The organism is Pseudomonas sp. 14A (assembly GCF_018132745.1).
Taxonomy (GTDB): domain Bacteria; phylum Pseudomonadota; class Gammaproteobacteria; order Pseudomonadales; family Pseudomonadaceae; genus Aquipseudomonas; species Aquipseudomonas mercuritolerans.
Genome location: NZ_JAGRQJ010000010.1, coordinates 344,254 through 401,468 on the forward strand (window position 1 = coordinate 344,254; position 57,215 = coordinate 401,468).

At 58.8% G+C, this 57,215-nt stretch carries 52 protein-coding genes and 1 tRNA gene (2 of these 53 only partly in view); 28 read left to right on the forward strand and 25 right to left on the reverse strand.

Translation table 11 applies throughout. The features are described 5' to 3' along the window. The 7 genes from PS14A_RS11650 to rfaH form a co-directional block, all read right to left on the reverse strand. On the reverse strand, nt 1-538 hold the 5' portion of the coding sequence (locus PS14A_RS11650) for a WecB/TagA/CpsF family glycosyltransferase (RefSeq protein WP_137213482.1). The gene continues 170 nt to the left of window position 1, outside the view; 538 of the gene's 708 nt are visible here — the first part of the coding sequence; it begins with the start codon at nt 536-538; the stop codon falls past the left edge of the window. Continuing rightward, a complete protein-coding gene (locus PS14A_RS11655) occupies nt 535-1,893 on the reverse strand; it encodes a UDP-glucose/GDP-mannose dehydrogenase family protein (protein ID WP_212616229.1) in 1,359 nt (452 codons plus the stop codon). Before PS14A_RS11655 ends, PS14A_RS11650 begins: the two co-directional genes overlap by 4 nt. A gap of 46 nt (nt 1,894-1,939) precedes the next feature. Next, nucleotides 1,940-3,331 (reverse strand): undecaprenyl-phosphate glucose phosphotransferase, encoded by a 1,392-nt coding sequence (locus PS14A_RS11660; RefSeq protein WP_212616230.1) that lies wholly within the window; start codon nt 3,329-3,331, stop codon nt 1,940-1,942. Between the two features lie 66 nt (nt 3,332-3,397). Further along, nucleotides 3,398-5,707: a polysaccharide biosynthesis tyrosine autokinase gene (locus PS14A_RS11665; RefSeq protein ID WP_212616231.1), complete on the reverse strand. Its 2,310-nt coding sequence runs from the start codon at nt 5,705-5,707 to the stop codon at nt 3,398-3,400. A gap of 2 nt (nt 5,708-5,709) precedes the next feature. After that, nucleotides 5,710-6,243 (reverse strand): polysaccharide biosynthesis/export family protein, encoded by a 534-nt coding sequence (locus tag PS14A_RS11670; protein WP_130909790.1) that lies wholly within the window; start codon nt 6,241-6,243, stop codon nt 5,710-5,712. Between the two features lie 12 nt (nt 6,244-6,255). Further along, nucleotides 6,256-7,416, reverse strand: coding sequence for an outer membrane beta-barrel protein (locus PS14A_RS11675; protein ID WP_212616232.1), 1,161 nt, complete (start codon nt 7,414-7,416; stop codon nt 6,256-6,258). A gap of 51 nt (nt 7,417-7,467) precedes the next feature. Further along, the gene (gene rfaH / locus PS14A_RS11680) at nt 7,468-7,986 is read right to left on the reverse strand and encodes a transcription/translation regulatory transformer protein RfaH (protein ID WP_212616233.1); all 519 of its coding nucleotides are present in this window, start codon (nt 7,984-7,986) and stop codon (nt 7,468-7,470) included. A gap of 682 nt (nt 7,987-8,668) precedes the next feature. On the opposite strand from rfaH, the gene PS14A_RS11685 reads away from it, so the two are divergent. Beyond that, a complete protein-coding gene (locus PS14A_RS11685; protein WP_212616234.1) occupies nt 8,669-9,643 on the forward strand; it encodes an NAD-dependent epimerase in 975 nt (324 codons plus the stop codon). A 1-nt stretch (nt 9,644) separates the two neighbouring features. On the opposite strand, the gene PS14A_RS11690 is transcribed toward PS14A_RS11685, so the two are convergent. Then, nucleotides 9,645-9,854 carry a hypothetical protein gene (locus PS14A_RS11690; RefSeq protein WP_212616235.1) on the reverse strand — a complete coding sequence of 70 codons (210 nt, stop codon included), beginning with the start codon at nt 9,852-9,854 and terminating at the stop codon, nt 9,645-9,647. A gap of 94 nt (nt 9,855-9,948) precedes the next feature. After that, complete coding sequence (locus PS14A_RS11695) at nt 9,949-10,875, reverse strand: alpha/beta hydrolase (RefSeq protein WP_212616236.1); 927 nt, start codon at nt 10,873-10,875, stop codon at nt 9,949-9,951. 118 nt (nt 10,876-10,993) lie between these two features. Between PS14A_RS11695 and PS14A_RS11700 the strand changes: the two genes are divergently transcribed. After that, nucleotides 10,994-11,899 carry a LysR family transcriptional regulator gene (locus PS14A_RS11700; RefSeq protein WP_130909794.1) on the forward strand — a complete coding sequence of 302 codons (906 nt, stop codon included), beginning with the start codon at nt 10,994-10,996 and terminating at the stop codon, nt 11,897-11,899. A 140-nt stretch (nt 11,900-12,039) separates the two neighbouring features. Here the strand turns inward: PS14A_RS11700 and PS14A_RS11705 are convergent, their stop codons facing one another. From PS14A_RS11705 to PS14A_RS11715, 3 genes are all read right to left on the reverse strand, one after another. After that, entirely contained in the window at nt 12,040-14,499 is a 2,460-nt protein-coding gene (locus PS14A_RS11705) for a fimbria/pilus outer membrane usher protein (protein WP_249121254.1), read from the reverse strand. Between the two features lie 197 nt (nt 14,500-14,696). After that, on the reverse strand, nt 14,697-15,446 hold the full coding sequence (locus PS14A_RS11710; protein ID WP_130909796.1) for a molecular chaperone: 750 nt from the start codon (nt 15,444-15,446) through the stop codon (nt 14,697-14,699). Between the two features lie 68 nt (nt 15,447-15,514). Continuing rightward, nucleotides 15,515-16,117: a fimbrial protein gene (locus PS14A_RS11715; RefSeq protein WP_101159472.1), complete on the reverse strand. Its 603-nt coding sequence runs from the start codon at nt 16,115-16,117 to the stop codon at nt 15,515-15,517. A 320-nt stretch (nt 16,118-16,437) separates the two neighbouring features. On the opposite strand from PS14A_RS11715, the gene PS14A_RS11720 reads away from it, so the two are divergent. The 6 genes from PS14A_RS11720 to PS14A_RS11745 all read left to right on the forward strand — a co-directional run bounded on the left by PS14A_RS11720 (nt 16,438) and on the right by PS14A_RS11745 (nt 25,172). Beyond that, nucleotides 16,438-17,658 (forward strand): EAL domain-containing response regulator, encoded by a 1,221-nt coding sequence (locus PS14A_RS11720; RefSeq protein ID WP_024012832.1) that lies wholly within the window; start codon nt 16,438-16,440, stop codon nt 17,656-17,658. Between the two features lie 173 nt (nt 17,659-17,831). Next, complete coding sequence (locus PS14A_RS11725; RefSeq protein WP_016774579.1) at nt 17,832-18,539, forward strand: response regulator transcription factor; 708 nt, start codon at nt 17,832-17,834, stop codon at nt 18,537-18,539. A 67-nt stretch (nt 18,540-18,606) separates the two neighbouring features. Next, nucleotides 18,607-22,179, forward strand: a complete 3,573-nt coding sequence (locus PS14A_RS11730) for a transporter substrate-binding domain-containing protein (protein ID WP_240996746.1) — start codon at nt 18,607-18,609, stop codon at nt 22,177-22,179. 102 nt (nt 22,180-22,281) lie between these two features. Next, complete coding sequence (locus tag PS14A_RS11735) at nt 22,282-22,659, forward strand: type 1 fimbrial protein (protein WP_016774580.1); 378 nt, start codon at nt 22,282-22,284, stop codon at nt 22,657-22,659. 308 nt (nt 22,660-22,967) lie between these two features. Further along, nucleotides 22,968-23,429: a hypothetical protein gene (locus PS14A_RS11740; protein ID WP_137213489.1), complete on the forward strand. Its 462-nt coding sequence runs from the start codon at nt 22,968-22,970 to the stop codon at nt 23,427-23,429. Between the two features lie 114 nt (nt 23,430-23,543). Next, nucleotides 23,544-25,172, forward strand: coding sequence for a methyl-accepting chemotaxis protein (locus PS14A_RS11745; RefSeq protein ID WP_073474635.1), 1,629 nt, complete (start codon nt 23,544-23,546; stop codon nt 25,170-25,172). Between the two features lie 38 nt (nt 25,173-25,210). Here the strand turns inward: PS14A_RS11745 and PS14A_RS11750 are convergent, their stop codons facing one another. Next, nucleotides 25,211-25,795, reverse strand: a complete 585-nt coding sequence (locus PS14A_RS11750; protein ID WP_056785683.1) for a hypothetical protein — start codon at nt 25,793-25,795, stop codon at nt 25,211-25,213. Between the two features lie 330 nt (nt 25,796-26,125). Here PS14A_RS11750 and PS14A_RS11755 point away from each other — a divergent pair, with 330 nt between their 5' ends. Continuing rightward, nucleotides 26,126-27,082: a fimbrial protein gene (locus PS14A_RS11755; RefSeq protein ID WP_212616238.1), complete on the forward strand. Its 957-nt coding sequence runs from the start codon at nt 26,126-26,128 to the stop codon at nt 27,080-27,082. Here PS14A_RS11755 and PS14A_RS11760 read toward each other — a convergent pair. The 3 genes from PS14A_RS11760 to PS14A_RS11770 form a co-directional block, all read right to left on the reverse strand. Beyond that, nucleotides 27,077-27,436, reverse strand: a complete 360-nt coding sequence (locus tag PS14A_RS11760) for a response regulator (protein WP_016774585.1) — start codon at nt 27,434-27,436, stop codon at nt 27,077-27,079. The two genes, PS14A_RS11755 and PS14A_RS11760, sit on opposite strands and share 6 nt — an antisense overlap. A gap of 23 nt (nt 27,437-27,459) precedes the next feature. After that, nucleotides 27,460-28,899 carry an ATPase domain-containing protein gene (locus tag PS14A_RS11765; protein WP_212616239.1) on the reverse strand — a complete coding sequence of 480 codons (1,440 nt, stop codon included), beginning with the start codon at nt 28,897-28,899 and terminating at the stop codon, nt 27,460-27,462. 230 nt (nt 28,900-29,129) lie between these two features. Next, a tRNA-Ser gene (locus PS14A_RS11770) sits at nt 29,130-29,217 on the reverse strand. Between the two features lie 123 nt (nt 29,218-29,340). Between PS14A_RS11770 and PS14A_RS11775 the strand changes: the two genes are divergently transcribed. Continuing rightward, nucleotides 29,341-30,012 carry a Bax inhibitor-1/YccA family protein gene (locus tag PS14A_RS11775; protein ID WP_008006561.1) on the forward strand — a complete coding sequence of 224 codons (672 nt, stop codon included), beginning with the start codon at nt 29,341-29,343 and terminating at the stop codon, nt 30,010-30,012. A gap of 65 nt (nt 30,013-30,077) precedes the next feature. On the opposite strand, the gene PS14A_RS11780 is transcribed toward PS14A_RS11775, so the two are convergent. Continuing rightward, nucleotides 30,078-30,407: a YceK/YidQ family lipoprotein gene (locus PS14A_RS11780; RefSeq protein ID WP_125916168.1), complete on the reverse strand. Its 330-nt coding sequence runs from the start codon at nt 30,405-30,407 to the stop codon at nt 30,078-30,080. A gap of 58 nt (nt 30,408-30,465) precedes the next feature. Next, a complete protein-coding gene (locus PS14A_RS11785; protein ID WP_016774595.1) occupies nt 30,466-30,903 on the reverse strand; it encodes an Lrp/AsnC family transcriptional regulator in 438 nt (145 codons plus the stop codon). A gap of 147 nt (nt 30,904-31,050) precedes the next feature. On the opposite strand from PS14A_RS11785, the gene PS14A_RS11790 reads away from it, so the two are divergent. Continuing rightward, entirely contained in the window at nt 31,051-31,944 is an 894-nt protein-coding gene (locus tag PS14A_RS11790; protein ID WP_212616240.1) for a DMT family transporter, read from the forward strand. Nucleotides 31,945-31,947: 3 nt separating this feature from the next. Here PS14A_RS11790 and PS14A_RS11795 read toward each other — a convergent pair whose 3' ends face one another. The 4 genes from PS14A_RS11795 to PS14A_RS11810 all read right to left on the reverse strand — a co-directional run bounded on the left by PS14A_RS11795 (nt 31,948) and on the right by PS14A_RS11810 (nt 36,092). Beyond that, entirely contained in the window at nt 31,948-32,988 is a 1,041-nt protein-coding gene (locus PS14A_RS11795; RefSeq protein WP_212616304.1) for an FUSC family protein, read from the reverse strand. 57 nt (nt 32,989-33,045) lie between these two features. Continuing rightward, nucleotides 33,046-34,005: an HlyD family secretion protein gene (locus tag PS14A_RS11800; protein ID WP_016774598.1), complete on the reverse strand. Its 960-nt coding sequence runs from the start codon at nt 34,003-34,005 to the stop codon at nt 33,046-33,048. Between the two features lie 2 nt (nt 34,006-34,007). After that, on the reverse strand, nt 34,008-34,364 hold the full coding sequence (locus PS14A_RS11805; RefSeq protein ID WP_212616241.1) for a DUF3302 domain-containing protein: 357 nt from the start codon (nt 34,362-34,364) through the stop codon (nt 34,008-34,010). 102 nt (nt 34,365-34,466) lie between these two features. After that, nucleotides 34,467-36,092, reverse strand: a complete 1,626-nt coding sequence (locus tag PS14A_RS11810; RefSeq protein WP_016774600.1) for an NADP-dependent glyceraldehyde-3-phosphate dehydrogenase — start codon at nt 36,090-36,092, stop codon at nt 34,467-34,469. Nucleotides 36,093-36,468: 376 nt separating this feature from the next. On the opposite strand from PS14A_RS11810, the gene PS14A_RS11815 reads away from it, so the two are divergent. The 10 genes from PS14A_RS11815 to PS14A_RS11860 all read left to right on the forward strand — a co-directional run bounded on the left by PS14A_RS11815 (nt 36,469) and on the right by PS14A_RS11860 (nt 47,113). After that, on the forward strand, nt 36,469-37,080 hold the full coding sequence (locus tag PS14A_RS11815; protein WP_212616242.1) for a transposase: 612 nt from the start codon (nt 36,469-36,471) through the stop codon (nt 37,078-37,080). Between the two features lie 54 nt (nt 37,081-37,134). Continuing rightward, entirely contained in the window at nt 37,135-38,733 is a 1,599-nt protein-coding gene (locus PS14A_RS11820) for a ShlB/FhaC/HecB family hemolysin secretion/activation protein (protein WP_212616243.1), read from the forward strand. 12 nt (nt 38,734-38,745) lie between these two features. Then, nucleotides 38,746-40,545, forward strand: coding sequence for a MotA/TolQ/ExbB proton channel family protein (locus PS14A_RS11825; RefSeq protein WP_212616244.1), 1,800 nt, complete (start codon nt 38,746-38,748; stop codon nt 40,543-40,545). Between the two features lie 11 nt (nt 40,546-40,556). Next, complete coding sequence (locus tag PS14A_RS11830; protein ID WP_003201710.1) at nt 40,557-40,982, forward strand: biopolymer transporter ExbD; 426 nt, start codon at nt 40,557-40,559, stop codon at nt 40,980-40,982. Between the two features lie 3 nt (nt 40,983-40,985). Continuing rightward, nucleotides 40,986-41,687 carry an energy transducer TonB gene (locus tag PS14A_RS11835; RefSeq protein WP_137213497.1) on the forward strand — a complete coding sequence of 234 codons (702 nt, stop codon included), beginning with the start codon at nt 40,986-40,988 and terminating at the stop codon, nt 41,685-41,687. Between the two features lie 39 nt (nt 41,688-41,726). Continuing rightward, nucleotides 41,727-43,424: a putative porin gene (locus PS14A_RS11840; RefSeq protein WP_024012852.1), complete on the forward strand. Its 1,698-nt coding sequence runs from the start codon at nt 41,727-41,729 to the stop codon at nt 43,422-43,424. A 17-nt stretch (nt 43,425-43,441) separates the two neighbouring features. After that, complete coding sequence (locus PS14A_RS11845; RefSeq protein ID WP_212616245.1) at nt 43,442-44,071, forward strand: DNA repair protein; 630 nt, start codon at nt 43,442-43,444, stop codon at nt 44,069-44,071. A gap of 17 nt (nt 44,072-44,088) precedes the next feature. Beyond that, nucleotides 44,089-44,559, forward strand: a complete 471-nt coding sequence (locus PS14A_RS11850; protein ID WP_212616246.1) for a YbjN domain-containing protein — start codon at nt 44,089-44,091, stop codon at nt 44,557-44,559. Then, on the forward strand, nt 44,556-45,497 hold the full coding sequence (locus PS14A_RS11855) for a peptidylprolyl isomerase (RefSeq protein ID WP_212616247.1): 942 nt from the start codon (nt 44,556-44,558) through the stop codon (nt 45,495-45,497). The genes PS14A_RS11850 and PS14A_RS11855 overlap by 4 nt, the downstream gene beginning before the upstream one ends. Before the next feature lie 635 nt (nt 45,498-46,132). Continuing rightward, nucleotides 46,133-47,113, forward strand: a complete 981-nt coding sequence (locus PS14A_RS11860) for a substrate-binding domain-containing protein (protein ID WP_212616248.1) — start codon at nt 46,133-46,135, stop codon at nt 47,111-47,113. A gap of 284 nt (nt 47,114-47,397) precedes the next feature. On the opposite strand, the gene PS14A_RS11865 is transcribed toward PS14A_RS11860, so the two are convergent. Both PS14A_RS11865 and PS14A_RS11870 read right to left on the reverse strand, forming a co-directional pair. Continuing rightward, entirely contained in the window at nt 47,398-47,757 is a 360-nt protein-coding gene (locus PS14A_RS11865; RefSeq protein ID WP_042607541.1) for a DUF6124 family protein, read from the reverse strand. Nucleotides 47,758-48,415: 658 nt separating this feature from the next. Beyond that, nucleotides 48,416-50,422 (reverse strand): Ig-like domain-containing protein, encoded by a 2,007-nt coding sequence (locus PS14A_RS11870; RefSeq protein ID WP_212616249.1) that lies wholly within the window; start codon nt 50,420-50,422, stop codon nt 48,416-48,418. A gap of 187 nt (nt 50,423-50,609) precedes the next feature. Between PS14A_RS11870 and PS14A_RS11875 the strand changes: the two genes are divergently transcribed. Beyond that, the gene (locus tag PS14A_RS11875; RefSeq protein WP_212616250.1) at nt 50,610-51,128 is read left to right on the forward strand and encodes a GNAT family N-acetyltransferase; all 519 of its coding nucleotides are present in this window, start codon (nt 50,610-50,612) and stop codon (nt 51,126-51,128) included. Between the two features lies 1 nt (nt 51,129). On the opposite strand, the gene PS14A_RS11880 is transcribed toward PS14A_RS11875, so the two are convergent. Then, the gene (locus tag PS14A_RS11880; protein WP_212616251.1) at nt 51,130-51,822 is read right to left on the reverse strand and encodes an aspartate/glutamate racemase family protein; all 693 of its coding nucleotides are present in this window, start codon (nt 51,820-51,822) and stop codon (nt 51,130-51,132) included. 197 nt (nt 51,823-52,019) lie between these two features. Between PS14A_RS11880 and PS14A_RS11885 the strand changes: the two genes are divergently transcribed. From PS14A_RS11885 to PS14A_RS11910, 6 genes are all read left to right on the forward strand, one after another. Next, nucleotides 52,020-52,511 (forward strand): hypothetical protein, encoded by a 492-nt coding sequence (locus PS14A_RS11885; RefSeq protein WP_212616252.1) that lies wholly within the window; start codon nt 52,020-52,022, stop codon nt 52,509-52,511. Nucleotides 52,512-52,940: 429 nt separating this feature from the next. Continuing rightward, nucleotides 52,941-53,915 carry a hypothetical protein gene (locus PS14A_RS11890; protein ID WP_212616253.1) on the forward strand — a complete coding sequence of 325 codons (975 nt, stop codon included), beginning with the start codon at nt 52,941-52,943 and terminating at the stop codon, nt 53,913-53,915. A gap of 129 nt (nt 53,916-54,044) precedes the next feature. Next, the gene (locus PS14A_RS11895) at nt 54,045-54,722 is read left to right on the forward strand and encodes a DUF3313 domain-containing protein (protein ID WP_076563101.1); all 678 of its coding nucleotides are present in this window, start codon (nt 54,045-54,047) and stop codon (nt 54,720-54,722) included. Nucleotides 54,723-55,010: 288 nt separating this feature from the next. Then, entirely contained in the window at nt 55,011-55,511 is a 501-nt protein-coding gene (tpx, locus tag PS14A_RS11900) for a thiol peroxidase (protein ID WP_071172346.1), read from the forward strand. 174 nt (nt 55,512-55,685) lie between these two features. Further along, on the forward strand, nt 55,686-56,990 hold the full coding sequence (locus tag PS14A_RS11905) for an MdtA/MuxA family multidrug efflux RND transporter periplasmic adaptor subunit (RefSeq protein ID WP_133337943.1): 1,305 nt from the start codon (nt 55,686-55,688) through the stop codon (nt 56,988-56,990). Next, on the forward strand, nt 56,987-57,215 hold the start of the coding sequence (locus tag PS14A_RS11910) for an MdtB/MuxB family multidrug efflux RND transporter permease subunit (RefSeq protein WP_041481000.1). The gene runs 2,864 nt beyond the window's last position; the window shows 229 of its 3,093 coding nt (coding positions 1-229); it begins with the start codon at nt 56,987-56,989; its stop codon lies beyond the right edge, outside the window. Before PS14A_RS11905 ends, PS14A_RS11910 begins: the two co-directional genes overlap by 4 nt.

Sequence of the window (57,215 nt, forward strand, 5' to 3'; positions counted from 1 at the left end):
CGCTGGCATTGGCCTCCTGACGAATGAAACCGCCGCAGGTGAACGCCACGCCGCTGAAACCACCGCGCAGTGCTTCGAGGATAAAGCGCTCTTGCAGACCGGCGCCAAGGCCGACCAGTAGCAGATTGGTCCGCTGCCGGCAGATGTCAGCTTGGATTGCCGCACCTTGTTCGGCGTCGAAGTAACCGTTGCGCGCGCCGACCAATTGCAGGCGCGGGTACTGCGTGCCGAGCTTGTCGACGAAACGATCAAGCTCCGCCTGCTGCGCGCCGACCACATACACGCGCTTGCCGCGCTGCTCGGACTCGCGCAGCACCGGGTCGGCAATCGAGGTGAAATCGAAACTGACCCGCTGCACCGCGCGCCCGGTGATGCGCGACATGAAACCGGACATCAGCATGCCGTCGCAGAAATACGCCAGCGACGACGGCGGCTGGCGGATGAAACTGCCGATCGAGGCGAAGTTGAGAAAGGAAAACGCCCGGTTGGATTCCAGCAGGGCCGGCGAATAACGGTCGAGCAGCTCGAGGCGGATCATGATGCAAGATCCTGTGCTTCGGCGGCGCAGGTCGGCCGACCAACGCTGATGTAGGTGAAGCCGCGTGCGCTGAGGCGTTGCGGATCGAACAGATTGCGGCCATCGAAGATCAGCGGATTTTTCAACTGGCGGGCGAGCAGTTCGAAGTCTGGTGCGCGAAACGATTGCCACTCGGTGACGATCACCAGCGCGTCGGCATTTTTCAGCGCCGCCTCTTTGGTCCCCGCCAGCGTGAGGTCATCGCGTGGGCCGTAAAGCTGCTGGGCCTGCTCCATGGCTTTCGGGTCGAATGCCTGCACATTGGCGCCGGCACGCCACAACGCCTCCATCAAGACGCGGCTGGGGGCTTCGCGCATGTCGTCGGTGTTGGGCTTGAAGCTCAGGCCCCACAGCGCGAAGGTTTTGCCTTCCAGCGCGCCGTTGAAGTGCTCGGCGATCTTGTGGAACAGCGTGCTTTTCTGCTCGTTGTTGCGTGATTCCACCGCGCGGAGCAGGCGCGCATCGATGTCGACGCCGTGGGCGGCATGGATCAACGCCCGCACATCCTTGGGAAAACACGAACCGCCGTAACCGATGCCGGGATAAATGAACTGGTAGCCGATGCGCGGATCCGAGCCGATGCCATGGCGAACCATTTCGATGTCGGCGCCAAGCTTTTCGGCGAGCCCGGCCATTTCGTTCATGAAACTGATCTTCGTCGCGAGCATGCAGTTGGCCGCGTACTTGGTCAGCTCCGCGCTGCGCACATCCATGACGATGATTTTTTCGCGGTTGCGATTGAACGGTTCGTACAGCTCGCGCATCAGCGCTTCGGCACGCGGGCTGTCGGTGCCGATGATGATCCGGTCGGGGCGCATGCAGTCGTCGACCGCGCAACCTTCCTTGAGAAATTCCGGGTTGGAAACCACGTCGAAGGTCAGCGCAGCGCGGCCGGTTTCGCCGAGGATGGCGCTGATGCATTCGCGCACCCGGTCCGCAGTGCCCACCGGCACCGTGGATTTGTCGACGATGATCTGCTCGCCGCGCAGGTGCTCGCCGATGGTGCGGGCGACGCTGAGCACATGTTTGAGATCCGCCGAGCCATCCTCGTCCGGCGGCGTGCCGACCGCGATCAGCAACACATCGCCATGCCTTACGGCGGCGGCCAGATCGCTGCCGAATTGCAGGCGGCCGCTGTGATGATTGTCCCGCACCAGGCTTTTCAGCCCGGGTTCGTAGATGGGCAGAGTGCCGTCGTTCAAGGCCTGCACCTTGGCCGCGTCGACATCCACACACAGCACGTTGTGGCCAACCTCGGCCAGCGCGGCGCCCTGGACCAGTCCGACATAACCGATACCGAATACACTCACATTCATGGGAAAACCTCATGCGTGGCGGGGTGGGCCAGAGCGCTGGCCGCTGTCAGTAGATGTTTTTCGAAAACAGGGTGAAGGGCGTCTTCAGCAGGATCTTGATGTCCAGCCACAGCGACCATTGATTGATGTAATTGAGATCTTGAGCGACCCGGCGCTGCATCTTTTCCACGGTCTCGGTTTCGCCGCGATGCCCGGTGATCTGTGCCAGCCCGGTGATGCCAGGCTTGAGCCGATGCCGCGCCATGTAGGCGCGCACCTTGCCGGTGTAATAGATGTTGTGGGTCACCGCGTGGGGGCGCGGGCCGACCAGCGCCATGTGGCCGAACAGCACGTTGAACAGTTGCGGCAGCTCATCGATGGAGCTGCGCCGCAGAAAGCGTCCCAGTGGGGTGACGCGGTCGTCGTCGCGGGTGGCCTGGCGCACTTGCTGATCGTCGTGCACGCGCATCGAGCGAAACTTCCACACGCGGATCACTTCGCCGTCGCAGCCATGGCGGTTCTGCTTGAACAGCACCGGCCCCGGCGACGTCAGCTTGATCGCGATGGCCACGCCGAGCAGCAGCGGGCTGAGCAGAATCAGCGCCACCGCAGCGACGCTGCGTTCGAACAGGTCCTTGCAGAACAGGCTGCCGGGGTGCGAAGTGAGCAGGCTTTCGTTGAGATAGATCGCCGGCATCCGCTCGATCTCGGAGATCGAATGATTGAGCAGGACCATGCTGCCCAGATCCGGAATCCACACCACGTCGACGTTCATGTCGAGGAGGTTGATGTACAGCGCTTCGATGGTCGCTGCCTCGGCCATCGGCAGCACGATGTACACGCGCCGCGCCTGCAAGCGGGTGATGATTTCGCGAATGTCCTCGACCTCGCCGAGCAGCGGCAGGATGCTCGGCGCCGGGCCGCTGTTGGCTTTCGCCGCGACAAAACCGAGCAGCAGCGCACGATCCGGGTCGAGCAGTTTGCGCGCCAGCTCATGGGCAGTCGGGCAGGTGCCGATGATCACCGCTCGACGCTCGTTGCAGATCATCTTGGTATACATGCGCACGAACAGATGCAGCGGCAGAAACGTCGCCGCCTGGGCGAGAAAACCCACCACGGCCCAGACAATCACCACCTGCCGGGAGAACAACGCGCTGGTCTGGGTGACAAAGGCGATGCTCATCAGCAGCCCGAGCAGAATCAGCCAGCCGGCGAGCAAACGTCCGAGCCCGACCAGCAGACCATGGCGCTTGTGGTAGACCTGCACCAGGCCGTAGACCGGCATCGAGCCAAGCACGGTGAGGATGATCAGCAGCCGATATTCACTGGGCAAATCGCCGATGCGCCATTGCACCAGCACAATCAGCAACAGGTTGACCAGGGTCATTGCGCACAGCCAGTGCACCCAGAAGGTGAGGCCGCGACGGTGTGCCATTTGCGCGGAATATTGCGAGGTCATCGGCGCGATCTCCGATTCGTCGAACAGGGAAGGATTTGCTGTTGCCGGGCGGCACGGCCCGAAGGATCAGCGCGGGGCGAAGTCGTAGTCGTAGAAGGAACGGGAATGGCCATGGCCGTACTTGCGCGCCTTGCGCAGATCGACCTGATTGAGCACCACGCCGAACACCGGCGCCTGGCTCTGCTGCAACACGGCAATGCTCTTGCGCACCTGGCCCACCGGCGTGCTCTGCGCCTTGACCACATAGATCACCGCATCGGAATGCTGCGCCAGCAACAGTGCGTCACTGACGATCTCCGCCGGCGGCGAATCGATGATGATGTGCCGGTAGCGCGACTTGAGAATCTGCAACAGCCGGCCGAGGCGCGGTGAGCTGAGTAAATCCTGCGCCGGCGCCACGGCATTGCTCGAACTGCTCGAGGCTTTCAAACGCGGTGCCTCGAACGGATCCAGCGCCGATGGCGTCAGGCAGCCGGCCGGGAGCATGTCGAGATTGCCGACACTGCGAATGCAGTCTTCCAGCCGCGCGGTGCCGGCCATGAGGTTGGCGAGGCCAGGGCTTTCCGGCGGGAAATCGAAGTTCAGCGACAGCGTCGGCTGCCGCATGTCAGCATCGATCAGCAGCACTCGCTCCAGCGGCGCCAACGACGAGGCGAGGTTGTTGGCGATGGTGCTCTTGCCTTCGCCGGACACCGAAGACGTGACCAGCACCACCTGCGCCGGGCGTTCGTTGTTTTGCAGCATCAGCCAGGTGCGCAGGTTGCGGATGGTTTCGCAGAAACGCGGGTGGTCGTTGTCCTCGAACAAACGCGCCAACTGCCGCCGGCTCTTTTTCATCACCAACGGCACGACGCTGAGCAGCGGCACATTGAGCAGGCTCTCGACGGTGTCGTCGGTCTTGAACGTGTTGCTCAACGTATCGAAGAGGAAGGCGAGGGCGACGCCGACCACCGCAGCCACCAGCGCGACGATGGCGAGGATCAGATTCTTGCGCGGTTTGCTCGCTTCCAGCGGCGCGATCGCCGGGTCGACGATGCGCGCCTTGGCCGAGTCCATGTCGGAAGTGGCGGCGGTTTCCTTGAGGCGGGTGACGAAGGTTTCGTACAGCGCCCGGGTGCTGTCGACTTCACGCTGAAATTCGCGCAGCTGGAATTCCTTGCGCGAAATGTCCTGAATCTGCGCCTTGTTGCTGTTGAAGGATTTGCGCAACGCGTCTTCGCTGGCTACTGCCAGTTGATACTGGCGCTCGATACCGGCAACCACTTGCTGCACTTGCAGGCGCAGACTGTTGGCGGCGGTGCGCTGTTCGGAACGGGCGGATATCAGCGCCGGGTGTTTCGGCCCGTAGCGGCCCGACAACTCTTCGACTTTGGCCTGAGCCTTGGCGAGATCAGCCTGGAACTGCTGAATCAGCGGATTGCTCAACACTGCCGGCACGCTGGACAAACGGCTGATGTCGCCGTTGCTCAAGGATTGCGCCTGCCGGAACTGGCTCTCCGCTTCGGCGCGATCGCGGCGCGCATCGATCATGCGGTTGCCGGTCATTTGCAGCTCGTTGGCACTGATGGTGGCGACGCCGTCGACATCGACCAGACCCTGTTCTTCGCGATAGGCCTGCAACTTGTTTTCGGCAACGCGCAGGTTGTCGCGCAACTCGACCAGGCGGGTGTTCATCCAACTGGTGTTGTTTTGCGAGGACTTGAGGCTGGTGTCCTGCTGGCTGTCGATGAAGCCTTGGGCGAGGGCATTGGCCACCGCCGCAGCGAGGGCCGGGTCAGGCAGTTCGACGTCGATTTCCAGCAACTGACTCTTGCCGACAAACTTGACGCTGGTGTGCAGCATCAGGTTTTGCGTGACGTCGTTGAACACCTGTTCTTCGGTCGCTGGCGGTTTGGGCGGCGGCAACAGGTCCAGCCATGGCAGCCACTGGTCACGATTGAGGTCGGCCAGCCATTGGCGCGGAGTGAACCAGCTCTGCGCCTGCTGGCGGGGATCGGTGATCGGATTGGTAGTCAGGCCAAGTTTGCGCACGGCGCGCTCGGCCAGTTCCCGCGATTGCAGCAACGCCTGCTGGGTCTGCAAATAATCAGTGGTGGTGGCGCCGCCGGATTCGGCGGCTTGCTGGAAACTCAACACTGGCGGCGTCTTGTCCTTGATCAGCAGTGTCGCACTGCCAACGTACTGCGGCGTGATGAACGACAGCGCCGCCACGGCCAGCGCGCAACTGAGCAGCACCAGCCAGGCGATGTTCCACTTCGCCGACCAGACCACGCGCCACAGGTGCAGCAGATCAAGGGTGTCCGACTCATCGCCCGCTTGCGTTTGCGAGTGGGCCTGGAGCGGACGTTCGAGGTAGGTGCTTGGGCTGTTGTCCATGATCAGAAAAAGCCTTGTGCAATGGAAATGGTGTCGCCGGGGGCGATGACGGTGGTGCGCGAGATGTTCTCGGTGACCGGCGGGCCACCACTGCCGCGCAGAATCGTCACTCGTTTCATTGAGGCGCGTTCGGTCAGGCCGCCACCCAGGGCGATGGCTTTTTCCAGGGTCAGGCCGGGCTGAAACGGATAACTGCCGGGCTTCTGCACTTCGCCGTTGATGTAGAACGGGCGGTATTCGATCTGACTGAGGCTGACTTTCGGATCGACCAGATAGCCTTGCTTGAGGCCGTCGACGATCTTCTGTTCGACCTGATTGGGCGTCAGGCCCTTGGCGACGATTTCGCCGAGAAACGGGTAGGAGAAGGTGCCGGCGTCGTTGAGGCGAATCTTCTTGAAGCTCAGTTCCGGCTCGCCGAACACGATGATGCGCAAGACATCGCCAGCGGCCAGGCGGTAATTGGTGTCGGTGTCCGCCGCCTCGACTGTGGGCACTGTCCAGAGCAGCAACAACAATAAAATCAGGCGCGTGTGCATGGCCCAACCCTCCTACAGACTGACGTCGAACGTGATCTGGAAAACATTGCGGGTGAAGCTTTCGTTGTCGGCATCGGAGTCGTTATCGCGGTGGCGGTAGGCGACTTCGACGTCCAGCCAGCGGCGCATTTCGTAATTCACGCCGAGTTTGTAATCCTGCAGGTCGTCGCTGCGGTCCTGGCCTTCGTAGGCGTAATGGCCCATGCCGGCTTCGGCGACGGTGGTGATGCGCTCGGTCCAGCCGTGACGCCAACCGATCTGGGTGAAGGTGGCTTTCACCGCGTCGGACCCGTCGTCGCCTTCGGCCATGGCCTGGCGGGCGAGAAAGGTGAAGGTCGAGTAGGTGCGCGGTTTCCACGCCAGATCCACTTGCCAGGTAGGGTTGCTCAGGTCGTCGGAACCGCTCTGGTCGAAATTCTTGCGCTCGTAACCGACGCGCAATTTGCCGGTGGTTTTCGCTGTCATGTCCCACTCGGCCCCAGCCAGCACTGCGTCGGAGCGGCTGCTCCGCGGGCTGTTCGATTGCAGGTAGTCGAAGCGGGTGTGGTCGTATTCGAGCAAGCCACGGGTTTTGCTGCCGAGGCGGTGATACCAGGTGCTGGTCAGGTTGCTGGTGTTGCGCTCCTTGTCATCGTTGATGCCATCGGAGTTGTCGTAGCGCAGCTGTGCGTAGCTGGCGCCGAAGTCGATCTGGTTCAGCGCACTGCGCGCGCCAAAGGTGTAGACGCCGCCGACGCGCTGGCTCTCGATCTTGTCGTTGATGCCGTCGACGGCGGTCGAGGTGGTGCGCTCGTATTTACGCGCCTCGGCTTCCAGTTTCAATCGATGCCGATCGGTGAATTCCATGATGCTGTCGGCGCGCAGCCGCTGGGCGGTGTTCGAAGCGTCCGAGGCGCTGTGATAGATGTAGCGGGTCGGTTCCCAGATCACCCGCGTGGCGCTGTTGCGATCCTCGGCCTTGAGCTCGAAGGCCGGCGCCAAACGGGTGACCATGGTCGATTCGACATCGTGTTCGACTTCGCGAAAGTTGTCGTCGTAGCTTTCTGACAAAGCAAAGGTCGGGGTGAAATCGAAGCCGTAGACATTGATCGCTTGCGGCTCAACGCTCCAGGCAGCTTCGGGGGCACAGCAGGCGACGACTAAAACCAGGGAACAGCGAGGCTTCAGAGCCATGGATCACGCTCCTGATTAAGGGGGTCGGGGTCAGGGCGAAGCAGATCCGGACTATTGTCGCTGGCGTTCGAGGTAACTCAGCGGGACGCTGACGTGCTGTTGGCGGTTGAGGAAATTGAGCAGCATCATCACCCGCTCGTCGCCCTGCATGGACAGGAACACGCCTTCAAGCGGGGACAGTGGGCCCTGGACGATTTGCAGAGGTTCGCCGGGCGTGAGTGTCGGTTCGGCAGGAAAACCGAGCGACTCCTGGCTGCGCTCACGCAATTGCGCGATCACGTCTTCATCGACGCGGGCGGGCACATGGTTGAATTCGACGATGCGGCTGACACCACGGGTCGAGCGAATCGGTGCCCAGTTATCGTCGCGGCTCAGTTGAATGAACACGTAGCCGGGGAACAGCGATTCCAGGGTTCGTTGGCGTTTGCCACGAATACTGCGCTCGCTCATCAGTTGCGGCCGAAAGGTCGAATAGTTCTGTTGCTGCAGATTGAGTTGTGCCCGTTCATCCTGGCGGGGCTTGCACTGCAATAAATACCAGTTAGAACCGTTGCGGCAAACCGTTAGCATGCTGGAGTACTCCATACATAGCGATCGTTTAAGCAGGGCGGCCGATAGCGTGGGACGAGCCGTCATGCTTGCTAGTAGGTAGTAGGCTGATCAAGGCAAAGTGCCGAGCCAGATGCATCAATGTTTATTGGCAGAAGAAGTGTTTCAAAAATGAATCAACTTGGCTGGGTTATTGTTATATCCGTGGCCGTCTTGGCTATAACGAGTCCGCGCTTTTGTTCAAGCAAAGCTACCGCACGGTTCGCAGTTGCGACCTTCAGGATCCAATTGCATAAGTAGCCTGAGAGCAAAAAGTGTGCGTCGGCGCGAGCTCATCGGGCAGTGGTTAGTTATCGGCCAGTCTTTGCAAGCTGTCAATTGCTAACAGTCAAAAACATTACCTTTCATCCGCTGATGATGGCCATGTTTTGTAAGTCATTGGTTTGAAAGGGCGAAAACTCTTCGTCGGATTTTTTAAACTTTTCATAGTTATTGAAGTCGCGGGCGTTAGATGGTGCGAGTGATAGCAAATTAGTTTCAATTTTACATGTTTCGATTCGTAAGAAGTTCGGATTTTAAATGCCTCGCGTCGGATGCTGCTGGCCTGGGCAACTAAGGTCGTCTATGAATAGTTGCCGCTATTCGCAGGTAAATGTTCGGTGCTGCATATCTCTTCAAGTCAAACCATCAAGCCGAGGCGATCATGAGCGTTCTGGTAACGGGTGCCGCAGGTTTTATCGGTTATCACACGGTCATGCGTTTATGCCGCGAGGGTCTTGAGGTTGTGGGTGTCGACAATCTAAACGCTTACTACGATGTCAAACTCAAGCAGGCACGTTTACAAAAACTCGAGACGTTGCCCACTTTCACTTTTCATCGGCTGGATATTGTCGATCAGGCGGCATTGACCGCGCTGTTCCAGCACGGCCACTTCAAACAGGTAGTTCACTTGGCCGCCCAAGCTGGCGTGCGCTACTCGCTGGACAATCCCGATGCGTATGCGCAATCGAACCTGGTCGGGTTTCTCAACGTTCTGCAAGCTTGCCGACGTCATCCGCCGGAGCACTTGATCTACGCGTCGAGCAGCTCGGTCTATGGCGCCAACACCCGGGTGCCGTTTCGCGAAGACGACCAGGTCGACCAACCGGTCTCGCTATATGCCGCCACCAAACGCGCCAACGAATTGCTCGCGCACAGTTACTGCCATCTCTACGGCTTGCAGGCCACCGGCCTGCGTTTTTTTACCGTCTACGGTCCCTGGGGTCGACCGGACATGGCGCTGTTCAAATTCACCGAGGCGATGCTGCAAGGGCGCGCCATCGACCTCTACAACCAAGGCGAAATGGCGCGGGACTTCACCTTTATCGATGACATCGTCGAAGCGATTTTGCGCTTGCTCGACAAACCGCCCGCACTTAGCGCCGGGCGCGGCTCCAACCAGTTATTCAATATCGGACGCGGCAGTCCGGTGGCGCTGATGAGCTTCGTCGAATGTCTGGAGCAGGCACTGGGCATCAAGGCTCAGCGCCGTTATTTGCCGATGCAGGAGGGCGACGTGCTGAAGACCTGGGCCGACGTATCGGCGCTGGCACGCTGCATCGACTTCAGCCCGCAGGTGCCGATCGAGCAGGGCGTGCAAGCGTTCGTGCAGTGGTATCGCGAGTTTTACCAGCTCTGATTCAGTGCAGGGTGACGGCCCTGCGACTTTCCCCGATGCGGATCCGGTCGAGGGCGCGGTTCAACGCATCCAGTGCATCGAGCAGCGCCTTGGCCTCGGCCTCACGCCCGTCGCCCCACAGGCGTTCGGCCATTTTGTTCAAGGCCAGAATGGCGCGTTCGATGTCGGCTGCGCTGGCGGTGTTCTCAGGGGCTGGTGGTTCTTTCGGCATTCACGGTTCCTCGGCGGGCGGCAAACCACCATACCGCCAAGACGCCGAGCTATACAGCCAGAAGTGTCGCCGATCAGCAGCGAATGCTGTCTGATCAGCGATTAGCCTCAATCAATCCCGCCTCGATAAACCGCACCGAACTCTCCAGCGCCTGCTGCCCCTCGGCCAGCATGCCCGCGTAGAAATGCCAGGCGTGAAACATGCCGGGCCACACTTCAAGATTGACCCGGACGCGGTTGTCCGCCAGGTGATTGGCCAGACGCATGGCGTCACTGAGCATCAGTTCGTTTTCGCCGATCTGCACCAGAATCGGTGGCAGTCCGGTGACGTCGGCGAACACCGGCGACGCCAGCGGATGGTTGGCCAAGGTGCCGCCGAGAAAGGCTCGCGCGAGGATGTCCAGCACGGGCTTGGAGTTTAGCGGGTCAAGGCCTTCACGATTGCTCATGGAAGCGCCGGTGTGTTCGAGGTTGGCCCATGGCGAGATGGACGAACCCACTGCGGGCAAGGGCAAGCCTTTGGATTTTGCCGCGACCATCACGCTGACCACCATCGCGCCACCCGCCGACTCGCCTGCGAAGCCAATCTTGCTGGCGGCGATGTTCTGCTCAAGCAACCACTCATAGGCGCGCAAAGTGTCATCGATGGAGGCGGGGAACTGATGCTCGGGTGCGAGGCGGTAATCCGGCATGTACACCCGCGCGCCGAGCATTTTTGCGTAGTTGCCGCCGATGCCGTGGTAGCCGTCAGGTCGACCGACGATGTAGGCACCGCCGTGGATGTACATCAGCACCGCGTCGGTCTTGAGTTCATCCGGAGTCACCAGCGTAGCGGGCACGCCGCCCATGTCGACTGCTTCAAACCTCACGCCAGCCGGTGGTTGATTCTGCCCTAGCATTTTTGCGTAGGCATCGCGGATGTCGCTCATCTTAGTGGTGGTATCGATACCCTTCAGCACGGGCACCAGATCGCTGAGGCTGTTGGCCCAGGTTTGTACAGCTGCTTTTACTTCAATGTTCATATGACCTCGATCAGACGTTAGTGATGGCTTAACTAATCGAAATGGTATGCTCATGATTGGGGAATAGGTTTCCCCATAACCGGTGCCAAGCCGCCTGAATGCCAAACCCGGAGGCCACATGGAACTGCATAACCTGAACGACATCGCCGCCTTCGTCGCCTCGGTGGATACTGGAAGTTTTACGGCGGCGGCCAGGCAACTCGGGCTGACCCGCTCGGCCGTCGGTAAATCGATCGTGCGGCTCGAATCGCGTCTGCAGGTCCGTCTGCTCAACCGCACCACCCGCAGCCTGAGCCTGACCGACGATGGTCGGGTGCTGTATGAGCGATGTGTGGGCATCTTGCAGGATCTGGACGAGGTCGAAGAGGCTTTGGCGTTCCGCCGTTCGACGCCCAGCGGCCGCTTGCGCATGAGCCTGCCGGTAGCACTGGGCCGGCTGCACGTTGTGCAGCACATCGAGCGCTGTCTGAGAGACTGGCCGTCGCTCGCCATCGACGCGACGTTTTCCGATCGGCTGGTCGACCTGATCGACGAGGGTTTCGATCTGGCGATTCGCATCGGTCCGCCCAAGGAAGACTCCGGGCTACTCACGCGCACGGTGGCTTACCAGCAAATGATCACCTGTGCCTCGCCCGATTATCTGAATGAACATCCGGCACCGCAGACACCCGAAGATCTGGCCGGGCATGCGTGCCTGCACTTCGTCAGCGGCGGCCGATTGCTGGCGTGGAATTTTCGCGTCAATGGTCAGCCTGTGCCGGTCATTCATGCCGGACGGCTGCAAATGGACAGCGCCGAAGCCTTGCATCAGGCGACTGCGGCAGGCCTCGGTATCGCGACGTTGCCATCCTATGTGGTCAACGATGACCTGCGCAGTGGCAAGCTTGTGCAGTTGCTCGCAGAGTACGCCGAGGCTGCCGAGCCGATCCGGGTGATTTATCCGAGCAAGCGACACCTGTCGCCGAAGATTCGGCTGTTTATCGACAGGCTGGTGGAAGCGTGGTCACCGGCGCCTTGGGAGTGATTGCCTGGTCATTGCAGCTGTTTTGCAAACTCCGATGTTATTGATGACGGCAATGTCCAAACTGTGCGCATTGAAAAGCCCTGAATCATCAGGGCTGTGTTCTGGCTGAGGGGGCGTAGAGTGACAAACTCGCGGTCGGTCTACTTCGCGCTCGAAGAGCAGGCCAACCGATATTGCTCGTAGTTCAAACCTTCGACCTTTTCCGGCAGCTTGTATGGCACGGGGCAGCTTTTGCCCTGCCACTTGATGGTGATGACACCGTGATCTTTGGTCACCAGCGCCAGGGCCTTGCCCGTCGGATCTGACAATGCCAGTTGTTTGCCGTCGCTATCCAACAGCACCGCGCCGAATGGAATCGGCTGGCCGTTGGCATCGTACAGTTCAAACTGGACGCGTCTGCCTTTGCTGCCTTCGAAGCGTGCAAGAACCACCGAACCTCGTCTTGGCACCAGTTGTTGGGTGGCATTGTCCAGCTCGATCTCACCGCCCAGGTTACGCGTGTCCAGCGTTACCCAGTTCACGCGGTACGGTTGCGCGTTAGGCAGAACCGCATAGCCGTTCAGGCCGGTTTTCACACCCGAATAGCTGCTGACTTCGACGCCCGACATGCCGGGGACTTCCACCAGGCCGAACGTTTCACCGACGGTCTGGCCCATATTGATGCCGCCGGCATGAGCCACGATCGATCCGGCCGCACTCAGGTTCTGCGACTCATAGCCGCTGCCTCGGCTGTAGCCAAAGCCCAGATCGCCCATCGACGTACGGGTACTCAGACTGAGCGAGCCAGAGCGCTCGCCCTGGACGCTGCGCCCGGTCTGCACGGAATAGTAGGTGTCGCTGTCCTCGGTCAGATAACCATTGATCCCGGCTTGCGTGCTGGTACCGGCGTTCTGATGGTTACTGGAAACGTAGGCACGCGGTGCGCGTGGTGTCGATCCGAGCGGGAACGATATTGAAACGCTTAATTGCGTATCGTTGCTGGTGTCACCGCGTGCGCCGAATTCCTGGGTTTTGCTCAGGCTGATGTTGTAGTTCAGGTCGCGCCAATTGTTGTTGTAGCCGGCGGAAAAGCTGCGCGAGCCACCGCGATCCCAATAGCGCTGGTCACTGGCATTCAAATACAGCGAGCCGAACTGGCGCGCTTCGCCAAGGGTCTGGTTGACCGTGAGATCTGTACGGGTTTTGGCATTGCCCGCGCGCCGCGTAGCGCCAGCGCTGGTGTCCTGCACATGGTCGGTCAGCGTGCGGTAACCCTCGGTCGAATAACGATAGGCGGCGAGAGTGAAGCTGGTATCGGTACCGGTGAAGGTCTTTGCATAGAGCGCGCGGACACTGCTGCCCTGGGTAGTTTTGCCGAATGCCTTGCTGGACGATTGCGTAACGTCCAGGGACATCGCGCCAATCGAGGTGTTCTTCGCCGCACCGATGGACAGCGCCTTGAAGCCGTTGCTCGCCTGAATGCCGGCAATGCCCGTCAGATTGCTGGTCAAGCCGTAGGCGAAAGTGCCCCCAAGGAAAGCCGGTTTGTCATAGCCCTCGCTGTTGTTGTTGAACTTGCCGCTCGACAGGCTGTACTTCAGTTGCCCCTCACGCACCATCGTCGGCAGGGCGGAGAACGCCTGCCGGGTTACCTTGCGCCGACCATCCGCTTCGACAATGGTGATCTCCAGGTCACCGTTGGAGCCCGATGGGTAGATATCACTGATCTCGAACGGACCCGGCGGTACATTGGTGGTGTAGAGAATGTAGTTGTCCTGGCGGACCTCGATCTTCGCATTGGTTTCCGCCACGCCACGAATGATCGGTGCATAACCGCGCTCACTGTCTGCACGCATGCCTTCATCAGAAGCGATCTTGACGCCTTGGTAGCGCACGCTGTCGAACAGATCCGAGTCGGAAAAGATTTCACCCGCGCTCAGTTGCCCCTTGATCGCCGTGAGGTCGCGCTGGATGAACGTGCGGTTGCTGACAAAACGATTGGGCCGGCCGGTGGAGCTGCTCAGGTTGGATTCGTTGCGCAGACGCCAGGCACCAAAGTTGATGCCGTTGCGCAGCCCCAGGTTATTGGAGATTTGCGTGGTGTAATCGGTTTTGCTGCGGGTGCTGCTCAGCTGGTAGTTGATGAAGCCGGCGGCCACGCCTTGGTCCCAAAGCTCCGGATCTACATAGCCGCGCATGCCACGCGCCATGGCGACCTGCGGCACACTGATATTGAGGCGCAGGCGGTTGGCATCGAAATTGAGACTCGCTTGCTCGATCATTGCAGGCAGGTCGTAGTGATCGGCAGGGTGTTGCTCGTCAACCAGACCCTGCTCACGCAGTTTGCGCATGTCCACACCCAGCTGCTGCAACAGTTCCAGGGTGATGCGTGGCTCGACTTTGCCGTTGACCGGGTTGGCCGCGAAATCGATATCGCGACGCCCGACCAGCGTGCCGTTGCTGAACACGTCGACGCGGTATTGGCCTGGCAAGACGCTGTTGGCATTCAGCAACGGTTGCAGATCGACCGCCGATGAACCTTCAAGGAACAGCGTATTGAAAGATTCACTCGCCACTGCGGCCGGGGCTTCGGCGCCCACGGCGAATCCGCAAATGGCCATGTTGATAGCAAAGCACAATGGATGCAGGCAGCCCAACGCCGCTTTGTTTTTCTGGCGCGCAACATGATGCTTAACACAACTTTCAGATGTGTGGTGTTGGGAGGAAAACATGCAATTTGCCTTATCAGTCCGTGTTGCTTCAACCGGAGTCCGGAACTTGTGAATAGCTTGTAAGTTGGCAGGGTGGGGCGGGGGATTTACTGGGCGGAGGCATCTTTCACGCGCTCGGCATGGCTTTCGGCAACGCTTAGTGGTGCATCGAATCGTTGTTGTGCGCCGTAATCGTTAATTGCTGAAAAACTCAAATGCGAAGTACCAGCTGGCAGATCTTTCAGATTGAATGAGCGAACTTCCCCTGGAACGATCATTGTCGAATCAATTACCAATTCCGCTTTTTTCCCTGCAACGACTTTCAGATCCGCCAGCGACACGTGGTAGTTGCTTTGGTTTTTTACTTTCAGCACCGACTTGCCAGCCTGAGTGACCAATTGCCATGCAAGTTGCTCCGGTGCCTTTGCGGCATCACCGGCGAGTCCGTCCGGGCGGAAGAAGACCTTGATACGCTGACGTACCGCCAATTGCAGCGTGTTGACATCGGCAGCACTGGCCTGGGGGATTTCCTGCACGTTCAGCCATACCACCGACTCCTTGTCCGCAGGCATGCCGCGGCCTTCATAAAGAATCCTCAGTAATTGCTGTTGATTGGGCTCAAGTTTGGCCAGTGGTGGAGTAACTGCGAAAGGCGGTGCGCTGCCAGCCGTGTCGCCGGCATCCAGCCACGATTGCGCCAGAATGGTTTGTCCGCCGTTGCGCACGGTGACATTCGCCTCTTTGTGCGCGCCATCGAAGATAATCCGGGTGGAGCTCAAGGAGATGCTGGCGAATGCCGAGTGCGTCATCAACACCCCGGCAAGCCCCAGGCAAAGCGGAAAGTAGCGACTTAACATAGATTTCACCGATTAATCTGGTCGGGAAGGACGAGGCACAGCGGCCCCGCCCAGGTATTGCGGGCTGCTTATTCGTATTCGAGAACGAACGGCAGAGTGGCGTTACCGGTACCGGCAGTAGCGGTGGTCTTGTCGCCGGTAGTGACGTAAGCGGCTGCGAACGACAGGGTGCCGTCACCGCCTGTGGTTGCGTCGCCAGTCAGGTTGGTCTGCACTTTGGCAGTGGCTTCGGAGCTCAGGTCGATCAACTGGCCATTGCTGTCCAGCAGTGCGATACCAACGCCTTTGGCCGCGTCTGCACCCTGTAGCTTGAGAACTTTCTTGCCATCAACCAGGCCCGAACCGCCGTTTACGGTTGGTTTGAACAGCATCGAAACCTTGGTGCCAGCGTTGCAGTTCACTTTCAGGTTGAAATCGTTGGCGGCCACACGACCGGCGCCCGGAGCGGAGTCGGTGCCCATGTCTTTGATCGACACGCTGCCCATGTCCACGGCAATCATCTTGTCGTTACCCAAGGCGCCATCTACCGAGCAAGCGTCGTTATTGATAACGCCGGTGAAGCTGATTTGACCGCTGCCGCCCTTGACAGCTTTGGCGGCTTCTTCAGCCACTGCACCAGTGGAGGCAGCCAGTACGGAAAGAGTGAGTACTGCGAAAGCGAACTTTTTCATGTTTATATCCGAAGTTATTGTGAAGTGCTGCATTGAAATGCCAGGCCATATTAGGTGTGCGGTGGTGGCGGGTCTTTGGGATTTGTCTTAAAGCGATAAAGGTGCGAGCCAGTCAGTAATATGGCAGTGGCGTATTCATATTTGCGGTAATGGTGCAGCGAACCAAATGAGACAATTCTCAAAGTCGTGCGGTCTTTGTCTGGCTAGTATTCGCGGATGCAGAAATTCTCAGTCAACGCAAAGTTTGTGAGCGGGCGTCCTGCTTGAAAGATTATTCAGACTTTCGCTATTAACGACTGATAGAAAGAGGTTCCAGGTTTGTGAACACGCTTCGTATATTGGTCTTGGAAGATCACGCCTTTCAGCGCACGGCGGCAGTCAGTGCGCTTAATAGTCTGGGGTACAAAAATATCTTTCAGGCGGCTGACGGCAAGGATGCGCTGGCTGTGATATCCCAGGCTGGAGGCGTGGACGTTGCATTGTGTGACTTGAGCATGGCCGGGATGGATGGTTTGACGTTCTTGCGCCTGGCGAGAGAGGCCGGTTTGATTCGTGCAGTGATCATCTGCAGTTCACTGCCTGAAGACTTGTTGCGCACGGTTGACCGGATTGTCACGTTGCAGGGGCTGGAATTGCTTGGCAGTGTCGGCAAGCCTCTGATGGTCGATGTGCTGGGGCCATTGTTGGCGCGTTATCGGCCGCACACTCCGGGCGATGCCAAAGTGGTGGAAAGTCATCTCGATCAGCCTTCGGAGAACGAAGTGCTCGAAGCGATACGCCGTCAGGAATTTCGCGCCTATTTCCAGCCCAAGTTTCATCTGCGCAGTGGTGAGGTGGATGGCGCCGAGGTGCTGGTGCGATGGCAGAGCCCCAGTCGCGGCTTGCTCTCGCCAGGCATGTTCTTGCCGACGATCGAGCGTTGCGGTCTGCTCGATGAGATGTTTTTCAGCCTGCTCACGCAAGGCTTGAGTCTGCAGCGCTTCGTCCAGTCTCACGGCAAGCCGTTCAAGCTGGCGTTCAATCTCGACGTGACGCAGATGGCCAATCCGAATCTTGTCGACCGGATCAAGGCGCTGTTGCGCATCCATGGCGCCTCGCCAGCTGGGCTCATTTTCGAGCTCACGGAAACCGGCCTGCTGCAGATGCCCGAGATCAGCATGGAAAACATGGTGCGTCTGCGCATGCTCGGCTTCAGTCTGGCAATCGATGATTTCGGTGTCGGCTATTCTTCGCTTGAGCGGCTGTGCCAGATGCCGTTCAACGAAATCAAACTCGACGCCGGCTTCGTGCAGAATTTCCATCAGGCGCGCTACAGCGCGGTCATCCACGGGGCGTTGGCCCTGGCGCGGGAATTGGACATGCGCGTGGTGGCAGAGGGTATTGAAACCGCAGATCAGGTTCAGCATCTGGCGCGGCTTGGTTGTCAGTGGGGGCAGGGCTTCTTCTATGCTCGCCCGATGAATTGGGCGCATTTGGTCGACTGGCGTTTCGAAGGCCAGAAGTCGTCCTGGCGCCGCGCAATAGGCACGTCCGATCGTTGATGCAAGCGGCATTCTGACTTTTGGGACAAAGCCCTATTTCGTCACGCCTTTAAAACACTCATCATGTGCCGAGAAATCAATCAGATGCACCTGAATGCTTCGGTGATGCCCGGGATTTGCTGCGGTTGCCAAGTGCTGATGGTCCTCCAACACTCTTCATCATGGAGCTGTTCATGCATTGGTCAGTCGTGAATCCGTTACGCGTTGCCATCCTTGATGATCACTCGCTCATACGTCTGGCGATGAAGTCGCGGCTGACGCGCGAAGCCGAGTTCAGTGTCGTAGGTGTGTATGGCAGCAGCGCGCAGTTGCTCGCCGGATTGCGCGAAATCGACATCGACCTGCTGATACTCGATTACAAACTGCACGATGGGGAGCTGGACGGGCTCAATCTGATCCGCCTGCTGCGCAAGCAATATCCGGGCATGCGCATCCTCGTCTCTTCCTCAGAAGAGCGCCCGGCAGTGGTGAACATGGCGGTCGGGGCGGGCGTCAGTGGATTCTTCGGCAAGTCACAGTCGGTCGATGACCTGATTACTGCCATTCGCTGTGCAGCGTCCGGCCAGTTGTACCTGTCTCCCACCATGGCCTTTGAGCTTGACGTGTTGCCAGCATCGATCGAAGAGCCCGCCGGTGCCAAAGACGAGAGCGCGGCGCACAGCGACGATTTCCTCAGTAATCCTCTGCTGTCACCTAAAGAGAAAGAAGTCTTGCGCTGTTGTCTCGAGGGGATGGGGGTGACGCAGATTGCCTTGAAGTTCTCGCGCAGTCGCAAAACCATCAGTGGGCAAAAACAGGCCGCTTTCAAAAAGCTTGGCATTCGTGGTGACGCAGAGCTGTTCAAGTTGCAGCACAGCCTGACAGCCGACAACCAGGGATAACACGCTTATGTTTCATCTGTTGCGCGGTGTTTTGCTAATCAGTGTGCTTTTCGTATTCAGTAGTGGTGTGTTATTGGCAGCAGAGCCGCGCACCTTGCAGGTGTTCGGTCGCTCGGACTGCAAGGAGCTGCAAGTCGATCTGGCCAATGAAGACTGGAGTTGGCTGCGGCAAAAGCGCAGCCTGATATTGGGTTCTGCGCTTCCGGATTTCCCGCCTTATGTCATGACCGCCAGCGGTACGCGCTATGAGGGGATTGCCGCCGATATCGCGTGCATTATCGGTCAGGCACTGCATGTTGAGATTACCGTCAAGGCTTACCCTGACCGGCGTGACGCCATGGCCGCACTTGAGCGCGGTGACATTGACATGTTGGGCAGTTCCAACAGTTTCGAATTGATCGATGGCCTCGTCACGCTCAGCAAACCTTATGTCGAAGACGTGCCGGCGATGTTCATGCGCGGCGATGATCGACGACCGATGCCGGCCAATCTGGCCGGTTTGCGTATTGCGGTTGCCGACGATTACCTGCCTTCCAGTCAATTACACGCGTTATACCCCAACGCCGAATTCGTGCTTTTTCCATCGAACGAGTTGGCACTGGCTGCGCTGGCTTTTGGCAAGGTCGACCTGTTTCTCGGCGATACGGTGTCGAGCAATTACCTGATCAACCTCAACTACTTCAACTATGTGCGGCTGCACTCTTTCGTCAAAACCCAAACCAGCGGTTTCAGCTTTGCCTTGCGCCGGGGCAACGACCAATTGCTGCGTCTGATCGATTCGACCCTCGAGTCGCTGGGTGATGCGAAGATTGCCGAAATTACCAAGCGCTGGTCGGGCGGCGGCGGGGCGCTGACGCCCAAACGCATTGACCTGACACCCGGCGAAGCACGTTGGCTTGAGCTGCATCCGGTCGCGCGGTTCGTGATCAATGACGATCAGGCACCGTTTGCATTCTTTGATGGTGACGGCAACTTTGGCGGGATCGGCGCTGATCTGCTCGAGCTCATCCAGCGGCGTACCGGCTTGCAGATCAATGTCGAGCGCACCGACAGCTTTTCCAGTCTGAGCACGCGTCTGCTGGATGGCAGCGCGGATATTTCTCTGCTGACACCAACGGTCTCGCGGGAAGTCGGCATGCGTTTCACTCATCCGTTCCTTGCCAGCCCCTTTGTGATCGTCACCACCAAGGACGCAGGCGCGCCTTCAAGCCTGCAGGAGCTGCGCGGCAAGCGCGTCGCAGTGCCCGAAAGTTCGGCTGAGCGTGAGCTGCTCAAGGACTACCCCGACATCGAGATCGTTGATAACGAAACAGTTCTGGGCGCCTTGGCTGACGTGAAGGACGGTCGAGCGGACGCGATGATTACCACGTTGCACAGTGCGCGCTACTACATCGCCCACATCTACAGCGACAGCTTGCGTATCTCCAACATCGTCGGCATGAACAAAGGCTTCCTCGCTTTCGCCGCGCGGCGTGCCGATACCGAACTGGTCAGCATTCTGAACAAGGCGCTGCTGAGCATTCCGCCGGATGAGCTGGACGTAATTCTCAACAGGTGGCGTCCCATTGCAGCGTTTTCGGGTTTGTCGTGGCGCGATTACAAGGCGCTGATCTACCAGATCAGCGCTGGCGCGTTCCTGATTATCCTGGGATCGCTGGCGTGGAATTTCTATATTCGCCGGCAGATCCGCGAACGCAGCCGGGCAGAGCGCTTGCTGGGCGATCAGTTGAAGTTCATGGGCGCGTTGATCAACGGCACGCCGCATCCCATCTACGTACGTGATCGTGAAGGTCGGCTTGTCACCTGCAATAATAATTATCTGCAAACATTTGGCCTGCTGGAAAAGGACGTGATCGGCAAGACCGTGCTCGAAAGCGGCAAGCGCAATCGTCAGGAGGCGTTGCAATTTCACGACGACTACCTGCGCGTCATCGAGCAGGACGAACCTTACGAGGTGGATCGCACGCTGCATGTCGGTGATACGCGGCTGATCATTTACCACTGGATCCAGCCGTATCACGACACGGCGGGTGAAGTCAGAGGCGTGATCTGCGGCTGGATCGATATCAGCGAACGCCGTGAACTGATCGAGGAGTTGCGTTCGGCGAAAGAGCTGGCTGACGAGTCGAGCCGCGCCAAAACCACGTTCCTGGCGACCATGAGCCACGAAATCCGTACGCCGATGAGCGCCGTGATCGGCATGCTCGAACTTACCCTCAAGCGTGCCGAGCAGGGACACTTCGATCGGCCGGCGATTGAAGTGGCATACGACTCGGCAAAAGGTCTGCTGGAACTGATCGGCGATATCCTCGATGTGGTACGCATCGAATCGGGCCATGTCAGCCTTTCGCCGAAACGCGCCAACCTGCGCGAATTGGTCGAATCCGTGGCGCGGGTGTTCGACGGCTTGGCCAGGCAGAAGAGTCTGGTGCTGAAGCTCGACATCGACGCCACTGTCGGCTGTGACGTATTGGTTGATCCGATGCGCTTCCAGCAGGTGCTCTCGAACCTGGTGGGCAACGCGATCAAGTTTACCGACACCGGTCATGTCAGCGTCTCGATTCGCGGCCAACGTCTCGCTGACGAACGCTTACAGGTCGACCTCAAGGTCGAGGACACCGGCATCGGCATTTCCAGCGCCGATCTGCAGAATCTGTTCCAGCCGTTTTCCCAAGCCAATCATGGTCCCTCCAGCAGAGGCGGCACCGGTCTGGGACTGGCGATCTCCCGTTCATTGTGCGAATTGATGGGCGGGCGGCTGAACATTACCAGTACGCTTGGCAAAGGCACCTGCCTGGAAGTGTCGCTCTTCTTCAATATTCTCAGCCCGCTTGGCGGCAAAGTGCTGCCTGTTTCGGTTGTTCAGGACAAACCGGTACCGACACTCAGGATTCTCGTAGTCGATGACCAGAGCGCCAACCGCCTGCTGTTGACGCAGCAGCTGAGTTTCCTTGGCCAGGCGGTGCGTGATGCCGCCGACGGTGCCCAGGCATTGGCGCTGTGGCGCTCGGAACCGTTCGACATTGTGATCACGGACTGCAACATGCCGGTCATGAACGGCTATGAGCTGGCCCGCACCATTCGCCAGGACGAACGCGAAAGTGGTGGATCGCCGTGCATCGTACTGGGCTTCACGGCCAACGCGCAGCCGGAAGAAAAAGTGAAATGCCGGGAGGCCGGGATGGATGATTGCCTGTTCAAACCGATCAGTCTCGGCACCTTGTCGATCATGCTTGCAGGCTGGGAAAAAAATGTTGAAACCCAGCCATTTGAAAGCCCGCCTGCGGCGACTATCAAGGAGCTGGGTTCGATTCGCGAGCGTCTTGACGAGCTCACCGGAGGCGATCTCGACATGATGAAAGAACTTCTGCGCGAGGCGCTGTCGAGTTGCGAAAAGGATCTGGAGGAGTTGCATTCGCTAATACCCGAAAGCGATCCCGGGCTGTTGGCTGACCTGGCGCACCGCATCAAGGGGGCGGCGCGCATTGTTGCCGAGCATCAGGTCATTGAGGCGTGTAACGAGCTTGAAGCCGAGTGCGAGGCGCCTGTTATCGATCCGCTGGACCTCAATCGCAGTGCATTGAAGCTGGAGCATGCACAGGCTGATCTGATCAAGAAAATCAAACGGATCGAGCTGTAAACGTATCGGCTCATGACCATCCGACTGGCCTTGCATTGAAGCTGACGTTAAAGATCATTTTGCAGCGGGCGATACCTTGGTTAATAACCATGGAGTTTCGCGATGATCATTCGACGTCCTTTATTGATTGCCTGCCTTTGCCTGCTCGGTTTTGACACCGTCAGCGCAGCCCAGTCTGCGCCGGTCAGCGGAGTGATTCGCTTCAGCGGTCGAATTGTCGAGGCAAGTTGCATTGCGAGTGGCGCCAGCCATTCTTCTGTCGAGTTGCTTGATTGCCCCCAGGCAAGCACCGGGCAGATTTTTACCGTGAACAACGTCAGTGCGGCAGGGCGAGGTGAGTCGCGCCAGCAGGTGTTTGTGAAGGTGATTGCCGATACTCATGAGCAGGACGATTATTACGACCAGCGCTTGCTGCTCACGGACAACAAGGGTCACCAGATAACGAGCGGTAATTACGTAGTGACGATGACGCTGCCTTGATGGCTTGGAAAGAATGAGTCTGCGCCCCTTTTTTCAAGGTTACTGACAAAAAGGGGCGTTAATAATGAGAATTGTCTGGTTCGCACAGAACCGTCCCGCGCTTCTGGCTCGTCGCGACTCCCCTGCGTTGCAAAATCCCTCCTTCAACACTTTCTGAGCCAGACCATGCGCCGATCGCGTGGGCTGTCGTCAAGGTGTGGCTTTTTATCATCTATCCCTGCGTTCATTTTTGAGACAAGTCTCATATCAGGCAGGTTGGCCCTTGGTTATTTTCTTGAAAGGAAGAATGGAGCTGCCAAAGGTGTCCGATGTTTCTTGAAAATAACCGCAGTAGATCCTTGCGGATCCTGATCGCCGATAGCGATGTGCGCAGAGGTCAGTCAATCGAACAGCAGTTCAACAAGCTGGGCTGTCTCAGCGTCTTGAACGTTTGCACTTATCGTGACCTGAAAATACTGACGTATTACTGCCCTCAACGGTTGAGCCTGGTCGTCGTCAATGCTGAGTTGCTCAACGAAATGGCGATGGATCCGCTCGACTTTTTCGGGGAAAACCCGCTGATTCGTCATCTGCTGATTTTCAATCCCAACGATGATCACCAGTGGTCGAAGACCTTCTTCAACCCGCATCCGCAACGCTGGATGCGCCTGGTCTCGAAAATCAATCTGCCGCGACTGGCAGATTTTCTGATGCTGGCCGACCCGGCGCTCAAGGAAATTGCGGAGCCGGCCTCGACCAACTCCACACTCTCTCCGTGCGCCAACCGCTAGCTACCGCACCTTCCCGCGTTGATCCAGGTATGCGCCGAGGCGCTATACCGCAGCGCCGCTCTGCTGCCCACTCGTTTACCCCATTGTCTTGAATACACTCTAAGGTAAGGCATCATGCTGCTTCGTAAACTCAATCTCGCGCCGCGTTCGGCGCTGTGTTTCGGCTTGTTCTGTCTCATGATTATCGCGATCGGATTGATCGCTCTGCAGCAAGTCGACTTGCTCAACAAGGCAGAAACGTACGTCGAGACGACGATCGTGCCGAGTATCAAGCTGCTCGGCCAACTCGATCGCGAGTTCGTCGAAATCAAGGGCAACAACGCTCGCTTGCGCAATCCCATTGAAACGAGTGAGCGCAAAGCGCAGGCCCTGATTGACATCCAGCAGTCGCGTCAGATGATCAAAAATCATCAGCGTGCGCTCATTGACCTGCTGGCGACTGACGCCGGGCGCGAGGCGTTCGAGGAGTTTGCCAAAGCACAGAAGGTCAACGATCAGGCGCAAGATCAATACCTTGAAACAGTGGCGAACGGGCAGCTTGAAGCGGCCATTGCGCTGTCCAGGAATCAGATGCGTGCGGCGTCGGATGGCGTACAGGTCGCGCTCAAGAAGTTGATTGCTCTCAACGAGATAGAAGCTTATGAGGCGGGCAAGCAGGCCGACAATGTCTATGAGCACACGCTGTTGATCGTCAGTGTGTTCATTCTCATCGCGATCGGTGCTTCGTTGGCCCTGGCCGTGTTGTATACCCGCAGCCTGACGGTACCCATTGCAGGCTCGCTAAGGGTGGCCGAATGCATCGCCGCCAATGATCTGAGCGAAACCATTGCGCTGGATGGCTCCGATGAGGCGGCGCAAATGCTGTCGTCATTGGCGGCGATGCAAACCAGTCTGCGAGATGCCTTGATCATGATCCGTGATTCGTCCACGCAGTTGGCCGAGACCTCGGAGGTCATGCACGGCGTCACTGAAGATATCTCGCGTATCACTCAACGTCAGAGCCATGAAATCGAAATGGCCGCCACCGCCGTCACTGAAATGAGTGCAGCGGTGGAGCAGGTTGCAGACAACGCCGCATCGACCTCGCAGCTGACGTCGGAATCAAGCGCGGCAGCCATTGCCGGTCGAAGTCAGGTCAGCGACACGGTAGCCGCAATCAACCTGATGGTGTCCAGCGTGCACAGCACCTCGGCTGAGGTGCAGGCGCTATCGACCATGGCGAGCGATATCAGCAGCGTGCTGGACGTTATCCGAGAGGTTGCCGAACAAACCAATCTGCTTGCCTTGAACGCAGCGATCGAAGCGGCGCGGGCGGGGGAGGCGGGTCGCGGTTTTGCCGTGGTTGCCGATGAGGTGAGAGGGCTGGCGCAGCGTACTCAGAAGTCGACCGAGGACATCGAGTCCATGGTCAGCTCCATTCAGTCGGGCACCAGCCGCGCAGTTTCCTCCATGAGCCACACCCGCGCTCAGGCCGAGAGAACGCTCGAAATGGCCAATATCGCCGGCGAAGTGCTGACCGACATCACTGGCTCGCTGAATCTCATCAACGAGCGAAACCTGCTGATGGCAACCGCTGCAGAAGAGCAGGCTCAGGTTGCGCGTGAAGTGGATCGCAGCCTGATCAGCATTCGCGACCTTTCGTGTGAAACCGCAGAGGGATCGAAACAGACCGCAGTCGCATCGGCGGAGCTGTCGCAATTGGCGGCGTCGCTGAACAAATTGACCAAGGAATTCAAACTTTAATCAGTAAACGTAAAGCCCTGGCTACCAGGGCTTTTTGATCAGCGCTCGATCGGCGCAGCAAAGTCTTGCGCATGGGGTGCAGAGTCAGTTTGTGCTGGCGATGCGGTTTGTGCTGTCAACTGCTCAATGCAGCTGGCGAGTTGTTTTTCATAGCTTTCAAGTACCGCTTCGGCTTCAGCTTCGCGCTCATCACGCAGGCGGAAGAAATCGTCGCGATTGAGTTGGTCCGCAACAAGTCGGATGTTTTGCTCGATGATCGCGCACAGTGAATCTTCATCCTCTAACGCCGCGCTGGTCAGGGCTGCCTGTCGGTTGTTTTCGAGTTCGGTTTTTGCGTGCTCAGCGGCCTTCGCCTGTTCCTTTGCGCTAAGCAGGTCGGCTTCCAAAACCTGTTTCTGTTCCGCCAGGCGCTTCAGTTCTGCGCTCATCGACTGGATTGCATCGGCGCGCTGGGTGAGTTGGACCTCCTGTTGTTGCACCACAGCCTTCAGTGGAAACAGTTCATTGAGTTGGTAGCCGGCGACCACAGTCATGGCGATCAGTGCCAGCGCAAGAATGGTCAGGCAGTAGATGGCGGCGTTGCTCTGGGGTTTTGAGCTATTGAGGGTATCGAGGGCTCTCACGGAATCGTTTCTCCTATCAAGAGTAGACAGTGTAATAACCTCGATTCGCTGGGCCTTTAAGACGAGTCTTAAATTGTGCTCTATTTGCGTATGTCGATAACGACTAACATTTGTTAACGAATTCGCAGAAGGCTTCTTGTTTAAACCGACTATCTAAAGTTTCTTGTGGGTCCATGAGAATTGTCTTGTTTGCGAATAAATAAACTTTTTGCTCAAGCTCCTTTTTTTCATTATCGTCTGCTGCCGCTTTGGTGGCGTTTACTGCTGATAGTTCACGCAATCGTCCGCCATTCAAATGTTTGCAAACACGGCGAGTTCAGAGAGATTGCTATGAAGTTTTCCCATGTTTTAATTGTCGGTTTTTTGTATTTACTGCCATTTAACGCAATGGCTGCAGTTTGCGAATTTTATCCCGACCATTCCAAGGGCAGTGTCAGGGTGGTTCTTCCAGCCACGATCTCGGTGCCTCGTGACACGCCCAACGGCACGGTTATCTATGAAAGCCCGATCGTGACCCTGGGCGCCATACCCAGCTCATTCAGGTGCTCTGCGGTACACAACGAAGGTGTACGCAATACTGTCGGCGTTACTCAGCCGGGCGCGGAGATTTTACCTATCGGAAATACCGGAATCGGCTGGCAATGGGTCCGACCGCCATCGGGGAAAGCGTGGAAAGGCTTTCCAGGAACTACCGACACTGCTGGCGGTTGGGGTTGGAATGGTTCTGAGCACATCTTGCGTTTTGTAAAGACGGGAACTATTTCCGGCAGTGCGACGATACCCTCAGGCCAACTTGGGACCTTCGTCGCTGCAGAGATCGAGCCTCTGGCAATGAATACAAATGGCACGCGGATCGTCTCGCAGTCTTGTGAAACACCTGATGTGAAAGTGGATATGGGCAGCTACACCATGAGCGATTTTTTGCAGAACGGTGACTATGCCAAGGAGAAATATTTCTTTCTTGATATGAAAAACTGTCCTCCCGGAATCAATAACTTCAGGTACTCCTTTTCGCCCACTGCGGGCAGCCCTGCATGGAGCGCTGATACCGGCGTGGTACACCTCAACAGTAATTCCACTGCCAAAGGGCTGGCATTGCAAATGCGCTTCAGTGACAGGACGATACTCAAGCTGAACCAGAATTACATAATGAAAGCGCCAACATCGAGCGGCGGTAATGCATCCGTTTCCTTGCAAGCCCGCTTCGTGCGCATCGAGCCTTCCAATGCGCAAATGCGAGCGGGCGATGCCAATGCCGAAATTGCCTTTGTCGTCGAGTATCTATGAGCCCAACAGCCTCTTCACCTCAGCCACAATCACTGCAATATCAAACGGCTTGGGCACCACCACATCAAACAGATCCGAACGCTGCATGCCGATGTGCGCTTGCGCGCCACTCATGAGAATGATCGGCAAGTGTTTGACGGACGGCTGGGCACGCACGGCTTCGGCGAATTCGAGGCCGTCCATGACTGGCATCATGAAGTCGGTAATAACCAGCGCCGGACGTTCTCTTTCCAGCACTTCGAGCGCTTTCTTGCCGTTGCTCGCGGTCACAGTCATGAAGCCCTCATCCTCAAGCGCAAAGCCAAGAATGTCAGCAATCAGATACTCGTCGTCGACTACCAGAATGGTGGTCATGTTATTTCAACCCGCTTGAAGACTTACGAAATTGAACCAGGCAATGACTCAGCTGCGACTGAAGGTTCATTTTTCAAAGCCTTTTCCAGGAACACATCTTGATCGCGTACAACCACCTCGAACCGCGACGGGTTGTAGGAGCTATCGCGTACCTTAAGAATGGAAAGCGTCCTGCGAAGTTCAGCGTGATTTTCAAAGAACCGCATGAGGATCAGGTTGTCGACAATACTGGACAGGTCAGAGTTCGGTGCGCTGACCTCGGAGCCGAACAAATCGCGCATTTCCCAGGAGGCAAAGACCGTCACGCCTCTGGACCGCAGTTCGTTCATCAGTGCACTGAAAAAGTCGGTGATGCGTTCCGGTGTGGTTGACACCCGTGTCATGCCGCTCAGGCTATCGATGAACAGGCGCTTGATGCCTCTCTCATCGACCAGGCTCAGCAGGCGTGCGCCGAGGCCATCGAGCAAACCCTCCGTTGTTGGCTGCCAGGCAATGCTCAATGCGCCGCTGTGTTCCATGTGTTCGATATCAATGCCCAGCGAACGGCCTTTCAGGCGCAGGCGCTGCGGGCTTTCATAGAAACCGAAATGCAGGCCAGGCGTTTCGGCCGTAGATTGCGCGAGAAACTTCAGGCCCAGCGTGGTTTTGCCGATGCCGGAAGGACCCATGACCAGCGTGACGCTGGAGCTGTGCAAGCCGCCACCGAAAATCTCGTCGAGCGACGCAATGCCGCTTGGAATGCGCGTCATGTCCGCGCTGTCAGGGGCGGAAGGGCGCTTGTAAAGACTTTCGAGGCGCGGATAGACGACCAGGCCGTTATCGGTGATTTCACATTCGTGAAGACCGGTCAACGCGCCGCTGCCGCGAGTCTTGCGCAAATGAATGCGGCGCACCGAACGGGTACCGAACAGCTCTTCACCCATTTCGATGACGCCGTCGACCATCGTATGCTCGGGGCTGCCGTCGTCCAGGCGCGAGCTGGTCAGGAACAGCACGGTGCAACCGGCAAATGCGGCATGGCCTTGCAGTTCAGAGATGAATTTTTTCGTGTCGATCGGCGAGTCGGCTTTGGAGCGTGCATTGAGCAGGCCGTCGACGACCATGACGGTCGCCTTCTGCCGGGTGATTTCGCGTCGCAGCAGCTTCACGACTTCATCGAGGCCTTCGTTTTCCAGCGTATCGAATGCGCTGACAAACTGAATTTCCGCGCCGACTCGCGAGGCGTCGAAGAAACTCATGGTCGACAGGAATTGGAACAGACGATCGTGGGACTCGGCCAGCAACGTAGCGACCAGAACACGACCACCGTTGCGGGCGTGATGAAACCCCAACTGATTGGCGAGGATGGTCTTGCCGGAACCCGGACGCCCTTGAATGATGTACGAAGCACCCGCCACCAGGCCGCCCTGAAGCAGCGCGTCGAGCCCTTCGATTCCGCTTTGAAGGCGTTTTAGCTTTTCCACAATGCGACCCTGATCTGAATAAACAGGCTTGTTAAGCCGGATGGATGAAATGCTAACGCCAATTTGAATTCGGGGCCATTGCGGTCAAGGCAAAGTAGCTTGGAAATTGACGGCTGGAGAGTGGCTGCGAGCGATCGAAGAATAGGGACAACCCGCAAACGGGAAGATTCGATTTTCAAACGCCAGAAACGACAAAGCCCTGAATAATCAGGGCTTTGTCGTACATAAGATGGCGGAGGCGATGGGATTCGAACTCATGGACCTGTTACAGTCGACGGTTTTCAAGACCGTTGCCTTAAACCACTCGGCCACACCTCCGTTTGCGTTGCGGGCGCCATAATACCTGAATGAAACACACTGTCAAACTCTCTGCATGGCTTGTTACAGAGCGTCTGTTATGATCTTTGCGACTGAACGTTTCAAACCAACAGGAGTGTCGCCATGCGCGAACAGGATTACGCAGTTAATAACAGCGTGCAGGCTGAGCAGCTAGAGGTTAGCCGCGTCCTGCGCAACACTTATGGTCTCTTGGCTCTGACCCTCGCATTCAGCGGCGTGATGGCCTTCGTAGCCCAGCAGATGCGTGTCGGCTACCCGAACATTTTCGTGGTGCTGATCGGCTTCTACGGGCTGTTCTTCCTCACCAACAAACTCCGTGATTCCGCGTGGGGCCTGGTGTCCGCCTTCGCGTTGACCGGTTTCATGGGTTTCCTGCTCGGCCCGATCCTCAACCGTTACCTGGGCATGCAGGGCGGCGCTGAAGTGGTCAGCTCGGCTTTCGCCATGACCGCACTGGTGTTCGGTGGCCTGTCGGCCTACGTGCTGATCACCCGCAAGGACATGAGCTTCCTTGGCGGCTTCATCACCGCAGGTTTCTTTGTCCTGCTGGGCGCTACGCTGGCGAGCTTCTTCTTCCAGATCAGCGGCCTGCAACTGGCGATCAGCGCCGGCTTCGTGCTGTTCTCGTCGGTCTGCATTCTGTTCCAGACCAGCGCGATCATCCACGGCGGCGAGCGCAACTACATCATGGCGACCATCAGCCTGTATGTATCGATCTACAACCTGTTCGTCAGCCTGCTGCAACTGTTCGGCATCATGAGCCGCGACGACTGATCGTAATGGCTGCAATAAAAAACCCGCTTCTGCGGGTTTTTTATTGTCTGGAAGAAAGTAGTCGTTCAGTTGATGACGATGCTGCCGTCCACTTGCTGACGATAGATCGTGTAGGGCAGGAGCAAGGTGTCGAGCGCGCCGGACACCACGGCGTCCACCAGCACCACCGGAATGGCCGCGTTGCGGTGATCATCGGGATCGATGCCTGAGGCCAGCGGAGCGTTCAGCGTGCAGAAGTCATAAGCGAGGCCGCTGTAGATTCTCGGTACCGCGCCGCAATAACTTTTCTGCTGCTTGAGCCCGTCAATGGCAGCCTGGTCGTCGCGCGCCACCGTTTGAATCGTGCCACAACCGCCGAGCAGCAGGGCCGCCAGCAGCATAGCCTGAGTTTTCATAGCGCCATTCTTTAGCCGCGAAAAACCCCAATCTACCCTGTTCATTGGTAAAAGACACCTACGCCATCGGTGGCAGGCGTCGCTTGACCGGGGTCTTCTTGACGATCGCGGTGTTGGTTTCGGCCAACGTATTCAGTCGGTCTAGCAGGGTATCGAGCTGCTCCATCGAGCGCACGTGCAGGCGGGCGATGAAGCAATCGTCACCGGTGACCTTGTCGCACTCGGTGAACTCCGGAATCGACAAGATCTGCCGCTCAACCTCTTGCAATTGGCCCGGCAGCGGTCGCACCCGGACGATCGCCTGCAACTGATAGCCGAAGCATTTCGGATCGATCTCCACCGTGTAGCCCTTGAGCACGCCGCGTTCTTCCAGACGCCGCAACCGCTCGGCCACGCTGGGCGATGACAAACCGCTGATCTGCGCCAGCGCTTTCAGTGAGCGCCGCGAGTCTTCCATCAGCGCGCTGATGAGGATCTGATCGATATCGTCAGTCACATTCAAACTCCGGATTAGGCAAAAGGCGCAAATCACCTCGATAAAAAAGGCGAAAACCAAGTTTAGCCTGCTTTATGCGCTGGAGCAGCCCGAGGTGCGCTTGGCATACTTTTGCCACGCTTCGCTCACAGCCTCAGGAGAACAATAATGGACAACCCAATTCGCCGCGGCTCGCTGGAAATGACCGCCGCCATGCTGATATCCGGGACGATCGGCTGGTTTGTGCTGGTGTCCGGGCAACCGGTGCTGGACGTTGTGTTCTGGCGCTGCGTGTTCGGCGCCGGCACGTTGCTGTTGGTCTGCGCCGGGTTTGGCTTCCTGCGCCCAGGGATTCTCACCCGCACTACGTTTCTTCTCGCCGTGCTCAGTGGTGGGGCGATTGTCGGCAATTGGGTGCTGCTGTTCGCGTCCTATTCCCGCGCCTCGATTGCCATCGGCACCGCAGTCTATAACGTGCAGCCATTCATGCTGGTCGGTCTGGCGGCACTGTTTCTCGGCGAGAAAATTACCCTGCAGAAGCTGTTCTGGCTGGCGATTTCGTTCATGGGCATGCTGGCGATCGTCAGCGCCCATGGCACGCAAAGCGAGGAGGGTAACGATTACTTGATGGGGATTGCCCTGGCGTTGGGCGCGGCGTTTCTGTATGCGATCGCTGCACTGATCATCAAGCGCCTGACCGGCACGCCGCCACATCTGATCGCGCTGATTCAAGTCTGCACAGGTGTGTTGTTGCTCGTGCCGTTCGCGCATTTCGATGCGTTGCCGCAAGGCGTCGAAGCCTGGGCCAGTCTGCTGACTCTCGGGATCGTGCACACCGGTCTGATGTACGTTTTGCTGTACGGTGCGATTCAGAAATTGCCGACGGCATTGACCGGCGCGCTGTCCTTTATCTATCCGATTGCGGCGATCTTCGTTGACTGGTTCGCCTTCGGCCATCGCCTCGAATTGCTGCAATGGATAGGCGTCGCAGCGATCCTGCTGGCCGCCGCCGGCATGCAACAAGGTTGGGGCTGGAAAGCCCGGCGACTGGCGGCGCAATAAGGATCAGATGTTCCAGCGCGGTGCGGTCGCTGCCAGGCGCTGGCGCATCTCGCTGATATTGGCCACCAGTTGTCGGGTCAACATCCGGTAGCCGTCGAGCGTATTGGCAACCGGCGCATCAAGGTCCACTGCTGGCAGCTCCATCGGTCGCTCCAGCCGTTGCGAGGCTCCGGTTTTCAACGCGCGAGCCATGCCGATCAGCTGCACACGAATTTGCCGGTGCTCAGCCTTCAGTGCCGTTTGCAGATGTGCCGTGGCCTGCGGGTCGCTTGCGTTGGGGCGGATATTGCCGAGGATCTCCAGGGTGCTGATGCACATGCGCAGGTTGCGCTGAATCGCGTCGAGCTCGGTCATGGAAATTTTCACTTCCTTGGACACCGACGGCATCAACGAGCGCAACTGCACCATCACCGCACCGACCTTGCTCATCAGCCGCACATGCTCATCGGCGCTGACCGCTTCACCGTTGATGATGCGCCCGTACACTGTGGCGCAATCGCGCAAGGCATCGGCGAGGTTGTAACGCCACGAGTAGACCGCGTACAGCGGCAGGGCGAAGGAAAACGCCAGGGCGAGGGCGATGCCGATCAGGATGTCGACGCCGCGCCAAAGACCATCGGTGATCGGGTTGTCGCCATGCCCGGCAACGATGAACACGGTGATCGCCGAGAGCAGGGCGGTGTAGCCGCCCTTGCCAATCGCGTGATACGAGAAAAAACCGCACACCACAGCCATGGAAAAGTAGGTCAGCCACGGCATGCCCAGCCAGGCGTGCTGCGCCACTAGGGCCAATCCGACCCCCGCGCCGATCAAGGTGCCAATGGCGCGCTCGGCGGCTTTTTTGCCGATGTTGCCGTGGTGCTGCAAACCGCCGATCACCACCAGCATGGTCACCGATGCCCATTCGCCGTGGGGCAGATTGATGCCGGTAGTCAGCAGAATCGTCGCCAGCAACCCCAACGCGACCCGCACGGAATGGATCAGGCGGGCGTGACGGTAGCGCCGATACGGGTCCAGCAGCGGACGCAGGATACGGCGCAACAGCGGTGGCAGGCGGTGGGTGCTGTAAGTAGTCAGTGCGAACCTCGTGAGTCAGTCAAATCAATGGAAGGGGAAAATGTAATTCATCCAGGCGGACATGCGCAGCAGGATTTTGCGCATCGCGCCGATGTGATGAAAGTGCTGACTGTACAGCGCCGCTTGCCCGTAGGCGCCGCCCGGCATGAGCGCGCTGTATTCGGCGAACGCCGGGTCAGTGATTTCAATGATCACCGGCACCCGTCCGGCCGGTGGCGAGCCGGTGTAGCTGATCAGGGTGCCGGAAGGTTGCACCTGGCCCTCGGCGATCACCCCGATAACGCTTTTCACTCGCCCCGCGAAGACTTTGCCGGGAATGCCATCGAAGGCGACTTCGGCCTCGTCGCCCACGGTCAGACGCAGCAGGCTGTTCTGACGCATCCAAGCGGCGAAGTACTGACCTTCCTGCGGAATAAACACCATCGACGGGCGCAGCGGCAGCTTGCTCGCCATCATTCCCGGGCGCAGCGAAACGTGGGTGACGAAGCCTTTGCTCGGTGCTCGCACCACGGTGTTGTCCAGCTCGAACTGAGCATTGTCGAGTTGCGCCTGCAGATCGTCGGTGCGGGCAATGGCCGCGTCCAGTTCGCGCTGGGTGCCGAAGTTGCGGCGAATCAGCTCGGTGATGCGGTAGCGGTCGCCTTTGGCTGCGACCAGTTGCGCCTTGAGCGATTTCAGGCGGTTCTGGAAAGGCGTGGGATCGATGCGGAACAGCACGTCGCCTTTTTCCAGGGGTTCGTTGCCCTTTACCGGCACGTCGATCACCTGGCCACTGATGATCGGAATGACCGGCACCGAGACAAAGTAGGAGCGCGCCACCTCGGAATAGGGATGGTTGTAGTTCATGGTGAAAATCAGCGCGCCGATGATCAGCACGCCACCCAGGACAGCGGTGGGCACCGTCCATTTGTTCAGCGGAATGCGGAAGATCTTGAAGATGGCGACGCAGAGTGCGGCGTACGTGAGGATGAGCAACAGATCCATGCTCAGATCCCCCCGCTGTCAGAGTGAGGCGCAACCGGCGACTGCGCTTCGAGTCGCTCGATCCGGGCTTGCAGCTCAATGACCTGCTGCTCGAGCCGGATGACATGGTTCTGAACGGGTTTGCCATCGCCGAAACCCCAACCGCGATCCTCGCGATAGGCCATTGCCCAGATCCACAGAAACGGCCAGAGCGCATGCAGGGTAAACAGGCTGACCCAGCCGGTGGCATGGATCGCGTCCTGGTGCGGGTGGTTGCGGTGAACGGCGATCTCGTACGGAATGTCATGCAGCACGATGATCCCGTAAAACAGCACGAGACCGACAAAAAACAGCAAACCCAACGCGAAGTAGTCGAGCATGGTCAGCCTCCCGGGCATCCAGCAATGCTGGGCTCAGTGTAGTCACTGAATCGCCGGGGGGCTGACGGATCGGCAGGATCATTCAATCCTGCCGATCACCCGTCAAAAGATGTAATCGGTGGTCAGGAAACTCGAATCCCGCCCGCGAATGATCTCGCTGATCAGATCCTTGTTGCTCTCCTGGAACTTGGTCGCCACCAGCGTACGGATCGAAAACACCCGCAAGGCATCGTGAACCGAGAGCGTGCCTTCGGCGGAGTTCTTGCGACCGTTGAACGGGTACGTGTCCGGGCCGCGCTGGCACTGGGCGTTGAGGTTGATCCGCCCGACCTGGTTGGCGAAAGTGTCGACCAGCCGGCCGACCGCCACCGGGTTGGTGCCGAAGATGCTCAACTGCTGGCCGAAATCGGATTCCAGCACGTAGTCGATCACGGTATCGAGGTGGCGGTACGGCACGATGGGCACGACCGGGCCGAACTGTTCTTCCTGATACACGCGCATCTGCGGGTTCACCGGATAGAGCACTGCCGGGTAGAAGAACGAGGCATGGGATTCGCCGCCATTCGGGTTGACCACCTGTGCGCCTTTGCTTTGCGCGTCAGCAACCAGACCGTGCAGATAATCGACCTTGCCCGACTCCGGCAGCGGCGTCAGCGCCACGCCGCTGTCCCACGGCATGCCCGGTTTCAGCGTGGCCAGTCTGGCATTGAATTTCTCGATGAAGCTGTCGACCACGTCTTCATGCACAAAAAGAATTTTCAGTGCGGTGCAGCGCTGACCATTGAACGACAGCGAGCCGGTGACCGCTTCGCTGACGGCGTTGTCGAGATCGACTTCGGGCAAAACGATGCCCGGGTTCTTGGCGTCCAGACCCAGAGCCGCGCGCAAGCGGTGTGGTTTCGGGTGCAGCTTCTTCAGGTCGCTGGCAGCCTTGTTGGTGCCGATGAAGGCGAAGATGTCGATCTTGCCGCTGGCCATCAGAGCGCTGACGGTCTCGCGGCCGCTGCCGTAGATGACGTTGATCACCCCGCTCGGGAAGCTGTCGCGAAAGGCTTCGAGCAACGGGCGAATCAGCAGCACGCCGAGCTTGGCCGGTTTGAACACCACGGTGTTGCCCATGATCAGTGCCGGAATCAGCGTGGTGAAGGTTTCGTTCAGCGGGTAGTTGTAAGGCCCCATGCACAAGGCGACGCCGAGCGGCACGCGGCGAATCTGACCGAGGGTGTCCTGCTCCAGCTCAAAGCGGCTGGAACGGCGGTCGAGTTCTTTCAGGGCATTGATGGTGTCGACGATGTAATCGCAGGTGCGATCGAACTCTTTTTCCGAGTCCTTGAGGTTCTTGCCGATTTCCCACATCAGCAGCTTGACCACGGCCTCGCGCTGCTCGCGCATGCGGCCGAGGAATGCTTCGACATGCTGGATGCGCTCGGCCACGCGCATGGTCGGCCACAGGCCCTGACCTCGGTCATAAGCGCGAACGGCAGCGTCGAGGGCGGTGAGCGCGGTGTCGGCATCCAGCAGCGGCGTGCTGCCGAGGATCACCTGTTCTTCACCGTTTTCGCTTTTCAGATAAACCGGGCTGCGCACCTGCGCGAGCGGGCCGTCCCAGCGGCGCAACTGGCCATCGACCAGATATTCACGCTGCTCGACCTGAGCGTCGAGGCGATATTTTTCCGGGATGTCGCTGACCGAAGGGAACAGGTTGCCAAGGATGTTTGCTGTGGTCATGTCACTACCCTGTGTTGAAGTCGGCGTGCCGATTGAAAGTCTTGTGAAGGTTATACGCCTGAACGGGCCGGGATTTAACCCCGTGAATGTCACGCGAATGTCACGCAGCGGTGCAACCGCAGTCCACCCTGTGGGAGCGAGCCTGCTCGCGAAGGCGGCGGCACATCCAACATCCTCATTGCCTGACGCAGCGCTTTCGCGAGCAGGCTCGCTCCCACGGTCGATCGTGCAAATTAGTCAGTCTGTCTTCGGTAATGAAGCTTTTATGACAAAAGTTCGGTAGCCCTTTGCCAGTCCGGTCATGCCTGTGTAACGCGCTTGAGGGGCCTTTCGGGGCGCACTTTGCGAGTCGGGGCGGGACGCCGGGAGTGAGGCAATGGGGACTATGGAACGTTATTCGAAAGTAGGCATGCAGGAGCTCGATCAACGCCTGTCGAAGATCGTCGAAGCCGCGCGCAAGAAGCCGGTTTCGGTGTATCGCTACGGCGCGCCGTGGGTCTGGATCGTCTCGCAGGATGACTGGCAGGGCGCTCTGAAAGAAGTGTCCAGCTACATTCCGCCGGGCCATTCGCTGGTGTTGCTGCGCCCGCAGATCGACGATCTGCTCGACGCCCATCAGGACCTGCTGCACGACCTCAATGCCGTGCCCGGCATGCTCATTCCCGCGCAGACGGTGATGCACATCCTGCTCCTGCAATTGCTCTATTCGGTGCCCAGCGAACAGCAACTCTACGAACAGCTCAACTACAACCTGCTGTTCCGCTGGTTCGTCGGCCTCGGCCTGAACCAGAAAGTCTGGAGCTTCACCGCCCTCAGTCGCGACATCGCCACGCTGCTCAACGAGCCGCGTGCGGTGCTGCTGATTCAGAAAATCATCGGCGAAGTGTTCTGCGGTGCCTTGCTGCAAATGCCCGAGTTCTCGCTGAACTTTGCGCTGTTGCACACCTGGCTGGGCAAGCACGCCTGCGCCACAACGATCAGCAATTGACGCAGCACACCGGGCGCTAACGCCCACAGGTCATCGCGAATTTCAGGGGGTAATGTGGAACGGATTTTCACGTCACGGCTGGCGCTGTGGGGCTGGCTGCTGGTGACGGCGGGCGCGCAGCCGGCGCTGGCCGAGGAGGGCACAGAAGCGCCCGCCGCGCAGCGACTGGTCGACGTCAACGAATACTTCGTGCGCGGCAATACCGTGCTCGATGCCCGGGCGATCGAAGAAGCGGTGTACCCGTTTCTCGGCCCGCAGAAAGCCTTGAGCGACATCGAAGGCGCCCGCGATGCGTTGCAGAAGGCCTATCAGGAACGCGGCTATCAATCGGTGTTCGTCGAGCTGCCCGAGCAGGCCGTGGCCGATGGCATCGTTTATCTGCAAGTCAGTGAAACCAAAGTCGGCCGGGTGCGCGTGGTCGGCGCCAAACACTATTCGCCGCTGGACATCCGCGACAACGTACCGGCGCTGAAAGAAGGCGAGGTGCCGGACTTTGCCAAAGTCCAGGGCGAACTCGCGCAGCTCAACAAGACCCCCGGTCGCCAGGTCATGCCGCTGGTGCGCGAAGGTCAACGCCCGGGCACCATGGATGTCGACTTGCAGGTCGAAGACCAGAACCCGTGGACGGCCAGCGTCGGTCTCAATAACGATTACAGTGCCGACACCGAAAAGCTGCGCAGCGTCACCAGCCTCGGTTACAACAACCTTTGGCAGCTCGGCCACAGCGTCAACCTGACGTTCTTCACCGCGCCCCAGGAAACCGACAACGCCAAGGTCTGGTCGGGCTCCTACACCGCGCCGCTGAGCGAGCGCTGGAGCGTGCAGTTCTCCGGTTACCAGTCCGACAGCAACGTTGCCACCATCGGCGGCAGCAACGTGCTCGGCAAGGGTCACAGCTACGGCGTCGCGGCGATTTACGCATTGCCCTCGAGCGGCAATTGGTCGAACTCGCTGTCCGCCGGTATCGACTTCAAGGACTTCGACGAGCGCCTGAGCCTGTCCGGCGAAAGCGACAAGGTGCCGCTCAAATACGCGCCGTTCACCTTCGCCTACAACGGCTTTCGCTACAGCGAAAAGAGCCAGCTCGGCGTCGGCCTGAGTCTGGTGGCCGCCACGCGCAGCGTGTTCGGCTACGGCAGCGACGACGAAGACTTCGACTACAAACGCTATCGCGCCAAACCGAGTTTCGCCGTGCTCAAGGGCGACACCAACTACACCTGGACCTTCGACAGCGACTGGCAGAGCGCAAGCAAAGCCGCATTCCAACTCGCCTCGGGGCCGCTGGTTTCCAACGAACAATTCTCCGCCGGTGGCGCCACCTCGGTGCGCGGCTACCTCGCCGCCGAACGCACGGCAGACGACGGCTACCTGCTCAGCCAGGAATTGCGCACACCGTCGCTGGCGAAATTCGCCGGTACATGGATGCAGGACTGGCGCTTCTACGCCTTCGCCGAAGGCGCGCAACTGTACCTGCGCGACGAACTGCCGGATCAGGACGCCAGTTACGCCCTGGCCAGCGTCGGCCTTGGCACCCGCGCCAGCCTCAGTAAATGGCTGTCCGGCAGCCTCGACTGGGGCTACCCGCTACTCGAAGGGCCGAACACCTCGAAGCAGGAATCGCGCCTGCACTTCAACCTTCAAGCCACTTTCTAACGGAGCACGTCCATGCAACGCCTCTTCCTTTCGTTGTTGATCTGCCTGGGCTTCGTGCTCCCGGCCACGGCTCAGGCCTGGTGGCAGGACGACTGGCATTACCGCAAACAGATTGCCGTCGACACCACGCCCCAAGGCGCGGCGATCAATCAGGCCCTCGGCCGCACCGCGCTGCTGGTGCGCCTGCACACCGGCAACTTCACCTTCGACGGTGTGAAAGAGGACGGCTCGGATCTGCGCTTTGTCGCCGCCGATGACAAAACCGTGCTCAACCACCAGATCGAAAGTTTCGATGCGCTGATGGGCATGGCGCTGATCTGGGTTGATGTGCCGAATGTAGAGGGCGGTCAGCGTCAGGACATCTGGATGTACTACGGCAACCAGAAAGCCCCGGCCACCGGCAACGGCCAACTCACCTTCGATCCGAACTACACCGCGCTGTATCACTTCGACGGCGCCACCGGCACCCCGGCGAAAGACACCACGGCGTACGGCAACACCGCGCAAAGCGCGACCGGCACAGCGATCGATGGCGTCGTCGGGCGCGCCTTGCAGTTCAGCAGCCAGCCGTTGTTGCTGCCGGCCAGTCCGTCGCTGCAACACAACGCTGGCAGCGCGTTCACTTTCAGCGCCTGGCTGCGTCTGGATCAGGCCAGCGGCGAACAAGTGATCCTGGCGCGTCGCGAGGGCACGCAAAGTCTGCTCATCGGCGTCAGCCAAGGCCTGCCGTTCGTGGAGATCGACGGTCAGCGCGCCGCCGCCACGCAAGCGCTGACGCCGGCGCAATGGCAGCACCTCGCGCTGACCGCCGAAGGCTCGAAAGTCACCCTGTACATCAACGGTCGCGAGAGCGCTGCACTGGCTCAGGCGATGCCAGCGTTCAACTCGGTCATGGCCATCGGCGCCGATCTGCAGGAAGGCGCGTTCCAGCCATTCGCTGGTGCCATCGACGAACTGCGCCTGTCGAAAGTCGCCCGTCCGGCCGCGCTGTTGCTGGCCGATGCCACCTCGCAAGGCGCCGAGTCGAAACTGGTGGCTTACGGCGTCGATGAGGAACAGTCCGGCTTTGGTTTCGGCAGTCTCGGCTTCCTGCTCAACGCGGTGCCGATCGACGCCTGGGTGATCATCGCCGTGCTGGTACTGATGATGTTCCAGTCGTGGATCATCATGCTGCGCAAGAACCGCAGCCTCAGCCGCGTCACCGCTGCCAACGAAGATTTCCGCGCGCAATTCGCCAAGGTCGGCACACGTCTGGAGATGTTCGCCGACGACGCGCAACTCGCCCAACGCCTGCAGCATTCGTCGCTGTGGCGCCTGTATCTGGTGGCAGTCAAAGAGATTCGCACCCGCCGCGAGCAGGGCGCCGATACCTCCTCGGTTTCAGCGGCAACCATCGAAGCCATCCGCTGCTCGATGGACGGCGTGCGCACTCGCGAAAACCAGCAACTGAGTTCGAAACTCTCGACCCTGTCCAACGCCATCGCCGGCGGCCCGTACATCGGCCTGCTCGGCACGGTGCTGGGGATCATGGTGGTGTTCCTCGGCACGGCAATGGCCGGCGACGTTAACATCAATGCCATCGCTCCCGGTATGGCCGCCGCGCTGTTGGCCACGGCGATGGGCCTGTTCGTCGCGATCCCCGCGCTGTTCGGCTACAACCGCCTGATCACCCGCAACAAGGAAGTCAGCGCCGACATGCGTGTGTTCGTCGACGAGTTCATCACTCGTCTGGCAGAGATGCATGGCGAGAGCCAGTTCAGTGAGGCGTCGCACCAGCGCGGCCATCACGCCAACCACTCCGTACCGGCCTGAGGAGCACTGTCATGGCGTCCGTAAATGCCTCTCATGACGATGATGACGATGCCGCCGTCGACAGCATCAACATCACCCCGCTGGTCGATGTGCTGATGGTGGTGCTGGTGATGTTCATCCTCACCGCCACCGCGCAGGTCTCCGGGATCCAGATCAACCTGCCCAAGGCCAGCGCGTCGGTGTCGCTGTCGGAAGCCAAGACCAAGGCGATCTCGGTCAACGACGGCGGCCAGGTGTTCCTCGATGCCTATCCCGTGACGCTGGCCGAGCTGGAAGAACGCCTGCGCATCGAGAAAGCGCAGAGCCCGGATTTCCCGGTGATCGTGCGTGGCGATGCGACGGTGCAGTACCAGAAAGTCATCGAAGTGCTCGACCTGCTGCGCCGGCTCGAACTGTCCCAGGTCGGTCTCGTTACCGGCAAACCGAGTCAGGGCTGAGTCATGACCGCACAACTCCCGATTGATCCGCCGCCCGTGAAAAAGTCGCCGTTGCGCTATGTGAAGTGGGGCGCCGGACTGCTGGTCGCCGCGCTCGCCGCGTGGTTCCTCTGGCAGTGGGCCAACGACATGGCCGGCGTGCGCCGCGAAGCGCCGAAGGTGCCGACGATCATTCCGTTGCCGCCACCGCCACCCCCGCCGCCGGAGAAACCGCCAGAGCCGGAAACGCCGGTGGAAGAAAAAATCGTCGAGCCCGAGCCAACGCCGGAGCCGGAGGAGGTCAAGCCTGAAGAAGCACCGCCATCGCCGGCGGACGATCTGGCCAACCCGATGCAAATGGACGGCGACGCGCAGGCCGGCAGCGACGCTTTCAACATCGGCGCGGGCAAGGGCGGCGGCATGGCCGGTGCCGGCGGTGGGCGTTTGGGCACGGGCACGTACAGCCAGTTTCTCGCGTTCACCTTCCAGCGCTTGCTGCGTGAGAACCCCGACCTGCGCAACCTCGCATTCTCGCTGCAGGCCGATGTCTGGCTGAGCAGCGTCGGCGAGATCACCCGTGTCGAGCTGATCAAGTCCAGCGGCAACCCGCAAATCGATACCCAGGTGCTGGCCGCTTTACGCGGTGCGCCAGCCCTCAGCGAACGGCCTCCGGCCTCCATCACTTTGCCCGTGCGCCTGTCCCTGCAAGGGCGGCGTCCGGGTTAATTCACTTATTCAAGCTTCGGCAAAAGGAGTTGTGTGCAGATGATTTCCAACGTGAATCGATTGTCCCTGGCGGTCGGCATGGTCATTGCGACCCTGGTCGGTCAGGCCGTGGCAGCGCCCGCGCCCTCGGAGAACGCCACGATCAATCTGATCCGCTTGCTGGTCGAGCAGGGCATTCTCAAGCAGGACAAGGCCGACGCGCTGATCGCCCAGGCGCAGAACGAAGCGGCGCAGGCGAAACAGGCTGCCGCGTCCACCGCAGTCGCGGCCGGACCGGTCGCCGCGCCGGGGGATGTGCGCGTGCAGTACGTACCGGCAGCAGTGCGCGACCAGATCCGCGATCAGGTCAAAGCCGAGGTCATGGCCACCGCCAAACAGGAAAACTGGGCCGCGCCGAATACCTTCCCGGACTGGGCCTCGCGCATCAGCTTCGACGGTGACATTCGCCTGCGTGACGAATCGCGTTACTACTCGGGCAACAACAGCAACGAAATTGTCGACTTCGCCAAGCTCAACAACAATGGCCCGTACGACGTGAATCCCAACAGCAGCACCAGCCTGCCGCCGTTGCTCAACACCCGCGAAGACCGCGAAAACCTCTTTCGCCTGCGCGCACGGCTGGGCATGAAAGCGGTGATCTCGGAGGAATGGACCGCCGGCATTCGCATCGGCACCGGTTCGGACAACAACCCGGTATCGACCACGCAGAACCTCGGCGGCGGCTTTGCCAAGAAGGACATCTGGCTCGATCAGGGCTACCTGACCTGGAAGCCAATGGACGAATTGACCCTGACCGGCGGGCGCTTCGCCAACCCGTTCATGTCCACCGACATGCTCTATTCCAATGACCTGAATTTCGACGGTGTGGCGGCGATTTTCGATCACAAGCTCAACCGCGATTGGGGCGTGTTCGGCACCGTCGGCGCGTTCCCGGTGGATTACACCAACGACACCTCCAGCAGTAACGGTTTCGACAAGGAAGAGAGCGACAACAAGTGGCTTTACGGCGCTCAGCTCGGCGCGAAATGGGCGATCAACAGCAACAACCGCCTCAAAGGCGCGCTGGCCTATTACCGCTTCGACGACATTCAGGGCCAGCGCTCCAGCCCCTGCGAACCGTGGGCCGGCGCGCCGGGCTGCGACAGCGACGGCACTCGCGCGGCGTTCATGCAGAAGGGCAACAGCGTGTTCCTGCTGCGCGACATCACGCCGAACCCGCTCAACCCGAGCGCCACGCCGCAGCCGCAATTCGTCGGGCTTGCGTCCGAGTTCAACTTGCTCGACCTCAACGTCGTGTGGGACGCCGACCTGCCGCAGGACTTCAAACTGCGCAGCCAGGGCAACTACATCCACAACCTCAGCTACGACGAAGGAGACATGCGCAAGCGTTCCGCCGGGCAGATCGTCAACAACCTCGACAGCAACGGCGAGATCGAAAGCGGCGCCAACGCGTGGATGGTGCAGTTCACCCTCGGCAACGCGCTGGACCTCAAGCGCAAGGGCGACTGGAACCTGTTCGCCGGCTACAAGTACATCCAGCCTGACGCCTTGCCCGACGGCTTCAACGACTCGTCGTTCCACCTCGGCGGCACCAACGCCAAGGGCTATTTCATGGGCGGCAACTACGGCCTGGCGAAGAACGTTTCTGCCACCGGCCGCTGGATGAGCACCGAAGCGGTGTACGGCGCACCGTTCGACATCGATGTCTTGCAGCTTGAGATCAACACGCGCTTCTAAGGCGCCGGGAGAGCTTTATGAACACGCGTTTTCTCGCGCTGGGGCTGGGTTTGTTGATTGCCACCGGGGCGAACGGCGAAGGCATGGAAGAGCGCTTGCGCACCCAGTTGCGCAGCACCACCCAGCAATTGCAGGCCCTGCAAAGCCAACAGGCCCAGGCCAGCGCCGCGCAACTGGCGGCGCAGAACGAAGCCAAGGCAGCGCAAGCGCAGATCAAGCAGCTGACTGCCGAACTGGCCAAAGCCAAAGGTCTTGCCGAGCAACTGGCCGGGCAACAACAGAGCCTGCACAGCCAGGCGCAGGCGCAAGTGGCGGCCAGTGCCGAGCAGACCGGCAAGTTCAAAAAAGCCTATGACGAATTGCTGGTCCTCGCTCGCGGCAAAGAAGCCGAACGCACGAAGCTGCAAGCGCAGCTGGCGGAACGTGACACACAAGTGCAGCAATGTTCAGCCAAGAATCAGCAAATGTACGGCGTCGCCAAACAGATCCTCACGGCCTACGAAAACATCGATGTCGCCGAAGTGATGAAGATCCGCCAGCCCTTCGCCGCCAGCGCCCGGGTCAAGTTCGAAGAACTGGCGCAGGGCTTCGGCGACGAGCTGTACAAGACCCAATTCGACGCGCCGCAAGCGGCGATCGCTCACTGATAACAAGGAAGAAAGCCATGACTCAATTGATCACCCACGTTTCCCCGCAATCACTGACCGAAGTCCTGCAAGCCGCTGGTTATCGCGTCAACCAGAGTGAACAGAACGGCATCGTCCAGTTGCTCAGCGCCAGTCAGGGCATCGGCTACGCCGTGCGGTTCGGCAACCCGGCGCTGGAGCAGGGCAACTTTGTCGATTTCACCTTCAGCTGTGCGCTGCGCGTGCAGGGTGAGTTGCCTGAGGGAGTCGCAGAGCAGTGGAACGCTACTCGACGTTTTGCACGGTTGTCGTTGCAGGGTGAGTTTCTGGTCATGGAGATGGACGTGGTCGTGGCTGCTGGCGTGAGCAACGAGCACCTGCGCGGCAATTTGGAATTGTGGGATCGCCTGTTGCAGGAATTCATCGTTTACCTGCGCGACTTCAGCCAGGCCACTGGTGTGCAAACCGCCAAATCAGCTATCGCCGAACAAGAGGAAGTCGCGCTGTGAAAAAGCCTGCCATGGTGATCGGCGCCGGAGCGCTGGCGTTGTTGGTGGTGGCCGTGGCGCTGGTGCTGCGGCCGGGCAGTGATCCGGTCGCCGCTCAGCAGCCCTCGCCGGTGATGGCGGTTGCAGCCGGGCCAGCGGTCGCGCAGTTGGGCAATCAGCAGGTTTCGCCAGAGGAATTGCAGGCGCTGCTGGCCACCGTCCCGGCGCAAACCCGCGAACAGCTGCGCGGCAACCGTGAGGCGCTGGAACGCTGGATTCGTACGCGTCTGGCCGAGAAAGCGGTGCTCGAGCAGGCCGATGCGCAGGGCTGGGCGCAGCGCCCGGACGTCGCCCGGCAGACTCGCGCGGCGACTGAGCAAATTGTCTTCCGTGATTACCTGCGCTCGGTGAGCCAGGTGCCGGCGGAGTATCCGAGCGCGGCCGAGTTGCAGCAGGCGTATGACGCGGGGAAGGCCAATTGGCAGACGCCGGCGCTGTATCGGGTCAGTCAGATTTTCCTTACTGTCAGTGATTCCGCTTCGTTGGAAACCGTGCGCAAACAAGCCGCTGAATTGAGCAAGAAGGCGCAGTCAGCACCGGCCGATTTTGCGGCGCTCGCTACGCAATATTCACAGAATCGCGTCACGGCGGAGCGGGGCGGTGATACCGGCCTGCAACCGTTGCAGCAACTGGTGCCGGAAGTACGTAGCGCCGTGGCGCGGCTCAAGGTCGGCGCGGTGTCTGATCCTGTGCAAAGCGCCGCCGGTTTCCACGTGATCAAACTCACCGAACAACAACCGCCACGCACCGCGACGCTGGAGGAACTGCGCGACCAACTGACCCAGGCCCTGCGCGCGCAACGCCAGGAACAGATCGCCCAGGCCTATCTGGACGGCATGCTCAACACCGCCACCCTGAGCATCGACGGCGCCGAACTCAACAAGATAATAGGCAACTGACACACATCGACCCTGTAGGAGCTGTCGAGTGCAACGAGGCTGCGATCTTTTGATCTTGCTGCTAAAGATCAAAAGATCGCAGCGTGCCGCAGCTCCTACACACATCGAACCTGTAGGAGCTGTCGAGTGAAACGAGGCTGCGATCTTTTGATCTTGCTTTTAAATATCAAAAGATCGCAGCGCGCCGCAGCTCCTACACACATCGACCTTGTAGGAGCTGTCGAGTGCAACGAGGCTGCGATCTTTTGATCTTGCTTTTAACAATCAAAAGATCGCAGCGTGCCACAGCTCCTACACACATCGACCTTGTAGGAGCTGTCGAGTGCAACGAGGCTGCGATCCTTTGATCTTGCTGCTAAAGATCAAAAGATCGCAGCGTGCCGCAGCTCCTACACACATCGACCCTGTAGGAGCTGTCGAGTGAAACGAGGCTGCGATCTTTTGATCTTGCTGCTAACGATCAAAAGATCGCAGCGCGCCGCAGCTCCTAAACACATCAACCATGTAGGAGCTGTCGAGTGAAACGAGGCTGCGATCTTTTGACCTTGCTTCTAAAGATCAAAAGATCGCAGCGTGCCGCAGCTCCTACAAGATTTGCGTAACGATCACCACATTAGATCGACAGGGAGTCATCAATGTCATTCACCGAACCCGCAGGATGCCCGGGCACCGCTGATTATCAATCGCCGCAATCCAGATCCGAGCCCTGGCTCAACCAGGCCGCGACCATCGAGAGCGAAGTCGCCCAATATTTCCTCGTCAGCGCCCGCTGCGGTTGCTTCATGCAAGCCGCGCGCAGCCTCAATGTGCGCTCGACGCTGCTGCGCAAACAACTCGCGCAACTCGAACAACAACTGCAACACAGCCTGTTCAGCTTCCAGGGCAGCGCCCTAACGCTCACCCGCGAAGGCCAACAGTTGCAGGCCCGACTCAGCACCCTGGCCCACCAACGCAAACTCCCGGTCATCGAACAACCGCTGATTCGTCTGGCCATCGCCGAATCCATCCTCCACGACATTCTCGGCCGCGACCTCATCGCATTGCTGCGCCGCAATGCCAGCCTGCGTCTGGAAATTACTGCTCTGGATAGCGAACTGGCCCTGCGTGCGGTCAGCGCCGACATTGTCCTCTGGCTCGCTCCTGGCGATGCTCCAAGCCTTGTTCCCACCTTCGCTACCAGCGAACCGCAACACCTCGCGCGAATTGAATATCTGCCGCACATCGCCAAGCGCTATTCGAGGGTGACAGCGCGACCGGAAACGCCGGAAGATCTGGCTGATTTCATGCTGGTGCAATGGCAGCATGATCGGCAGGTTGAGAGCTTTCGCCCTTGGAATGAATTGGTCGAGCAGCGGTTGGCCGGAGTAGTGCAGATGCAATCTTATGAACTCATGCTGGAGATGATCCGCTGCAGCGCATGCATCGGTTTGCTGCCGACATACATGAGCCGCTTCGACCGAGGCCTCATCGCATTGCCCGGATTATTCGCCGAACCGATGCAGTTACACGCGTGGCTCGCCGTCAACACCGACTCGCAAAACTCCCCCGAAATCCAGGCCCTCACCGACCTCATCCAGCAAACCTTCAACGAACGCCACGAATGGTTCCAGCCTTAACCCGATCCCCTTGTAGGAGTGAGCCTGCTCGCGATGACGCCAGCCCAGACACCACATCCGTAGCTGAATAAACCGCATCAACAGTGGGAGCGAGCCTGCTCGCGAATGCAATCCGCCAGTCGAAGCTACAGTGACTGACAAACCGCATTCGCGAGCAAGCTCGCTCCCACAAATCCAGCGGTGTAACCGCAGCCGAGTGAGCGACACAAGTCCTGTGGGAGCGGGCTTGCCCGCGAAGGCGTCGGCACTGCCGGCGCCTTACTCAGAGCCTGTCGCGAGGCCCGCTACCCCGGCAACTCCAGATTATCCAGCACCCGATTCACCGCCAGTTCGCCGAGCATGATCAACTGCGCAATCCCCATCAGCGTCCGCCGCTGCGATGGCTTCACCAGCCCGGCGAATTCCTGGGCGATGGTTTTGGCCGAGGCGAGGGTTTCGCAGGCGTTGGCCAGCAGGTCTTCGTTTTTGGTGTCGGCGGTGACGGCGTACATGGCGCGGGGACTGAACGGCGGTGGGGTCGAACCGGGTGGGCAGAGGTAGTGGTCGAGGGCGCGGTCGGCGGCTTGGTGGAGTTTTTTTGAATCGAGGGATTCGTAGGGGGAGGTGGGGTCGGTTTCGGGTGGGTTGGGTGTGGGTTTGATCATGGTAAAGCTCCTAGAGTCGATGGAGCTGCCAACTTTCGCTGCGATACGAAATGGTTGGTGGCAGCTATACGCGGGTCGCAGACCGGGACTCTAGAACCGGCAGACCCGAAGGTCTCCCACGTACAGCCGCCATAAAAACAGCGGGTGTTGTGCGTCCAGAGATCGACGGGCTGCGAGACCCGATCGCTGATTCGTCAGCGACCGCACCACAATAGAATCCGCCCCCTAAGCGCACAAGCCGGCGGATTCTGGCGTAGCTGTAGGCAATGGCGCAAGAAGTTGTAGCCTGGAAGGCGTGTCTGGAGGTGTCTTTTAAACGCCTGAGTTTAAAATTCGTAAGACTTGGTGATTGCCGGAGCGCGAGATGGCATCCATCACGGCATTCGTCTTTTATCCGAGTGCGGCGTATGTGGTTGGGGCTGATAGATAATGCGTACCCTCTTTCCGTTGTCCCTTGTCCCATTTTTCTCAGGAGATGAGTCGGTGGTAAGGCTTACTTCAACTGTTTCGTTAGCACCAACTTCATCTACCCCGTAATTAAGATTAAGCGCTCAATCGAAATACTCAAGTCGATTGGTTTTAAGAAGGGGAAGTCGCAGCTTTGGAAACAATTTACTTCTTTAAAGTAATTGTTATCGAAGCTGCGATACTTACCGGATTACGTTGGAATAATTGCCATTCCATAGAAGTCCGTCGGCGGAATTCCTGTTGCCATATGAATGGTGTTGTTAGTGTTAATTCCTACATATAGTGCTCCATGGGGAGTGGTAGGGTTGCTGTAGGAACATATCATTGCTCCGAATTTCTGACCAAAATACTTACCTCCGAAGAGATCTTGCACGACATTCTCAAAGTTGGCTGAAAGTGTGGTTGAATTTAGAATTTCTCGAGCGCGGGTTGGGGGGAGTCCTCCCCAGCCCCTAACCACATCTTGATGATAAACACTAAAGTATTCTGACCCCGCCACCCCTTCAACACCATTTGTCCTTATTCTGAATACGTTCTTGACATCTACTCTAAATGTTACTGATGTAAGCGCTCTGTCAGTAATTCGGATAGTTGTAGTTCCGGTTTTGAGTCCGGTGACTTTTCCGGACTCTGAAACTGAAGCGATTGTAGGATCATCTGATCGATAGGTATACGGGAGTTCACCTCCAAAAGCAGGCCGATCTTCTACGTTGCCTGTTACTTCTTTCATGCCATATGGATAGAGAAATTTTATGGCGTGTAGCGTCATCAACGTTTCATCAACGGTCAACGGTGCGTTCGCTTTAATATTATAAGTCCGAGTGTTTAGTTTCATTGCTTCGTTCTGGTCGTTTCCATTATCAAGGTTAACCGCTACATGGAGAGAGAGGTCGCTGGCGTCTTTCAGATTTTTGAACCATACAAGCGGTACTTCAATAAGTAAGCCTTCCGCCGAGTCATTAGGCTCACCCGCCCGAACAACCAAACTCACCTCTTTTTCGTCTTTGTCAGTCCCCACCAGTGTTATCCAAAGCGCTTGATTCCGTTTTTGAAGCGGCCATTTCGATGATTCGAGCAAGACTGGGTCAGTCAATGTGCTCACCTCCAGCACAGGCCCTGTTACCCCAGCAATAGTCGGCGTGGGCAGTCGTGGGTCGTCTTCCTTGATAGGCAGAATGTCCAGCACCAGATCCGGCGACTCGCCAATCACATCATCACCGTCCATTAATTCCCAATACAATCCACACGGACCGCCACGCCGTTTCACCAGAAACGAGGTTTCAAGTTTGAAGTTGGCGCGGTGATTCTGGTTGAACTCTATCGGCGCAAACAGAGAAGAACCCGGTAACGGATATCGTTCGACTAACCGGGCTTTTTGACCCGGTATTGACGAGTCAAATTGAACACGTACCGTAACGACCTGCTCACCTTTCAGTAAATCAATTGGGTTAAGTGATGGATCTACCAAGAAAGGCGGAGACAGTGAGACTCTGTTCCAGTCCACATCAGCAGTCACAATATCCGACCATGTAGGCGGGCCGGATGGGTTTCTCACGTAGTCGACAACACGGAACTTGAACGGAAACGTTTTACTAACGCCGCCCTCGATCAACTTCATTTTTGGAATGTGGATCCGCAGCGGCGAGGGATCACCTGGTAAGCGCGTATGTTCGACAATAACGCCATTGCAACTGATGAAGATTTTGTCGTGATCCTGCGAGTTGTTGTAATCGACTGTGGCATACACATCATCCGCATTAGCTGCGTCGATTGTGCGGTGGTTCAGACTGAGGTTCATCACTGGCGGCGTGTCACCAGGCGGGGAGGTTTTATAAAACAGAACCAGTTCTGGCGTGGCTTCCTCGTTTCCGGAAATACGCTTGATCAAGATTCTTACTCGGTTCAGGCCTTTTCGTAAAAGGCCGGGCGCAAGATACAAAGGCGTATCCTCAGTTTCCTTGCCTTCCTTGACGGAGGTCGTGTCTTCGACAGTTCCGTTCACTTCCAGCCTCAGCTCGTCATTTTTGTCCTGTTTCAAATACGCGAGCATGAGAAATTGTAAATCGTCGGGTCCATTGGCCTTTTCAATCGACACGCCGCCGTGCACGTCCTGCATTGGCGGTACGAGTTTGATCATTTCAAGAACGTACGGGAGGGTCAGATCAAAAGGCTCTACAAAGTTACGTATGCGGCTCATGACATTCTCCAGCTAGAGTGGGAACTTCTCCGAGCATCTAACGTGAACTCGGCGAAGCCGTCACCTGTCAACTCTGACAGGTAGAAGGCCTTCTCCGACGAATGGTCGAAGCCTCTGAGCACTGGCCAACCAGACAGTCGTCGGCTTAGAGTGGCGCGGACATTCAACGATCACGGACAGATCTCCCATGTCAGACCCAACCTCCACGATCCATCTCGAACGCTCCAACGAATCCCACCTCGAAGGCATCACTGCGCTTTACAACGACCCCGCCGTTGCGCGGCAGGTGCTGCAGATGCCGTTTCAATCCACCGAGGTCTGGCGTCAGCGACTTCAGGCAGATAACGAGCGTGCGCTGAAACTGGTTGCTCTGCACCAAGGCGTAGTGATCGGAAATCTCGGTCTGGAAGCCTATTCAAGGATGCGCCGCGCCCACGCCGGCAGTTTCGGCATGGCAGTCGGGGCGGCTTGGCAGGGCAAGGGCGTCGGTTCGATGTTGTTGGCGGCGGCGCTGGAGGTCGCCGATAACTGGATGAATCTGCACCGCGTCGAACTCACGGTGTACGCCGATAACGAGGCAGCCATCGGCCTCTACCGCAAGTTCGGTTTCGAGGCCGAGGGGCTGTTGCGTGATTACGCGGTGCGCGACGGGCAGTGGGTCGACACGTTGAGCATGGCCCGTCTGCGCGGTTCGTCGAAACCCTGAGTCAGTCGCCCAGTGCGAACGCCACCGCTGACTGCGCATGCAGTTCGGTGGTGTCGAGCAGGGGCAGGGCGCTGTGTTCGGGTTTGATCAGCAGGCCGATTTCGGTGCAGCCGAGGATGATCGCCTGGGCGCCACGGGCGGTGAGTGATTCGATTACCCGCTGATAGGTTAGCCGGGATGCTTCGCTGATCACGCCGACGCAGAGTTCGTCGTAGATGATCCGGTGCACCTCTTTGCGCTCGGCATCATCCGGCACCAGTACGGTCAGGCCTTGGGCGATCAGGCGCTGCTTGAGGAAGTTCTGCTCCATGGTGAACGCGGTGCCGAGCAGCCCGACCGTGCGCGCGTCGATTTCCAATGCCGCCTGCGCGGCGGGTTCGGCGATGTGCAGGAACGGAATGCTGATGGCGGCCTGAATCTGCTCGGCGACCTTGTGCATGGTGTTGGTACACAGCACCACGCAATCGGCGCCGCCGGCTTCGAGCCTGCGCGCGGCATCCACCAGAATCGCCGCTGCATCGTCCCAGCGCCCGGCGTGCTGGGCCTGTTCGACCGGGCCGAAGTCGACGCTGTACATCAGCAACTGCGCCGAACGCAAAGGGCCGAGGCGGTCGCGAACCTGTTGGTTGATCAGGCGATAGTATTCGGCGCTGGACTCCCAGCTCATGCCGCCGATAAGGCCGATGGTGCGCATTGGATTTCCTCAAGCAAATGTCAGTATCGAGCATTCAGGTCTGCCCGAAGTTACCTTCTGTTCAAGACCCGACGCCAGTACCGACTGACTGTACCGCCGATCTTTCCCGCAACTGTGCATCTGCAAGAACTAAACGTACGCCGCGCCGGGGATCTGCCACTATCACCCTTCGCAGGTCCTTTCCGAGGAACACCGCAATGAACGACGTACAGCAACTGGGCGAGATGCTCCGCCACTATGCCGAAAGCGAAGCGCACAAGAAGCAACTGTTCACTACGCAATCAGCTGAATGGGCAACACGGATTGGCGGGCTGTTCGACCAGATCGAGCAATGGCTTGAACCGGTCAAGGCGCCGAATCTGCTGGAGGTGAGTCGTGAGGCGTATGTCGCGTCGGGGCCGAGCGTGCCGGTGGAGACCTCGACCTTCAAAACGGAAAAAATGAGCATTGTGATTGCCGGCAAACCGGTGGAGTTTGTGCCGGATGTGATGGGCAGCGGCGGGCAGATTTCGCTGGCGGTGATGGGGCTGACGGCGGCGCGGTATGGGAGTATTTCGCTGGTCGGTTTGACGGATGGCGCGTGGCAGTGGCGCAAGACCAATGGGTTGAAGGATCCGGATACGTTTGCCTTCGACGCCGATTTCCTTGCTCAGCAATTGCAGAGCCTGATACCTCGCGATCGCGGTTAAGATCAAAAGCTTACCCCCTCACCCCAGCCCTCTCCCCCAAGTGGGCGAGGGGGAAAGGGGGCAGACCGAGTGATGTTCAAAACTTGAGCTCGACGCGATATTTCAGGTCGACGTGAGTCCTACAAACACTTCGGTCAGTCCCCTCTCCCTCTGGGAGAGGGCTAGGGTGAGGGCAGCCCGCCGCCAGCCACAAAAACATCACGCCCAGCGCATCAAAAAGCATCTCCATCACCTGAGCCGTCAAGCAATCTGAGCATGACGCTGGGCCAGCGCCACATCCGCAGGAGGAGTGAGGCGTAGACCGGGGAAACCCTTAGGTTCGGTGCCAATCCGGCATTTTCCCTTGGGTCACTGATGGCCTTTTGGTAGAGTCGCCGTCGCCAGCGGGTTTTCGGCTGGACGATGGAACCGAAGAAGGGAGTCTGATCAGTGAGTCCGGGCAAAAAAATCCTCGGTCTCACGGCGTCGCTTTTGTTGCTGACGCTGTGGGCCAGTTACTTTTATGTATTCAAGGAAAACCGCGACGGCCAGCTCGGCGGTGTCGGCGAAAGCACCGCGTGGTGCGGCACGCCACCGACCAGTGAAGCGGCGTTGCTGGGCAAGGATCAACTGACCTTGCGCGTCACCAACAACCTGCGCGGCGAGTTCATGGTCGGCGGTTCGCTGGTGGTTTCCGAACGCACCTTCAACCGCTACGACCTGAGCCGCAACGAACTGCGCCTGCGTCTGGAACCGTTGCAGTGGTCGTTCGGCGTCACGCCGATCTTCCTCGAGCAGGTCAAGGTGCAGCCGCTGAGCCGCAACCTCTCGTCGACCAACAAAAGCGCCTTCGCCGAACTTGAGCCACGGCCGATCGGCGTGCACGCCCAGACCGCGGCGTTCCCGTTCGACACTTATCGCTACGGCTACAAACCGGTGCTGTATTACCTCAAGGGCAGCGAGCGCATCGACTTGCGCTTCAAGAACATCACCACGCTGATGGAGATGTCCAACACCTTCACGCCGATCCAGAAGTACAACCGCGCCGACTACATCAACGAGAAAAACTCGATGATCCGCGATGAGGACTACAAGCCGTACGGGGCGCATGAGTGCGCGTTCAGCGTCGAGCGCAAAGGCTCGTTCAAGGTCGTGGTGTTGCTGCTCTTGCTGGTGCTGTGCCTGCCGCTGATGCTGGTGTTTTACCGCGATGAGCCGGGGATCGACTTTCTCGCGACGCTGGTGGGGATTGCGGTGGTGCGGACATTACTGATCGGGCCGGTGGAAGATTTCCAGCTGTACAACATCGACTTCTTGTTTGGTGCGGCGATTCTGCTGGTGGGAACGGTATCGCTGATCAAGGCGATGCGCGCCAATAGCCGGCGGGAAATGGCTTTGCGCAGTGGCGAAACATCCTCCTGGTAATACCGGTTGGCGAGGCACACGCGCTGTCGGATGTGAACTTTGCAATTGGCCATCGCATTTGCCGGGGTTTTGGCTATACCTGTATCTCCCCTATGCAAAATGTCTTGGCCTTCTCAAAGGAATTACAGCATGAAGCTAGCCGTCGTGATGGGCACGCTGTGCATTGCCACCCTTGGCGTGGTGGGTTGTTCCAGCAAAACCGTCGAGCCTGACCAGTATTCCGGTTTTCTCAAGGATTACAGCCAGCTGAAGGAGGCCAAGTCACCCTCTGGTGCCGAGGTGATGCGCTGGATGGACCCGAAACTCGACATCAATAAATTCACCAGCGTTTACGTAGAGCCAAGCCAGCTCTACCCGAAGCCGCAAGCCACCGAGAAAATCCCCCAGCAGACTCTCAATGGCATCACCAGCTATTACGATCAGGCGCTCAAGCGCGAACTCGGCAAATCGCTGCCGTTGGCCGCAGGTCCCGGGCCGGGCGTAATTGTGGTGCGTCCGGCGATTACCGCAGTCAGCAGCAAGACCGAAGGCCTGCAAGTCTATGAAGTGATCCCGATCGCACTGGTCGCCGCAGCAGTAAGCACGGCCACTGGAATCCGCGACCAGGAAACCACGCTGGCCACCGAAGCGGTATTCATGGACGGCGCGACCAATCATGTCATCGCGCAGGTAGTGCGCAAAGGTACCGGCAAACCGCTGGAAAACTCTTCCCAGGTGATGAAAGCCGACGACATGAAAGCGGTGATCGATGGCTGGGCAAGCGATCTGCATCAGTCGTATCTGAAACTCAAATCTGAAGCCAAATGATGCAGTAAGGCCGGTTGCCTTTTCGCGAGCACGCTCGCTCCCACACTGGACTCGTATTCAGTATGGGAGTGAGCCTGCTCGCATTTCGGTGTATCAGTTTCGAATGTCCTGCCTGACACTACGCTTTCGCTAGCAGGCTCACCCCTTTAGGGAAGCTGCGGTGGGTTGTATACAATGTCACCGCTCAGCACCCAACAATTTCAAACAGGGCATAGGTCGTCAGCCGATTTCGTGGTTAACTTCCGCCTCTTGCATGCTTTCCAATCAAAAAACAGAAGGACTCAAGTCATGGCTCAAGTCACCCTCAAAGGCAATCCGGTTCAAGTCAACGGCCAGTTGCCACAAGCCGGTTCCAAGGCGCCAGCCTTTTCCCTGGTAGCCGGCAATCTGTCCGACGTCACCCTGAAAGACTTCGCCGGCAAGCGCAAAGTCCTCAACATCTTCCCAAGCGTCGACACCCCGACCTGCGCCACCTCCGTGCGCAAGTTCAACGCCCAGGCCAACGACATCAGCAACACCGTGGTGCTGTGCATCTCCGCTGACCTGCCATTCGCCCAGGCGCGCTTCTGCGGCGCTGAAGGCCTGGAAAACGTACAGAACCTGTCGACCCTGCGCGGCAGCGAGTTCATCGAAAACTACGGCGTAGCCATTGCTGACGGCCCATTGAAAGGCCTGACCGCTCGCGCCGTTGTGGTGCTGGACGAAAACGACAACGTCCTGCACAGCGAACTGGTCAAGGAAATCGCCGAAGAGCCTAACTACGAAGCGGCACTGTCCGTTCTCAAGTAAGGCTTTTACAATTGTTAACGGCCTGGCCCTGTCCAGGCCGTTTTCATTTGTGTATCAGGGTTTTGCCTCACACCTTGAAACGTAAGTGGAAGGTAAATTGCCGGTAAAGCTGCTTTGCTTAAATCCACTCAGTGCTTATCGTTCAGCCTCCCGTAATAGAAGCCCACGCGCCCAATGGTCAATAACTCCATGCAATCGTCCCCCCGCAAATCCCGTCGCTGGCTGATCAGCCTGCTGGTCCTGTTGGTCATCGCCGTCCTGTGCTGGAAATTCTGGCCCGCCGGCTCTGCTGACAAGGCGGGCGGCGACAAAGCGGCCGCCGGGCATACCGGGCGCTCGGGAATGATGCGGCCTGGCTTCGGCGGCGGTACCGGGCCGATTCCGGTGCGTGTGGCGCCGGCGGTGAAGGGCGACTTCCCGCTGTATTACAAGGCACTGGGCACGGTCACCGCGCTCAATACCATCAACGTGCGCAGCCGGGTGGGCGGCGAACTGGTGAAGATTCATTTCGAAGAAGGGCAGATGGTCAAGGCGGGCGACCTGCTGGCCGAGATTGATCCGCGTCCTTACCAGAACGCTTTGCTCCAGGCCGAAGGCACACTGCTGCAGAATCAGGCGCAACTGAAAAACGCCCAGGTCGACGTCGAGCGCTACCGCGGTCTGTATAAAGAAGACAGCATCGCCAAACAGACCCTCGACACCGCCGAAGCGCTGGTCGGCCAATACTTGGGCACGGTCAAGACGAATCAGGCAGCGGTCAACGATGCCAAGCTCAATCTCGAATTCACCAAGATCCGCGCGCCGATTGCCGGTCGCGTCGGTCTGCGTCAGGTCGACGTCGGCAACCTCGTCGCCGCCAACGACACCACGTTCCTCGCGGTGATCACCCAGACGCAACCGATCAGCGTGGCCTTCACTTTGCCGGAGAACAGCCTCGACACCGTGCTGGCCCGTTACCGCAGCGGCGCCAAGTTGCCTGCCGAAGCCTGGGATCGCGGCGACACCAAGCTGCAAGCCACTGGCGTGCTGCAAAGCCTCGACAACCAAATTGACGTCGCTACCGGCACTTTGAAATTCAAGGCCCGTTACGACAATCGCGACCAGTCGCTGTTTCCCAACCAGTTCGTCAACGTCCATTTGCTGGCAGACACGCTCAAAGGTGTAGTGCTGGCGCCGTCGGCAGCGATCCAGTTCGGCACCAACGGCACCTTCGTCTATGCGCTGGACGGCGACAGGAAAGTCACCATTCGCCAACTGAAAATCGGTGCCAGCGACGGTGACAACACCGTGGTCACCGAAGGCCTCGCCGCAGGTGATCGCGTGGTGCTCGAAGGCACCGATCGCCTCAAGGAAGGCAGCGAAGTCGAAGTGGTCAATGACAGCAGCGAAGTGCCGACCTCGCCGACCGAACACCTGCAAGGCAAATCTGCCGCCAATCCCGATGCGACCACAGCCGATAAGGCCAAGAAGGGCGCATGAACATTTCGCGGCTGTTCATCCTCCGTCCGGTAGCCACCACCCTGAGCATGCTGGCCATTGTCCTGGCCGGCCTGATCGCTTATCGCCTGCTGCCGGTTTCGGCCCTGCCGCAGGTCGATTATCCGACCATCCGCGTCATGACCCTGTACCCCGGCGCCAGTCCGGACGTGATGACCAGCGCCGTCACCGCGCCGCTTGAACGCCAGTTCGGGCAGATGCCGGGCC

What these genes read in the sequence shown, in the direction of transcription:
- PS14A_RS11675 (WP_212616232.1), bottom strand. Translation starts at nt 7,416, where the DNA reads ATGGCTCTGAAGCCTCGCTGTTCCCTGGTTTTAGTCGTCGCCTGCTGT.
- PS14A_RS11755 (WP_212616238.1), top strand. Translation starts at nt 26,126, where the DNA reads ATGAAGTTTTCCCATGTTTTAATTGTCGGTTTTTTGTATTTACTGCCA.
- PS14A_RS11780 (WP_125916168.1), bottom strand. Translation starts at nt 30,407, where the DNA reads ATGAAAACTCAGGCTATGCTGCTGGCGGCCCTGCTGCTCGGCGGTTGT.
- tpx (WP_071172346.1), top strand. Translation starts at nt 55,011, where the DNA reads ATGGCTCAAGTCACCCTCAAAGGCAATCCGGTTCAAGTCAACGGCCAG.
- PS14A_RS11710 (WP_130909796.1), bottom strand. Translation starts at nt 15,446, where the DNA reads ATGTTAAGTCGCTACTTTCCGCTTTGCCTGGGGCTTGCCGGGGTGTTG.
- PS14A_RS11810 (WP_016774600.1), bottom strand. Translation starts at nt 36,092, where the DNA reads ATGACCACAGCAAACATCCTTGGCAACCTGTTCCCTTCGGTCAGCGAC.
- PS14A_RS11895 (WP_076563101.1), top strand. Translation starts at nt 54,045, where the DNA reads ATGAAGCTAGCCGTCGTGATGGGCACGCTGTGCATTGCCACCCTTGGC.
- PS14A_RS11715 (WP_101159472.1), bottom strand. Translation starts at nt 16,117, where the DNA reads ATGAAAAAGTTCGCTTTCGCAGTACTCACTCTTTCCGTACTGGCTGCC.
- PS14A_RS11740 (WP_137213489.1), top strand. Translation starts at nt 22,968, where the DNA reads ATGTTTCTTGAAAATAACCGCAGTAGATCCTTGCGGATCCTGATCGCC.
- PS14A_RS11685 (WP_212616234.1), top strand. Translation starts at nt 8,669, where the DNA reads ATGAGCGTTCTGGTAACGGGTGCCGCAGGTTTTATCGGTTATCACACG.
- PS14A_RS11835 (WP_137213497.1), top strand. Translation starts at nt 40,986, where the DNA reads ATGACCGCACAACTCCCGATTGATCCGCCGCCCGTGAAAAAGTCGCCG.
- PS14A_RS11825 (WP_212616244.1), top strand. Translation starts at nt 38,746, where the DNA reads ATGCAACGCCTCTTCCTTTCGTTGTTGATCTGCCTGGGCTTCGTGCTC.
- PS14A_RS11870 (WP_212616249.1), bottom strand. Translation starts at nt 50,422, where the DNA reads ATGAGCCGCATACGTAACTTTGTAGAGCCTTTTGATCTGACCCTCCCG.
- PS14A_RS11865 (WP_042607541.1), bottom strand. Translation starts at nt 47,757, where the DNA reads ATGATCAAACCCACACCCAACCCACCCGAAACCGACCCCACCTCCCCC.
- PS14A_RS11725 (WP_016774579.1), top strand. Translation starts at nt 17,832, where the DNA reads ATGCATTGGTCAGTCGTGAATCCGTTACGCGTTGCCATCCTTGATGAT.
- PS14A_RS11860 (WP_212616248.1), top strand. Translation starts at nt 46,133, where the DNA reads ATGTCATTCACCGAACCCGCAGGATGCCCGGGCACCGCTGATTATCAA.
- PS14A_RS11790 (WP_212616240.1), top strand. Translation starts at nt 31,051, where the DNA reads ATGGACAACCCAATTCGCCGCGGCTCGCTGGAAATGACCGCCGCCATG.
- PS14A_RS11815 (WP_212616242.1), top strand. Translation starts at nt 36,469, where the DNA reads ATGGGGACTATGGAACGTTATTCGAAAGTAGGCATGCAGGAGCTCGAT.
- PS14A_RS11885 (WP_212616252.1), top strand. Translation starts at nt 52,020, where the DNA reads ATGAACGACGTACAGCAACTGGGCGAGATGCTCCGCCACTATGCCGAA.
- PS14A_RS11695 (WP_212616236.1), bottom strand. Translation starts at nt 10,875, where the DNA reads ATGAACATTGAAGTAAAAGCAGCTGTACAAACCTGGGCCAACAGCCTC.
- PS14A_RS11665 (WP_212616231.1), bottom strand. Translation starts at nt 5,707, where the DNA reads ATGGACAACAGCCCAAGCACCTACCTCGAACGTCCGCTCCAGGCCCAC.
- rfaH (WP_212616233.1), bottom strand. Translation starts at nt 7,986, where the DNA reads ATGCTAACGGTTTGCCGCAACGGTTCTAACTGGTATTTATTGCAGTGC.
- PS14A_RS11880 (WP_212616251.1), bottom strand. Translation starts at nt 51,822, where the DNA reads ATGCGCACCATCGGCCTTATCGGCGGCATGAGCTGGGAGTCCAGCGCC.
- PS14A_RS11705 (WP_249121254.1), bottom strand. Translation starts at nt 14,499, where the DNA reads ATGGCCATTTGCGGATTCGCCGTGGGCGCCGAAGCCCCGGCCGCAGTG.
- PS14A_RS11875 (WP_212616250.1), top strand. Translation starts at nt 50,610, where the DNA reads ATGTCAGACCCAACCTCCACGATCCATCTCGAACGCTCCAACGAATCC.
- PS14A_RS11660 (WP_212616230.1), bottom strand. Translation starts at nt 3,331, where the DNA reads ATGACCTCGCAATATTCCGCGCAAATGGCACACCGTCGCGGCCTCACC.
- PS14A_RS11745 (WP_073474635.1), top strand. Translation starts at nt 23,544, where the DNA reads ATGCTGCTTCGTAAACTCAATCTCGCGCCGCGTTCGGCGCTGTGTTTC.
- PS14A_RS11830 (WP_003201710.1), top strand. Translation starts at nt 40,557, where the DNA reads ATGGCGTCCGTAAATGCCTCTCATGACGATGATGACGATGCCGCCGTC.
- PS14A_RS11655 (WP_212616229.1), bottom strand. Translation starts at nt 1,893, where the DNA reads ATGAATGTGAGTGTATTCGGTATCGGTTATGTCGGACTGGTCCAGGGC.
- PS14A_RS11690 (WP_212616235.1), bottom strand. Translation starts at nt 9,854, where the DNA reads ATGCCGAAAGAACCACCAGCCCCTGAGAACACCGCCAGCGCAGCCGAC.
- PS14A_RS11735 (WP_016774580.1), top strand. Translation starts at nt 22,282, where the DNA reads ATGATCATTCGACGTCCTTTATTGATTGCCTGCCTTTGCCTGCTCGGT.
- PS14A_RS11700 (WP_130909794.1), top strand. Translation starts at nt 10,994, where the DNA reads ATGGAACTGCATAACCTGAACGACATCGCCGCCTTCGTCGCCTCGGTG.
- PS14A_RS11775 (WP_008006561.1), top strand. Translation starts at nt 29,341, where the DNA reads ATGCGCGAACAGGATTACGCAGTTAATAACAGCGTGCAGGCTGAGCAG.
- PS14A_RS11840 (WP_024012852.1), top strand. Translation starts at nt 41,727, where the DNA reads ATGATTTCCAACGTGAATCGATTGTCCCTGGCGGTCGGCATGGTCATT.
- PS14A_RS11850 (WP_212616246.1), top strand. Translation starts at nt 44,089, where the DNA reads ATGACTCAATTGATCACCCACGTTTCCCCGCAATCACTGACCGAAGTC.
- PS14A_RS11905 (WP_133337943.1), top strand. Translation starts at nt 55,686, where the DNA reads ATGGTCAATAACTCCATGCAATCGTCCCCCCGCAAATCCCGTCGCTGG.
- PS14A_RS11800 (WP_016774598.1), bottom strand. Translation starts at nt 34,005, where the DNA reads ATGGATCTGTTGCTCATCCTCACGTACGCCGCACTCTGCGTCGCCATC.
- PS14A_RS11805 (WP_212616241.1), bottom strand. Translation starts at nt 34,364, where the DNA reads ATGCTCGACTACTTCGCGTTGGGTTTGCTGTTTTTTGTCGGTCTCGTG.
- PS14A_RS11845 (WP_212616245.1), top strand. Translation starts at nt 43,442, where the DNA reads ATGAACACGCGTTTTCTCGCGCTGGGGCTGGGTTTGTTGATTGCCACC.
- PS14A_RS11760 (WP_016774585.1), bottom strand. Translation starts at nt 27,436, where the DNA reads ATGACCACCATTCTGGTAGTCGACGACGAGTATCTGATTGCTGACATT.
- PS14A_RS11670 (WP_130909790.1), bottom strand. Translation starts at nt 6,243, where the DNA reads ATGCACACGCGCCTGATTTTATTGTTGTTGCTGCTCTGGACAGTGCCC.